Below are 56378 nucleotides of genomic sequence, written 5' to 3' on the forward strand. Positions count from 1 at the left end.
GGAGATCGCGGTGTCGCTCGTGCTCAGCGAGCACACGGTGCACCGGCACGTCGCCAACATCCTGACCAAGCTCGGTCAGACCTCCCGCACCGGTGCCGCCTCGCACGCCATCCACGCCGGCCTGCTGTGACCCGGCGGCAGGCCGTCCACAGTGGATGGACCGGGCGAGCGCCGTGGACACCGCCCTCGCGGGGGTCGGCCTGTACGTGTGCGCGACGCTGGGTACTCGCGCGGCCGAGGCAGCCGGCATGCGTCGCTGCGAGTGTTCGACGTCGTGCTGGTGTCGAGGGCCGCTCCTCAGCGCGTTCCGCTGGGTGATGCCGGTCGGGCACCGGTAGCTCCGACGGCGGCTGCGGTGAGGAGCAGGAGGCCGCCGAGGAGGTAGACGGCTCGGATGCCGAGGGTGTCGGCGAGGAGTCCGCCGCCGAGGAGGCTGAGCAGGCGGCCGGTCTGCCAGAGCATGTCGAACCCGGCGAAGGCCCGGCCGCGGAGGTTCTCCGGGACGCGGGACTGGATGAGGCTGGCGAAGGTGACGGTGCCGGTGGAGGTGGACAGCCCGTACAACACCAGTGCCGTGGCGGCCAGGGGGAGGTTGGTGGCGACGGCCAGGATCAGGTCGACGGCTCCGCGGAGGGCGTAGGGCCCGAACACGAACAGGGGTCGGCGGGGGTTGGTGATGCGCCGCAGCAGCAGCAGGGGTCCGATGGCGGCGCCGACCCCGATCGCGGCGACGAGCACCCCGAAGCCGCTGGCACCGCCGAGGCGGTCCTGGGCGAGGACGACGAGCAGGGCGCTGGTGGCGCCGGCGGACAGCGCCGCGAGGAGCTGCCCGACCGCCAGTGCCTTCAGCAGCGGTAGCGCGGCCAGGGCGGCGAGGCCCTCGCGGGCGTGGGCGAAGGGGCTCACCACCTGCACCGGGGTGGTGCGTTCGGGTTCGTGCAGTCCCCGCAGGACCAGGGCGGAGACCGCGAAGCTGGCGGCGTTGAGGGCGAAGGCGATCCCGAACCCGACCTGGACGGCGAGCAGGGCCGCGACGGGGGCGACGAGGACCTGGGCGGTGACCGCGGCGGTCCAGATGCCGCTGTTGGCGACGACGAGCTCACCGTCCTCGACGACCGAGGGCAGCAGGGACTGCGCGGCGGGGGAGAAGAACACCTGCCCGCACGACAGCCCGAACGCCACCGCGTAGGCGACCGGGGCGCTGTCGTGCCACACCACCAGGACCCCGGCGAGCAGCACCCGGGCCAGGTCAGCACCGACCATGACCTGCACCCGGGGCAGGCGGTCGACCAGGCTGCCCGCCAGGGGTGCCAGCGCCAGCACCGGGACGATCTCGGCGAGCACCGCCCCCGACACACCCAGCCCCGAGCCGGTCACCGAGATCAGCAGCAACGCCAGGGTCGTGAACTGGGCGACGTCACCGACCTGCGACACCGTCCGGGCCACCCACAACCGCCGGTAGGCAGGACGCCGCAGCAACGTGCGCAGATCAACCCGGGCCGTGGTCATCTACAGCATCGCGCCGAGGTCGGATCCGTGGGTGGGGTAGGCAGCGGTGGCGGACTTGAGCTGGCGGGTGGTGATCCCGACCTTGATGGCCAGGCCGAGGGTGTTGACGAGCTCGCCGGACCCGGGTCCGAGCAGGTGGGCGCCGACGACGAGGTCGGTGGTGCGGTCGATGAGGATCTTCGCCGCCGAGGTGGTCTCGCCGATCCGGTAGCTGGAGTACCAGGTGCTGGTGTCGGAACAGCGCACGACCAGGTCGATGGCCGCGTCGGCGGTGGCCTCGGCCTCGGACATGCCGACGCGGACGAGCTCGGGGATGGTGAACACCGCGGTGGGGATCCCGGTGTAGTCGGGGGTGGTGGTGGTTGCCTTGAGCATGTTGGAGGCGGCGACCTTCGCCTCGGACACCGCGACCGGGGTCAGGGGCATCCCGGCGGTGTCCGCGGAGTCGCCGGCAGCCCACACCCCTGGGTTGGTGGTGGCCTGCAGGTGCCCGCTGACGCGCACCCCCCGCTCACCCCACTCGACGCCCGCGGCGTCCAGGCGCAGGTCGTCGAGGGCGGCGACCCGGCCCGCGCCGTGGACGACGAGGTCGGTCTCGACCGTCTCGGACTGCCCGTCACGCTCGAGGGTCACCCGGTAGCCCCGGTCCACGGGCTCTACCGCGGTGATGGTGGTGCTGCGTCGCACGTCGACCCCGACCTGGCGGCCCCGGTCGACCAGGAGCTCGACGAGGTCGGGGTCGAAGCTGGTCAGGGGGCGTGGCCCGCGGTCGACGATGACGGTGGTGGTGCCGGTGCGGGCGGCGAGGTGGGCGAGCTCGAAGGACACGAAGCCACCTCCGACGAACAGGATCCGCGCCGGCACCGTGTCCAGGTCGAGGAAGTCGGTGCTGTCGATGACGTGCTCGTGGCCGGGGAACCCCAGGGGGCGTGGTCGTGCCCCTGTCGCGACGAGGACCCGCGCCGCGCCGTAGCCGGTGCCGTCGACCTCGAGGCTTGTGGGGCCGGCGAACTGGGCGTGCCCGTGCAGGGTGTCCACCCCGACGGCGGTGAGGGTGTCCTCCATGGATCGGGGGACGGGATCGGTGAAGCCGTGCTTGTGGGCCATCAGCTCGCCCCAGCTGATCCTCAGCCCGCCCTCGTCGATGCCCTTGCCGCGCATCAGGCGGGCACCGTCGATGATCTCCGCCCCGCGTCGCAGGATCTTCTTCGGGTCACACCCCCGCAACGCGCACGTGCCGCCGTAGGGCAGGGCGTCGACGATGGCGACCCGCCACCCCGCGGTGGCGCACTTGGTGGCAGCAGCGACACCGGCCATCCCCGCGCCGATGACCATGAGGTCGTAGGACTCGCTCACCGGTGGTCTCCCGTCGTGGTGGCCGAGCTCGCATCGGGTGTCAGGCCCGGAGCTCCGGGGGTGACGACCGCGCCCCGCTCACGCACCGGTCAACACCGACCGCAGCTGGTCCAGGGTCGGCGCACCCGCCACCCCGTCCGGGGTCACGTACCGGCGACACGTCAGACCTACCAGGGAGCCCGGCCCAGCGAACACGTCGACACCGTCGACCTGGATGCTGGGTGAACCGAGGAACCCGACCCGCTCGGCCTCCTCCGCCGTCTCCACCAGGCGGCGGGTGACCGTGAGGTCTCCTCGCTCAGCGGCGAGAGCAGCCAGGTGTGAGTCGGCGAGCTCCCAGTGCGGGCAGCCCTCGAAGTACAACAAGGTGACGTCCATGCACCCGACGGTAAACCTTGCACCGTAGTACAAGGTCAAGTCGTAGGGTTCGGGCATGCGCATCGGGGACGTCGCCACCGCCACCTGTCTGGAGACCCAGGCCATCCGCTTCTACGAGCGCAAGGGGCTGCTACCCCCTCCGGGACGCAGCCCCAACGGCTACCGGGTCTACGACGCCGCGACGATCACCCGGCTGGAGTTCATCCGCAGCGGCCAAGGGGCCGGACTGACCCTCGCCGAGATCGCCACCGTCCTCGCCGTCCGTGACGAGGGTGACACCCCCTGCGCCCACGTCCGGGCCCTGCTCACCGCGAAGCTGGCCGACGTCCACACCCGGCAACGCCAGCTCCGCGCCCTCGAGACCGAGCTAGACACCCTGATCCGCCGGAGCGACACCCTAGACCCGGCCGACTGCACCGACGCCCAGATCTGTCACATCATCACCCCCGAGCAGGACGCGAAGATCCCCTGACTCGCTTCTCACGACGCACCCCTGGTCCCAGCGTCACGGACGCGCCCGGCAGCTCGCGGCAGCTCGCGGCAGGATCGGGTCGAGCGTGGTCGTCCGTCGCAGGGGGATCGGTGTCCGGCCGGGACTGAGCCGCCGCCGCAGCCGAGCAGGGGACGTCGCACCGGGGATCGGGTGCTGGTGACCGACAGCGCGTCTACTCCGGGGAACAGGCCGGTGCCACTCAGGGAGCGGCCACCGCGTCCGGGGTCCGAGCGTGGAACAGGGCCTCGCTGAGCAGCCGTTGCACGTGGTCGTCAGTTGCGGAGTAGTGCACGTAGGTGCCTTCGCGGCGGCCGGTGACCAGCCCGGCGAGGCGCAGCTTGGCCAGGTGCTGGCTCACCGCCGTCGGCGACGTCCCGGCCAGCTCGGCCAGGCACGCCACGGTCGACTCGCCCTGCAGCAGCGCCCAGAGGATCTTGATGCGGGTGGGGTCGGCGAGCATGCGCAGCGACTCCGCAGCGAGGTGGACCTGCTCCTCGTGCGGCATCGCGAAGTCGTCCCGGTCGGAGTGCACCGTGCCAGCCTAGAGCCTGCGCACGTGCGTACCTACGCGCGTGCGCAGGTACGCTTCTAGCCATGCTTCCTCCCTCCGGGTCGGCCGGAATGGTGCTCGTGTCCGAGGTCCGCTGGGCCGCCACCTCGTTGATCGCCTTCCTGTTGGCCGGGGCCACCCTGCTGAGGGACGGCCCGGGCTGGCTCTCCGGTGTCCTGTTCGCCCTGTGCTACCTCGCCGGCGGGTGGGAGCCCACGCTGGAGGGACTGCGGGCGCTGCGCGAGCGGCGCCTGGATGTCGACCTGCTGATGACCGTGGCCGCTCTCGGGGCGGCGGCCATCGGGCAGGTCCTCGACGGCGGGCTGCTCATCGTCATCTTCGCCACCTCCGGTGCGCTGGAGGCGGTGCTCACCGCGCGCACCGAGGCCAGCGTCCGGCGCCTGCTCGACATCACCCCCGCGCGGGCCCGCCGGGTGCTCCCCACCGGGGACACCATGGACGTGCCGGCCGCCGAGATCACCGCCGAGGACACGGTGCTGGTGCTGCCCGGCGAGCGGATTCCCGCCGACGGGACGATCGACGAGGGGGAGAGCGAGGTCGACGAGTCCAGCCTCACCGGCGAGCCGCTGCCCCGGCGCCGCACCGTCGACGACCGGGTGCTCGCCGGCACCCTCAACGGCACCGGGGCACTGCGGGTGCGGGTGGCCACGGCCGCTGCGGAGTCGGTGCTGGCCCGGGTCTCGGACCAGGTGGAGGAGGCGGTGCAGACCAAGGCCCACCGGCAGCTGCGGATCGAGACCGTGGAGCAGCGCTACTCCACCAGCGTGGTCGTGGCCACCCTCGCCCTGATCGGGCTGCCCCTGGCCCTGGGTGCGGGGATCGAGCCCACCCTGCTGCGGGCCATGACGTTCATGATCGTGGCCTCGCCCTGCGCGATCGTGCTGGCCACCATGCCGCCGCTGCTGGCGGCGGTGGCCACCGCCGGACGCCACGGGGTGCTGGTCAAGGACGCCCGCGTCGTCGAAGCCCTCGCCGGGGTGGACACCGTGGTCACCGACAAGACCGGCACCCTCACCGAGGGCTCCCCACGGGTGGAGCAGGTCGTGGCGCTGGGCCTCAGCACCGGCAAGGAGGTGCTGGCGCTGGCCGCGGCGGTCGAGCTCGGCAGCGAGCACCCCCTGGCCGAGGCCATCACCACCACCGCGCGAGGCCAGGGCCTGCGGGTGCGGGCGGCCACCGCCGTGCGCGCGCTGCCGGGTCGTGGAGTCACTGGCACCGTGGACGGCACGACGGTCGCCGTGCTCGACCCGGCAACCCTGGACGCCGAGCCCGACGAGGTCGCCCCCCAACGCGCGCAGGGACGCACCGCGGTGGTGGTCACGGTGGACGACGAGGCCGTGGGCGTGCTGGGGATCTCCGACGCCGTCCGAGTCGACGCGGCCACCGCGGTCCACCGCCTCGCTGCGCTCACCGGCCGCACGCCGGTGCTGCTGACCGGGGACAGCGCCGCCGCGGCCGCCCCGGTAGCCGCCGCCGTGGGCATCACCGACGTCCGCGCCGGGCTGCTGCCACAGGACAAGACGGCGGCGGTGGCGGCGCTGCAGGCGGGCGGACGCCGGGTGCTGGCCCTGGGCGACGGGGTCAACGACGCCCCCGCCCTGGCCACCGCCGAGGTGGGCGTGGCCATGGGCGCCCGCGGCAGCGCACTCAGCATCGCCGCAGCCGACGTGGTGGTGCTGCGCCCGGAGCTGGGCGGGGTGCCGGCCGTCGTCGAGCTCGCCCGACGGGCACAGGCGGTGGTCACCCAGAACCTCGTGCTCGCCGGAACCGTGATCGTCGCCCTGGTGACCTGGGACCTGCTCGGCACCCTGCCCCTGCCGCTCGGCGTCGCGGGGCACGAGGCCTCGACGGTCGTGGTGTGCCTGAACGGGCTGCGACTGCTGCGCCGGGGCGCGTGGCCCACCACGGCGAGGTCCCCCGGGGGTGACGACCGCCAGCACACCACGGCGGCGAGGCCCACGGTGCAGCGGCGCTGACGCACCCGGCAGCAGGCGCACGCACGTGCACCGTGCGGTGGTGATAGTCGAGACGCCTGCCGTCACCAGCGGTCGAGGTGCAGCACCTCCGAGACCGGCTGGCGCGCAGCAGGCGAGAAGGTCTCGCCGGTGAAGTACGCCGTCGGCAGCAGGGCCCCCTGGTGCACGCCCTCGGGCAGCCCCAGGATCTCGGCGACCTCGGCCTCCCGCATCAGGTGCACCGTCGTCCACGCCGTCCCCAGCCCACGGTCGCGCGCGGCCAGCGCGTAGCTCCACGCCGCCGGCAGCAGCGATCCCCACAGCCCGGCCTGGTTGCCCTCCGGGAGCGGACGCCCGGTCTGCAGGCAGGGGATCACGAGCACCGGCGCCTCGCCCATGTGCTGGCCCAGCCACGAGGCGCTCGTGCCCACCTTCTGCTGCGTCGCGGCCCGCGCGGGGTCGTCGGCGTGCAGGTTGCCGGCGAAGCCCTTCGACGCCTCGTACCGCGCGAAGCACTCCCGGTAGATGTCGCCGATCGCCTCGCGCTGGGCGGCGTCGGTGACCACGAGCCAGTGCCAGCCCTGGGCGTTGCCGCCGCTCGGGGCCTGCAGCGCGATCTCGATGCACCTGCTCACGAGCTCCAGCGGGACCGCCCGCTCGAGGTCCAGCCTCTTGCGCACGGTGCGGGTGGTGGTGAGCAGCTCGTCGGTCGTCAGGGTCGGCGTCATAGAGTCAGGCTCCCAGACCCGTGAAGGAGTGCCACCCCCATGCCGCAGCTGCAGCGAGATGGTGACGTGTTCGTGCTCGACCTCAACGTCGGCGGCGCCCGCGACACCGAGAACCGCTTCTCCCCGGAGTGGCTCGCCGAGGTCGACCAGCTGCTCGAGGAGGTGCTGGCCTCCACCGGGGACGCCGCCCTGGTCACCACGGGAACCGGCAAGTTCTACTCCAACGGCCTCGACCTCGACTGGCTCTCCGGCCACCTGGACCAGACCGCGACGTACGTGGCCACCATCCAGTCGCTGCTCGCCACGGTGCTCACCTTCCCGATGGTGACCGTGGCCGCGATGAACGGGCACACCTTCGCCGGGGGCGGGATGCTCGCCCTCGCCCACGACACCCGGGTCATGCGCGTGGACCGTGGCTTCTTCTGCCTGCCCGAGGTGGACATCCACATCCCGTTCACCCCCGGCATGGCCGCCCTGATCCAGGCCCGGCTCAGCAAGACCACCGCGCACGAGGCGATGACCACGGCCCGGCGCTACGGCGGGGCCGACGCGCTGGCGGCAGGGATCGTCGACGAGACCGCGGACGAGGCCGACGTGCTCGGGCGCGCCGTGGCCCGGGCGGGCGCGCTGACCGGCAAGCGCGGGGACACCCTCGCGGCCATCAAGACCACGATGTACGGCCCGGCCGTCCAGGCGCTGCGCGAGAGCGCCGGGATCAGCCTCGGTGGCTGAGCCCGCCCGGGACCGCGCCACTGCGGCGGTGAGCACGCACGCGGCCGAGCTGCATGCCCTCTCGCACTCCCTGCACGCCGAGCCGGAGATTGCCTTCGCCGAGCGCCGCAGCGCGGCGAAGCTGACGGAGTCGTTGTCCCAGCACGGGTTCGACGTCCGTCGCGGTGTCGCCGGCCTGCCCACGGCCTTCGACGCGACCTTCGGCAGCGGCGAGCTCGTCATCGGGCTGTGCGCCGAGTACGACGCTCTGCCCGAGGTGGGACACGCCTGTGGGCACAACGTGATCGCCGCCGCGGCCCTCGGGGCCGGGTTCGCGCTGGCCGAGGTGGCCGACGAGCTCGGGATCACCGTGCGCGTGATCGGCACCCCGGCCGAGGAGACCGGGGGCGGCAAGGTGCTGATGCTCGACGCGGGGGTGTTCGACGGCGTGGCCGCGGCGATGATGGTGCACCCCAACCCGGTGGAGACCGTGGCGTCGCCCTCGCTCGCCATCGCCGACGTGGCCGTCCGCTACACGGGCAAGGAGAGCCACGCCGCCGCGGCACCGCACCTGGGCCGCAACGCCGCGGACGCGATCACGGTGGCGCAGGTGGGGATCGGGCTGCTGCGCCAGCACCTGGAGCCGGGCCAGATGGTGCACGGCATCGTCAGCCACGGCGGGGCGGCCCCGAACATCGTCCCGGCGCACACCGAGGCGCTCTACTACCTCCGTGCGCGGGACCTCGAGTCGCTGCGGCGCATCACCGCACGCGCGCGCGACTGCTTCGCGGCCGGCGCGCTGGCCACCGGGTGCACCCACGACGTGGTCGAGATCTCGCCGACCTACGCCGAGCTCGCCCCGGACGCCTGGCTCGCGCAGGCCTACCGCACGGCGGTCACCGCGCTGGGTCGCACGCCGCTGAGCCGCGCGGAGGAGGTGCTGCGCCAGGCGGGCAGCACCGACATGGGCAACGTGACCCGCGCCCTCCCCGGCATCCACCCGACCGTGGCCATCGACTGCGGCGACGCGGTGAACCACCAGCCGGAGTTCGCCGCGGCCTGCGTCAACGCCTCGGCCGACCGCGCCGTGCTGGACGGGGCGACGGCCCTGGCGCACACCGCGATCGCCGCCGCCACCGACGCGGACCAGCGTGACCGGCTGCTCGAGGGGGTGGCGCGCCGGTGAGCTCACCGGACTGGCTCGAGGCCTGGCTGACCACGGGCCGGGACGAGCTGGTGACGTGGCGCCGCCACCTGCACGCCCACCCCGAGCTCTCCCGCGACGAGCACGCCACCACCGCCTACGTGGCCGAGCGGCTCGCCGCGGCAGGCCTGACCCCGCGGGTGCTGCCCGGCGGGACCGGACTGCTGTGCGACGTGGGCGGGGGTCCCGGACCCCTGGTGGCGCTCCGGGCGGACATGGACGCCCTGCCGCTGCAGGAGACGACCGGGGCCGAGTACACCTCCACCGTGCCGGGGGTGTCCCACGCCTGCGGTCACGACGCCCACACCGCGCTCCTGCTGGGCGCGGGCCTCGCGCTCGCCTCGGCGGGTCCGCTGCCCGGACGGGTGCGCCTGCTGTTCCAGCCGGCCGAGGAGGTCATGCCCGGGGGGGCGCACGACCTGCTGGCCGCCGGGGCCCTGGAGGGCGCGTCCCGGGTGTTCGCCCTGCACTGCGACCCCCGGCTGGCCGTGGGGCGGGTGGGCATCAAGTCCGGCGCCGTGACCAGTGCCTGCGACGTGCTCGAGCTGGAGGTGCACTCCCCGGGCGGGCACACCTCGCGCCCGCACCTCACCGCCGACCTGGTGCACGCCCTGGGCACCGTCATCACCGGGCTGCCGGCGCTGCTGAGCCGACGGATCGACCCCCGCACCGGCACCGTGCTGGTCTGGGGCGCAGTGCAGGCAGGGCAGGCGGCCAACGCCATCCCGCAGTCGGGCCTGCTCCGCGGCACGCTGCGCACCGGGGACCGGGAGACCTGGGGGCTGCTCGAGCCGCTGGTGGCCGAGGCCGTCACCGCCCTGCTCGCCCCGACGGGGGTCACCCACGTGCTGCGGCACGTCCGGGGCGTGCCGCCGGTGGTCAACGAGCGCACCAGCACCCGGCTGCTGAGGGCGGCCGTGGCGGACGGGGTGGGGGAGTCCGCGGTCGCACCGACGCTGCAGTCCAGCGGGGGGGAGGACTTCGCCTGGTACCTGGAGCGGGTGCCCGGGGCGATGGGCCGCCTGGGCGTGTGGCCGGGAACCGGGCCCCAGCTGGACCTGCACCAGCCGACCTTCGACCTCGACGAGCGCGCGCTCGAGGTGGGTGTGCGCACCCTCGTGCACTGTGCGCTGGAGACCTGGGCGCTGGAGACCCGGGCGCTGGAGACCCGGGCGCTGGAGACCCGGCCCCTGCGTCCCGCGGTGCGCGGCTAGGCCTCGTGCGTGCCGGGCCCGACGTTGCGGGCGGCGCGCACCCGCAGGTCGTAGACGTAGTCCTCGGGGGCGCCGGCGGCGTAGGCAGCGTCGGCCATCACCCCGAGGTAGCGGGCGGAGGGCAGCCCGCCCTCGTAGCTGTCCAGCACGTAGAGCCAGGGCAGCACCGAGCCGTCGAGGGTCTGCACGCGCAGCTTGAGCTTGCGGTGGATGCCGAGCTCACCGCCCTCCCAGCGGTCGAGGCTGCGCTCGTCCTCCGGGCTCATGTCGTAGAGGACGACGAAGACCTGGCTGTCGGGATCCTCCACGACGGTGGCCAGGGCCCCCTCCCAGCCGAGGTCCTCCCCGGCGAAGGTCAGCCGCCAGCCCAGGAGCCAGCCCGTTCCCGCCATCGGCGAGTGCGGAGCCCTCTCGAGCATCTGCTCGGGGTCCATGTTCGAGCCGTACGCGGCGTAGATCGGCACGGTCGGTCAGCCTAGTGGGCCCACCGGAGGCGGGTCAGCGGTGCCTGGGTGAGTCGGTAACCTGGGCCGACAGACAGATTCCTGCCTTGGAGGACACCGTGACCCGGATCGTCATCATCGGCGGCGGCCCGGCCGGCTACGAGGCGGCCCTGGTCGCGGCGCAGCACGGCGCCGACGTGACGGTCGTGGAGGCCGAGGGCGTGGGTGGGGCGTGCGTGCTCTACGACTGCGTCCCGTCGAAGACCTTCATCTCCTCGGCCGGCGTCCGCACGGACCTCCGCCGCGCCAGCGACCTCGGCGTGAACATCGACCTCGAGCGTGCCGCGGTCGAGCTGCCCACCGTGCACGGCCGCGTCCAGGCCCTGGCCCTGGCGCAGTCCGCGGACATCCGGGCCCGGCTGCAGCGCGAGGGCGTGCGCCTGGTCCCCGGCCGCGCCCAGATCGTGGACGACGTCCCCGGCATGGCGACCCACCGCGTCTCGGTGCAGCCCGCGGACGGTGAGCCCGTGCTCCTCGACGCCGACGTCGTCCTCATCGCCACCGGCGCCAGCCCGCGCATCCTGCCGACCGCCCAGCCCGACGGCGAGCGCATCCTCACCTGGCGCCAGATCTACGACCTCGACGAGCTGCCCACCCACCTCGTGGTGGTGGGCTCCGGGGTCACCGGCGCGGAGTTCGTCTCCGCGTACACCGAGATGGGCGTGCCGGTGACGCTCGTCTCCAGCCGGGACCGGGTGCTGCCCGGGGAGGACGCCGACGCGGCCTCCGTGCTGGAGGACGTGCTGCACGAGCGCGGCGTGGTGGTGGTCAAGGAGGCACGTGCGGACCGGGTGGAGAACATCGGCACCGGGGTGGTGGTGCACCTGGCCGACGGGCGCACGGTGGAGGGCAGCCACGCGCTGATGACCGTGGGATCGGTGCCGAACACCTCCGGGCTGGGCCTGTCCAAGATCGGCGTCGAGCTCGACCGGGGCGGCTTCATCCCGGTGGACCGCGTCTCGCGCACGTCCGTCTCCGGGGTCTACGCCGCCGGCGACTGCACCGGCCTGCTCCCACTGGCCTCGGTCGCGTCCATGCAGGGCCGCATCGCCATGTGGCACGCCCTCGGCGAAGGGGTGAACCCGATCCGGCTCAAGACCGTCACGTCGGCGGTGTTCACCCGGCCCGAGATCGCGACGGTCGGCATCTCCCAGGCGGCGATCGATGCGGGCAAGGTTCCGGCGCGCACCGTGATGCTCCCGCTGGCCACCAACCCGAGGGCGAAGATGCAGGGCCTGCGCCGCGGGTTCGTCAAGCTGTTCTGCCGCCCGGCCACCGGTGTCGTCATCGGTGGGGTGGTGGTGGCACCCGTGGCCTCCGAGCTCATCCTGCCCATCGCGCTCGCGGTGCAGAACAACCTCACGGTGAAGGACCTCGCGTACACCTTCTCGGTGTACCCGTCGCTGTCCGGCTCCATCACCGAGGCCGGCCGCCAGCTCATGCGCCACGACGACCTCGACTAGAGCGGATCCGGGCCGACCGCGAGGAGCGGGGAGCAAGGCCTGTCAGGAGAGCCCGCCCCCGGGCTGGGTGGTGTCTCCCGCGAGCAGCGCGCGCACCTGGCGCGGCCCCTCGGCGCGGAGCGCCCGGGCAGCCGTCACGGCAGCGCGGCCCCGGTCCACGGCCCGCACCGCCTGCTTGATGGCGGGCACGGCGCGGGGCGCCACGCTCAGCTCGCCCACCCCCAGCCCGAGCAGCAGCGGCGTGGCGAGCTCGTCGGCCGCCATCTCGCCGCAGACCGCGACCGCCGCGCGCCCCGCTCCTGCGCAGACGGTCGCGATGAGGCTCAGCACCCCCGGGTCGTAGGGGTCGGCGAGGCCGGCGACACCTGCGTTCCCGCGAGCGGCGGCCAGCGTGTACTGGGTGAGGTCGTTGGTTCCGATGCTGACGAAGTCGACGTACGGCGCGAAGCTCGCGGTCTTCAGGGCCGCGGCGGGGACCTCCACCATCATCCCGACCTCGAGCCCGGGGGGAGCGCCCCGCCCCTCCCGGGTGATGGCGGCGTCGAGCACCTGCCGGGCCGCCGCGAGCTCGGCCACGGTGCTGACCATCGGGAACATCACGCGGACCGGCGTGTCGTGGGCGACCCGCACGACGGCCAGCAGCTGGTCGGCGAGCAGTCCGGGGCGTGCCAGGGACAGCCGGATGCCGCGGACGCCCAGGAACGGGTCGGTCTCGCCGGCCACCGGCTGGTACCGCAGCGGCTTGTCGCCGCCGACGTCGAGGGTCCGCAGGGTGAGCAGGCGTCCGTCGAGGGCGTGCCCGATGTCGCGGTAGACCGCTTCCTGCTCCTCCACGTCCGGCGCGGTGTCGCGGTCGGAGAACAGGAACTCCGTGCGCACCAGACCGGCGAGGTCCGCGCCGCAGGAGACCGCCAGGTGCGCGTCCGCGACCGAGCCGAGGTTGGCCGCGACGAGGACGTGCACGCCGTCGCGGGTGTGCGCTGCGGACCTGGTCTGCTGCTGGGCCACCCGGTCGGCCTCGGCCAGCTCGGACGCGCGGCGGCGGAAGCGCTGCTGCACGGCGGCACCGGGGGCGATCACGAGCTCACCGGTCGCACCGTCGAGCGCGACGAGGGTGCCTTCCGGGGTGTCGAGCACGGCCGGTCCCGCCCCCACGACCGCCGGCACGCCGCGGGCCCGGGCCAGGATCATGCTGTGGGAGGTGGGGCTGCCCCCGGCCAGCACCAGTCCGGTGGTGCGCAGCGGATCCAGGCTGGCGGCCTGGGCCGGGGTGAGGTCGGAGGTGATGAGGACACCGGGTGCGTCGGGCAGGTCGTCGGCGTGCTGCCGGCCCCCGAGCAGTCGGTGCAGCACCTGGTCCCCGATGTCCCGCACGTCGGCTGCCCGTGCCTGCTGGTAGGGGTCAGGCAGGGCCGCCACGGCCGCCGCCACCCGGTCGACGGCCGCCGACCAGGCGGGGGCTGCGGCCTGACCGCCGGTGATCCGCTGGTGGACGTCGGCGAGCAGGTCGCTGTCCTCGAGCAGCAGGAGGTGGGCGTCGAACACCGCGGCCTCCTCCTGGCCGACGTGGACGGCCGTCGTCGCCCGCACGTGTCGGATCTCGTCGCGGCAGGCCGTGCGCGCCGCGTCGAGCCGCTCCCGCTCGACGGTGGCACCAGCGCCCACCTCGTCGGGCACCTCCGGCCGGGAGGACTGCAGCAGCCTGGCGGGACCCGTGCCGATGCCGGGGGAGGCCGGCACCGGTGTCCCGCTCGCCGCGAGCGGTGCGGTGGATCCACGGGCGGGCGCCGGAGCAGGGTGGGTGTGGTCACTCTCGACGGCCAGGGCGAGCAGCGCGCCGAGCGCCTCCTCGGCCGCGGGCCCGGAGGTCCGCACCTGCACCTCATGACCCTGCAGGGCGCCCAGCGTCGCCACCTGGGACAGGCTCGTGGCGGGGACCCAGCCCGAACCGGTGGTGGCGTTGCGCACCTCGACCCGCGCGCCGAGGCGCCCGGCCTCCTGCACGAGGCGGGCGGCCGGCCGGGCGTGCAAGCCGTGCTCGTTCGTCACGGTGAACGACCCCACGCGTCCGCCGGTCTCCGGGGTCTTCGCGGTGGACGGGGTGGTGGGGTCCGCGCCCGAGAGCTGCGACTGCTTGCCGGCGAGCCCCGCCAGCGCCTCGACGGCCACGGCGTGTCGATCTCCGCCTCCGGCCGCGGTGACCGCCGCTGCGACCAGGCCTTCGACCAGGGGAGCGGGACACAGCAGGACCCGCTCCCGCGCCGGTTCGTCGAGCAGCTCCAGGGCGAGGTCGGCCGAGAGCACGGCGCTGCCCAGGTCCATGAGCACGACGACGCCGTCACCGCGCTCCGCGGCCGTCACGGCGTGCGCGATCGCGGTCGCGTCCGTGCCGAACGTCCCGTCGTCGAGGCCGGCGGCGATCTCCACGGACAGGTCCTGCCCGTGCACCATGCCCTCGGCGAGCGCAACGGCGGCCTCGGCCAGGGCCCGGCTGTGGGACACGACGACCAGGCCCACCCGGGACACGGCGCGTCCTAGTCCCGGGTGCCCGCGAGGGCGGTCACCGCGGCGTCCAGCAGCAGGGCGGTGGAGGTGGCCCCGGGGTCCTGGTGCCCGATGCTGCGCTCACCGAGGTAGCTCGCCCGGCCCTTGCGGGCCAGCAGGGGGATCGTCGCGTCCCGCCCGTCGCGGGCGGCGGCCGCAGCGGTGACGAGGGCCTCGCCGAACGGTCCGCCCGCGGTCAGCGCACCGTCGAGCGCGTCGCACGCCGGGATCAGCGCGTCGAGCATCGTCTTGTCCCCCCGCTCGGCCTTGCCCCGGGCGGCGACACCGTCGAGGCCTGCGCGCAGGGCCCTTGCGAAGCCCGCCCCGTCCAGGGTGCCCTCACCCACAGCGCCCGCCATCCGGAGGAACAGCGTTCCGTAGAGCGGTCCGCTCGCCCCACCGACGGTGCTGACCAGGGTCATGCCGACCTGCTTGAGCAGCGCCGCGGTGCCGGCGGGCGGTGCCGCATCCAGGGCCGCCACCACGGCGGAGGCGCCGCGGTGCATGTTGGTGCCGTGATCGGCGTCCCCGATGGCCGAGTCCAGCTCGGTCAGCAGCTCCCGCTGGGCGGTGATGGTGCGGGCGAACTCCCGCACCCAGCGCTCCAGGTCGGCGACGGCGAGGTCGGTGGCCAACCCTCACACACCCCAGCGCAAGCTCGGGGTGCGGACCGGGGCGTCCCACAGGCGCAGCAGGTCGTCGTCCATCTTGAGCAGGGTCACCGAGCACCCCGCCATCTCCAGGCTCGTCATGTACGGGCCCACGAGGGACCGGACGACGCGGACACCGGACTTCTCCAGGATGGTCGCCACCTCGCCGTACATCAGGTAGAGCTCGAGCAGCGGAGTCCCCCCCAGCCCGTTGACGAAGGCGAGCACACCGTCACCACCGGTGAAGTCGAGGTCGGCCAGGATGGGCTCGAGCAGCATCTCGGCGACCTGCCGGGCGGGAGCGAGCGGGAGCCGTCGTCGGCCCGGCTCCCCGTGGATGCCGACCCCCAGCTCCATCTCCCCCTCGGGAAGGTCGAACGTGGGCTTGCCGGCCGCGGGAACCGTGCACGAGGTGAGCGCCACCCCCATGCTCCGACCCTGTGCGTTGACCTTGCGCGCGACCTCGGCGACCTCCTGCAGCGGGCGGCCCTGCTCGGCGGCCGCACCCGCGATCTTCTCCAGCAGGACGGTGACGCCGACGCCACGGCGCCCTGCGGTGTAGAGGCTGTCCTGCACCGCGACGTCGTCGTCGGTCACCACCGCGACGACCTCGGTCCCGGACTCCGCGGCCACCATCTCGGCGGCCATCTCGAAGTTCATGATGTCGCCGGTGTAGTTCTTCACCACGTGGAGCACCCCGGCGCCGCCGTCCACGCCCCGCGTCGCGGCCACCACCTGGTCCGGCACCGGTGACGTGAACACCTCACCGGCGCACGCGGCGTCCAGCATGCCCAGCCCGACGAAGCCGCCGTGCAACGGTTCGTGGCCGGAACCACCACCGGAGATCAGCCCGACCTTGCCCTGCACCGGCCCGCCGCCCCGGAAGACGACCTTGGCGTCGTGGTCCACGCGCAGCTCGGGGTGGGCGACAGCCATGCCCCGCAGGGCTTCCGCCACGACGTCCGCTGGCTCGTTGATGAGCTTCTTCATCGGTTCTCCCGACCTCGCCGTGCCCGGTTGCGCCTCGGAAACGATCTCTCGTCGGAGGCTAGGTTCCTCACCTCCACCACACAAGACGCCGACGGTGTCCTGTGCCGCCGCCGCCGCGCGGACCCCTCTCCCCGGGCCGGACCACGTGTGCGGTCGGGCCCGGGGAGAGGGGTGGCGCGCCCGCCCCCGTGCTCAGTCGTCGCCCTCGACCCAGTCGAAGGTGCGGGTGACGGCCTTCTTCCAGCCCTTGTAGAGCTTGTCGCGCTGCGCGGGGTCCATGTCGGGGGTCCAGCGCTTGTCCTCGGCCCAGTTGGTGCGGATGTCGTCCTCGGACTCCCAGAAGCCGACCGCCAGGCCCGCCGCGTACGCCGCCCCGAGCGCGGTGGTCTCGGCCACCTGCGGCCGCACCACGTCCACGTCGAGGATGTCGGACTGGAACTGCATGAGCAGCTCGTTGACGACCATGCCGCCGTCGACCTTGAGCGCGGTCAGCGGCACCCCGGAGTCTGCGTTCATCGCCTCGATGACCTCGCGGGTCTGGTAGGCGGTGGCCTCCAGGGCCGCACGAGCGATGTGGCCGCGGTTGTTGAACCGGGTGAGCCCGACGATCGCGCCGCGGGCGTCGCTGCGCCAGTAGGGGGCGAACAAGCCGGAGAACGCGGGCACGAAGTAGGTGTCGCCGTTGTCCTCGACCTCGCGGGCCATGGCCTCGATCTCCGAGGCGTTGCTGATGAGCTTGAGGTTGTCCCGCAGCCACTGCACCAAGGACCCGGTGACCGCGATGGACCCCTCGAGCGCGTAGATCGTGGGCTTGTCACCGATCTTGTAGCAGACCGTGGTCAGCAGCCCGTTCTTGCTCATCACCTTCTCGGTGCCCGTGTTGAGCAGCACGAAGTTTCCGGTGCCGTAGGTGTTCTTGGCCTCCCCGGGGCTCAGGCACGCCTGGCCGAAGGTGGCCGCCTGCTGGTCGCCGAGGATGCCGGCGATGGGCACCCCGGCCAGCACCCCGCGCTCGCGGTCGCGGCCGTAGACCTCCGAGGAACTGCGGATCTCGGGCAGCATGGACATCGGGATGGTCATGTCGGCGCAGATGTCCTTGTCCCAGGTCAGGGTGTCGAGGTCCATCAGCATGGTGCGGCTGGCGTTGGTCGGGTCGGTGTAGTGCAGCCCACCGTCGACCCCGCCGGTCATGTTCCACAGCACCCAGGCGTCCATGTTGCCGAAGATCAGGTCCCCGGCCTCGGCCCGCTGGCGCGCGCCGTCGACGTTGTCCAGGATCCACTTCACCTTGGGCCCGGAGAAGTAGGTGGCCAGCGGCAGGCCGGTGGTGGCCTTGTACTTCTCGGCACCCTCGGAGCCGCCGAGTGCGGTGACGATCTTGTCCGTGCGGGTGTCCTGCCAGACGATGGCGTTGTAGACCGGCTCCCCGGTCTTCCTGTCCCACACCAGGGCCGTCTCGCGCTGGTTGGTGATGCCGACGGCGGCGATGTCGCTGGCTGAGAGGTCGGCGTTGGCGAGCGCGCCGGCGACCACGGAGCGGGTGTTGTTCCAGATCTCGACGGCGTTGTGCTCGACCCACCCGGACTGCGGGAAGATCTGCTCGTGCTCCTTCTGGTCCACGGCGTGCACGAGGCCCGCGTGGTCGAAGATCATGCAGCGGGTGGACGTGGTGCCCTGGTCGATGGCGGCGATGTAGGTGCTCATGCAGGGTGCTCCTCAGCGGTGGGTGCGGTGACGGGGTCAGGTGTTGGTGTCAGCAGGGTTCGACCGGATCTCCCCGACGGGCTCCGGGTGGACGCCGTGGGTGTGCCCCGAGTGGATCTCGTCGTCGGGGTCCGAGCGGACCCGGCCCGCGTCCGGCTCGTCGTCCTGGACCAGGTGCAGGAACCGGCCGACGAGCTGGTCGTAGAGCACCGCTCCGATCAGCCCGCCGATGAGCGGACCCACGATGGGCACCCAGAAGTAGAAGCTGCCGGTCTGGTCCCGCCACGCGGTGCCGTACCCGGTGATGAACGAGGCCAGCCGTGGCCCGAAGTCACGGGCCGGGTTGATCGCGTAGCCGGCGTTGGTGCCCCAGGCGAAGCCGATGGCCACGACGATGAAACCCACGATGAGCGGGGTCAAGTTCGCCAGCGGCGCACTGTTGCGGGCGTCGGTGACGGCGAAGATGAGGAACAGCAGGATGGCGGTGCCGATGATCTGGTCGATCAGCGCCGAGGTGGTGCTCACCGGCAGCGCCCCGTTGCCGGGCAGGGTGGAGAAGATGCCCTGCGTCTTGATCGTGTGGCCGGGGTCGACGGAGTTGATGACGTCGTTGTAGTTGGCCCGCACGATGAGGGCGGCGACGAAGGCGCCCACCGTCTGGGCCGCGCTGTAGGGCAACACCTTCTTCCAGGAGAAGTCCCGGAACACGGCCAGGGCCAGGGTCACCGCAGGGTTGAGGTGCGCGCCCGTCAACCGTCCGGCCACGTAGACCCCGAAGGTGACCCCCAGGCCCCACGCCCAGGCGATGCTGTCGTGGTTGCCGATCCCGCCCGCCACGACCTGGGCGACGACTCCTACGCCGAAGAGGATGAGGATCAGCGTGCCGGCGAACTCCGCGGCCAGCTCCCCGCCCAGTCCGAGCTTCTCGATCTTGTTCGCCATGCGATCCTCCAGTGGTTTGTGGATCTCGACATGTGACCCGCGTCATATGACCACGTGCGATGCTAGGGGCTGTGCACACCCGCGCAAAGGGTCTGCACGTCTGTGCACGAACCAGGGGGTCGGGGGGCCGTCTTGCGGCTCGGCGGCAGACCTCCCACGATGTGAGGACGGGCTGCCCACCGAGGCCTGCACGAATGTTCACGAAGGACGAGCGATGACCCTCATCCCGACCGACCCGGGGGGCGCCCGCATCGCCGAGGCCGTGCAGGCCGCGCGGCTGTACTACTTCCAGGACCTGACCATGGCCGCCATCGCGCGCGAGCTCGACGTCTCGCGCTCCACGGTGTCGCGGCTGATCAGCTACGCCCGCAGCTCCGGGCTCGTCGAGATCAGGATTACCACCCCGCAGGGCCGGGCGCCCCAGGTGGAGCAGGCGTTGTGCGACGCCTACGGCATCCGCGCCCACGTGGTGCCGGTGGCGGAGTCGGTGAGCGACCTCGACCGCCTGGACAAGGTGGCCCTGTTCGCGGCCCGGCTGCTCGGGTCCTTCTTCGACTCCGACATGGTGATGGGCGTCGCCTGGGGCACCACGCTGAGCGCGGTCGGGCGCCACCTCACCCCCAAGCGCACGCACAACGCCCACGTCGTCCAGCTCAACGGCGCGGGCAACACCCGCACCACCGGCATCTCCTACGCCTCCGACATCGTCCGTGGCTTCGCCCACGCCTACGGGGCGCGGCCGCAGGAGTTCCCGGTGCCGGCGTTCTTCGACCACCCCGAGACCCGCACGCACCTGTGGCGGGAGCGGAGCATCTCCCGGGTGCTGGCCCTGCAGGACCGGATGGACGTCGCGGTGTTCAGCATCGGAGCGGTGGGCGGACAGGTACCCAGCCACGTCTACAGCGCCGGGTACCTCGAGAACGAGGACGTCGTCGCGCTGCGGGCCGACGGGGTGGTCGGCGACATCGCGACCGTGTTCTTCCGCGGGGACGGCAGCTGGGACGGCATCGCGCTGAACGAGCGGGCCAGCGGGCCCTTCCTCGACCGCTTCCGCGAGGTGCCGCGCCGGCTGTGCATCATCTCCGGCGAGGAGAAGCTGGCCGGTCTCCGCGGGGCGCTCGCCGGAGGGCTCGTCACCGACCTCGTCATCGACGACCTCAGTGCGGCCGCCCTCGTCGCGCAGCAGGCGACCGCCCACCGGTAACCCGCCCGAGGCGGCCGCACATCTGTGCAGAAGCCGTGGACAGACGTGCGAAATGAGGGGTCCGGGTGCATCCTGGAATCCACAGTCCACGACGAGGGAGTCGAGAGATGAGCGATCAGACCAGGACAGCGGTGCTGAGCCCGGCCGCACGCGAGACCAGCTGGGAGCGGCTCGGTTCCGAGCGCTTCGACGTCGTGGTGATCGGTGGTGGCGTGGTCGGGGCCGGGGCCGCGCTGGACGCCGCCACCCGGGGGCTCACGGTGGCCCTGGTGGAGGCGCGCGACCTGGCCTCGGGCACCTCGAGCCGGTCGTCGAAGATGTTCCACGGCGGCCTGCGCTACCTGGAGCAGCTCGAGTTCGGGCTGGTCCGCGAGGCGCTGCACGAGCGCGAGCTGTCCATGTCGACGCTGGCGCCGCACCTGGTCAAGCCGCTGAAGTTCCTCTACCCGCTCACCCACCGGGTGTGGGAGCGCCCCTACGTCGCGGCCGGGATCTTCCTCTACGACACCCTCGGCGGCGCGAAGTCCGTCCCGCGCCAGAAGCACCTCTCGCGCGCCGGTGCCCTGCGCATGTCGCCCGGGCTCAAGCGGGACGTGCTCACCGGCGGGGTGCGCTACTACGACACCCTCGTCGACGACGCGCGGCACACCATGACGGTCGCCCGCACCGCCGCCCACTACGGAGCCGTGGTCCGCACGTCCACCCAGGTCGTCGGGTTCGTCAAGGAGGCCGACAGGATCACCGGGGTCACCGTGCGCGACTCGGAGGACGGCCGCGAGACCACCGTGCAGGCCGGCGTGGTGATCAACGCCAGCGGCGTGTGGACCGACGAGGTGCAGTCCATCGCCGGTGGCAAGGGCAAGTTCCGGGTCCGTGCGTCCAAGGGCGTGCACCTGGTCGTCGGCCGCGACAAGATCAACAGCGATGCCGCGATGATCCTGCGCACCGAGAAGTCCGTGCTGTTCATCATCCCGTGGGGCAAGCACTGGATCATCGGGACCACCGACACCGACTGGGCGCTGGATCTCGCGCACCCAGCCGCCACGAAGGCCGACATCGACTACATCCTCACCCACGTGAACGCCGCGGTGGCCATCCCGTTGACCCCGGCGGACATCGAGGGCGTCTACGCCGGGCTCCGGCCGCTGCTGGCCGGCGAGAGCGAGGAGACCTCCAAGCTCTCGCGCGAGCACGCGGTGGCGCGGGTGGCCCCCGGTCTCGTCGCCATCGCCGGCGGAAAATACACGACGTACCGGGTCATGGGCGCCGACGCGGTGGACGAGGCAGCCAAGGACCTGCCCATCCGGGTGGCCGGCTCCGTCACGGAGAAGGTGCCGCTGGTCGGGGCCGACGGCTACTTCGCGCTGGTCAACCAGGCCGACCAGGTGGCCGAGACCTACGGGCTGCCGCCGCACCGGGTGACCCACCTGCTCGACCGCTACGGCTCTCTGCTGCACGAGGTGCTCGCGGCCTCGCAGGACCGGCCGGAGCTGCTCCGACCCCTGGGTGGTGCGGAGGACTACCTCGCGGCCGAGGTCGTCTACGCCGTGGAGGCCGAGGGAGCGCTGCACCTGGAGGACGTGCTCGCCCGCCGCACCCGCATCTCCATCGAGTACGCCCACCGGGGGGTGGACTGCGCCCAGCAGGTGGCCGACCTGATGGCTCCGGTGCTCGGCTGGGACGAGGCCACCATCGCGCGCGAGGTGGAGCTGTACAACGCGCGGGTGAAGGCGGAGAAGGAGTCGCAGGCCGAGCTGACCGACGGCTCCGCGGACGCCCTCCGGGCCGCTGCTCCGGAGGCGCGGGCCGAGATCCTCGAGCCGGTGCCGGTCCCCGCGCACTGAGCTCGGCCCTCCGCCTTTCGCGCCAAGTGCGGGCTATTGGTCGTCATCCGTCCCGGATGAGCGCCAATAGCCCGCACTTGGCGCACGGGGGCACGGGGGACTCAGTCGGTGGCCAGGCGGGCGAGGACCACGAGGTCGCGCTGGTCGTACCCCGCGCCCCGGGCGACACCCTCCGGGGTGAACCCGCAGCGCAGGGCCACCGCCGCGGACGCCGCGTTCTCCGGGTCGTGGCGCCACACCACCCGATGCAGCCCGAGCCCGCCCAGCGTCTCGTCGGCGAAGGCCAGCCGGAGCACCGCGCCCACCGACGTCGTCACGATCCCCCGGCCGCGGTGGGCCGGCGCCGTCACGCAGCCGAGCTCGGCCCAGCGCTCGTCGAGGTGCAGATCGCGCAGCGTGAGCTCGGCGAGCATCTCTCCGGTGCTGGGCTCGCACGCCGCCCAGCCGTAGCAGGTGTCCTGCGCCCACCCCCGGGCACTCGCGGCCACCCGTTCACCGGCGGTCGTCAGGTCCACCACCCCACGCAGTCCCGTGTACCTGCGCGAGTCCTCGTCCTGCGCCATCGCCAGCAGGGCGGGCCGGTCGTCCACCCGCTCGTCGACCCGCAGCGCCCGCAGGTACCAGGCGCCCGCGTTCACCTCGATCGGCTCCACGGGAACCTCCTTTGGGCAGGTAGCGGGCTGTTCGCACCCTGACACCCGCCGAGCGTGCAACTTCCTGGGACGCAGCGACCGCGCGGGCAGGGCTCGGGGGACGCAGGCCAGCGGCCGGTGCTCAGTCGTCGGTCAGCTCGCAGAGCACCGTCCCCTGGGTGACGGCCGCGCCCGGCTCGACGGACAGGCCGGTGACCGTGCCGTCCTTGTGCGCGGTCACCGGGTTCTCCATCTTCATGGCCTCGAGCACGGCCACCAGCTCACCCTTGGCCACGGTCTGGCCCTCCTCGACCGCGACCTTGACCACGGTGCCCTGCATGGGGGCCACGACGGCGTCGCCGGAGGCGGCCGCGCCGGCACCGCCGCGCTTGCGGCCGGAGGGCTTCTTCCTGGCGGCGCCGCTCCCGCCGCCGCCGAGAGCGAGGTCGCCGGGCAGCGAGACCTCGAGGCGTCGGCCCCCCACCTCGACGACCACGGTCTGCCGGGGGGTGGTGTCGGTGTCGGCCGGCTCGCCCCCGGTGAACGGCTCGACGGTGTTCTCCCACTCCGTCTCGATCCACCGGGTGTGCACGGTGAACCCGTCGTCGTCGCCCACGAACGCCGGGTCGCTGACCACGAGACGGTGGAACGGCAGCACGGTCGCCATGCCCTCGATCTGCAGCTCGGCCAGCGCGCGGCGCGAGCGCTCGAGCGCCTGGGTGCGGTCGGCCCCGGTGACGATGAGCTTGCCGAGCATGGAGTCGAACTGGCCGCCGATGACGCTGCCCGACTCGACCCCGGCGTCCATCCGCACGCCGGGCCCGGACGGGGCCGAGAACCGGGTGACGGTGCCGGGCGCGGGCAGGAACCCGCGGCCGGCGTCCTCGCCGTTGAGCCGGAACTCGAACGAGTGCCCGCGCGGGACGGGGTCCTCGGTGATCTCGAGCTTGCGGCCCTCGGCGATGCGGAACTGCTCGCGCACCAGGTCCAGGCCCGAGGTCTCCTCGGAGACGGGGTGCTCCACCTGCAGGCGGGTGTTGACCTCCAGGAAGCTGATGAGGCCGTCCTGGCCGACGAGGTACTCCACCGTGCCGGCGCCGTAGTACCCGGCCTCGGAGCAGATGCGCTTGGCGCTGGCGTGGATCTCCTCGCGCTGGGCGTCGGTGAGGAACGGTGCGGGGGCCTCCTCGACCAGCTTCTGGAACCGGCGCTGCAGCGAGCAGTCGCGGGTGCCGACGACGATGACGGTGCCGTGGGTGTCGGCCAGCACCTGTGCCTCGACGTGGCGGGGCTTGTCCAGGTAGCGCTCCACGAAGCACTCGCCGCGACCGAACGCGCTGACGGCCTCGCGGGTGGCGGAGTCGAACAGCTCCGGGATCTCCTCCATGGTGCGGGCGACCTTCATGCCGCGCCCGCCGCCGCCGAAGGCCGCCTTGATGGCGATGGGCAGCCCGTGCTCCTTCGCGAAGGCGGTGATCTCCGAGGCGTCCTTGACCGGCTCGGCGGTGCCGGGGACCAGGGGAGCACCGGCCCTGGTGGCGATGTGGCGCGCGGTGACCTTGTCGCCCAGGTCACGGATGGACTGCGGGGAGGGGCCGATCCACGTGAGGTTCGCGTCCAGCACCGCCTGGGCGAACTCGGCGTTCTCGGAGAGGAAGCCGTACCCGGGGTGGATCGCGTCGGCGCCGGACTTCGCGGCCGCGTCGAGGATCTTCGCGATGTCGAGGTAGGACTCCGCCGAGGTCTGCCCGCCCAGGGCGAAGGCCTCGTCGGCGAGGCGCACGTGCGGTGCGTCCGCGTCCGGCTCGGCGTACACCGCGACGCTGCCGATGCCGGAGTCCGCGCAGGCCCGGATGACCCGGACGGCGATCTCCCCGCGGTTGGCGACGAGCACCTTCTGGATCACTGCACCTGCGTGGCTGGCCACGAGACCTCCTGTGGTCACTGGCGGCGCCCTCGCGGCGTCGCGGTCGTCGCCGCCGTCCTGGCCGACACCAGCGGAGTCTAGGCAGACCGTGCCGTGGCGCGAACCCGGCCCCGCGCCGACGGCGGGGTCACCCGGTCACACCCTGGATCACGAGGCTGCTCGCGGCGACGGTGAGCCACAGCACGAGGCCGAGGACGAGGGGTCGGGCGCCCGTCCTGCGCAGGGCGGGCACGTCGGTGGAGACGCCGATGGCCGCCAGGGCCGTGGTGATGAGGAACAGCCCGACGTGTGCGAGCGCGGGCTGGGCGGCCCCGGGGATCACGCCGAGGGTGTTGAGCCCGGCCGCGACGAGGAAGCCGACCAGGAACCAGGGCACGAGGCGGAGGGGGTTGGCCGAGCGGGTCGAGGGCGACGAGGTGTCCCGCCTGCGGACCACGGCGGCGAGGACGAGCACGATCGGGATGATCATCAGCGTCCGGGTCAGCTTGACCACGACGGCGGTGTTCGCCGCCTCCTGCCCGTACACCGACGCCGCGGCCACCACCGAGGACGTGTCGTTGACCGCGGTGCCGGCGAACAGGCCGAACGCCTGCTGGTCGAGCCCGAGCAGGTGCCCCAGCGGCGGGAAGGCGAGCACCGCGGCCACGTTGAACAGGAAGATCGTGCTCACCGCGTACGCCACGTCGTTGCTCCGGGCCTTCATCACCGGGCTGACCGCGGCGATGGCTGAGGCTCCGCAGATGGCCGTGCCCACGCCGATGAGCGTCGTCAGGTCGTCGTCGATGCCGAGCCGGCGCCCGACGAACCAGGCCACCACCAGGCAGATCGCGAGGGTCCCCAGCATGACCGGGAGCGAGCTGAAGCCGACCCGGGCGACGGTGAGCAGGGACAGTCCCGATCCCAGCACCACCACCGCCAGCTGCAGCAGGAACCCCTTGGCGAACCCGGTCCCGGGCTCGAGCCGGTCGCGCCCACCGACGCGCAGCGCGAGGGGCCCGAGGAGGAGGCCCAGCACGATGGCGAAGACCGGTGCGCCGATCACCGGCAGCAGCAGCCCCAGCGGGGTGGCCAGCGCCGCCAGCACCAGGGCGAGCGCGACACCCGGGACGAGCCGGCGCCACGACTGCGACCGGGTCTGGCCGGTGTCCGTGCGGCTCACGCGGGGTGCACGTGCTGCTGCACCATGATCAGCTGGCCTCGCGGACCTGGCGCTTGATGCGGGCGAGCATCGCGCTCAGCCCGCGCAGCCGCAGGGGGCTCACCACGTCGGCGAGCCCGAGCGTGGCGTAGAAGTCCTCGGGCACCGCGAGCACGGTCTCCCGGCTCTCGCCGTCCAGGCCGTGGTGCAGGATCGCGGCGAACCCCCGGGTGGTGGGAGCCTCGGGTGGCGCTTGGAAGTACAGCTTGACGTGCTCGGCGTCCGCGGCGTCAACCGTGAGGAACAGCGGCGTCTGGCACTCCGGCACCCGCTCGAGGTCGGCGGTCTCCATCCCGTCGGGCAGCTCCGGCAGCTCGTCGGAGAGCTCGAGCAGCAGGGTCAGCTTGTCCCGGCCCTCGACGGCCTCGAAGTCCTCGATGACCTCCTGCAGACCCGACGGGATGCTCACAGCGCGCCCGGCTCGGCGCCCGTGACGATGGGGACGCGCACCGCGTTGCCCCACTCGGTCCAGGAGCCGTCGTAGTTCTTGACGGAGGTGTGCCCGAGCAGGTGGGTCAGCACGAACCAGGTGTGGCTGGACCGCTCGCCGATGCGGCAGTACGCGATGACCTCGCCCTCGGGGGTCAGCCCGGCCTCCTCGTGGTAGATCGCCTCGAGCTCCGGCCGCTTCTTGAACCGTCCGTCCTCCGCAGCGGCCCTGGCCCACGGCACGCTCGCCGCGGTGGGGATGTGCCCGCCGCGCAGCGCACCCTCCTCGGGGTAGTCCGGCATGTGCGTGCGCTCGCCGGTGTACTCCGCGGGGGAGCGGACGTCGATGAGCGGCACGGTGCCGATCGCGGCCTGCACGTCCTCCTTGAACGCCCGGATGGGCGCGTCGTCGCGCTCGACGACGGGGTACTCCGCCGGCGTCACCGCGGTCTCGTCACGGGTCAGCTCGCGTCCCTCGGCCGCCCACGCAGCGCGGCCGCCGTCGAGCAGGCGGACGTCGGCGTGCCCGAACAGGGTGAACACCCACATCGCGTAGGCGGCCCACCAGTTCGACTTGTCCCCGTAGACGACGATCGTGTCCTCGCGGGAGATGCCCTTGCCGCCCATGAGCGCGGCGAAGCCTGCGCCGTCCACGTAGTCCCGGGTCACGCTGTCGTTGAGCTCGGTGTGCCAGTCGACCTTCACGGCGCCGCGGACGTGCCCGGAGTCGTAGAGCAGCACGTCCTCGTCGCTCTCGACGACGACGAGGCCGGGCTCACCGAGGTGCTCGGCCAGCCATGTCGTGGACACGAGCCGCTCGGGGTGGGCGTAGTCGGCGAAGTCGGGGTTCTGCTCCGGCGCGATCGGCACGGTGATCTCCAAGGTGTTGGTTGTGCGCTCCACGGTGTCACAGCCCCCCGGCGGAGGCTCAGCCGGCAGTGGGGTCGACCCCGCGCAGACCCGGGTCGCGGGCGATCGTCGACGACCGGGCGGGCGGACGTCCCCCGGTCGTCGAGCCGGACGGCGTCCAGCGCACCCTCGCCACGCCCGGAGCCGCTGCGCGCCTGCGGGGCAGACGTGTGCCTCAGGTGTTCCAGAAGCTGGTGACGCTGAGCCCGAGCTCGCCGAGCAGGCGCCGGACCAGGGGCAGGCTGATGCCGATCACGCTGGACGGGTCGCCCTCGATCCGCTCCACGAACCAGCCGCCGACACCGTCCAGGGTGAACGACCCCGCGACCTCCAGGGGCTCGCCGGTGGCCAGGTACGCCTCGACCTCGGCGGACGTGGGACGCGCGAAGTGCACGACGGTGGTCTGCACCGCCGTCGACTCGCCGACCACCTGCCCGTCGCGCACCCGGAGCACGCAGTGCCCGGTCAGCAGCTCCGCGGCGGCCCCGGCCATGGCCGCCCACCGCTTCCGGGCCACCTCGACGGTGTGCGGCTTGCCGACGAGCTCCCCGCCGACGTGCAGCATCGAGTCGCACCCGACCACCACCGCGTCCGACCACGCGGGGGCGACGTCGAGCGCCTTGGCCCTGGCGAGGGCAGCCACCAGCGCCGCAGGCTCGACGGGTCCGAGCACGGCAGCGAGCGCGTCCTCGTCGACGGCGGAGACTCGCACCTGTGGGTCCACCCCGGCGGCACGGAGCACCCCGAGCCGCGCGGGCGAGGCCGAGGCCAGGACGAACGTGGTCACTGCTGGCGCAGGCTCGCCGACCAGGCACCGGGGCCGGGGTGCAACGGACGGCGCAGCAGCTCGGCGGGGTCGCCCCAGCGCTCGCGGCGGCGCGGGGCCGGGGGCTCGCCGCCACCGGCCGCGGCCAGCACCAGCGTGAGCGCCACGACCTCGGCGTCGGTGGGCTGACCCCGGACGATGCTGAGCAGCGGCGCGGGGGTGGGCTCGCCTGCGCTCACAGCACCGTCCGGCTCGCCTGCGCTCACAGCACCGTCGGGCTCGCCTGCGCTCACCGCACCGTCGGGCTCGCCTGCGCTCACAGCACCGTCGGGCTCGCCTGCGCTCACAGCGGGATGTTCCCGTGCTTCTTGGGCGGCAGCGTCTGGCGCTTGGAGTCCAGCATGCGCAGCGCCCGGGCGACCTGGCCGCGGGTGTGGCTGGGCGGGATGACCGCGTCCACGTAGCCGCGCTCGGCCCCCACGTAGGGGTTGACCAGGGTGTCCTCGTACTCCTGCTGCAGCTCCGCGCGCAGGGCGTCGACGTCCTCGCCGGCCTCCGCCGCGGCCGCGAGACGGCGGCGGTGCACGATGCCCACCGCGCCCGAGGCGCCGATGACCGCGATCTGCCCGGTGGGCCAGGACAGGTTGACGTCGGCCCCGAGGTGCTTGGAGCCCATCACGTCGTAGGCGCCGCCGTAGGCCTTCCGGGTGATGACCGTGACCTTGGGGACGGTGGCCTCGGCGTAGGCGTAGATGAGCTTGGCGCCGCGCCGGATGATGCCGTTGAACTCCTGCTCGGTGCCCGGCAGGAACCCCGGCACGTCGACGAAGGTGATGACGGGGACGTTGAACGCGTCGCAGGTGCGGACGAAGCGAGCGGCCTTCTCGCTCGCGTCGATGTCGAGGCAGCCGGCGAACTGCATGGGCTGGTTGGCCACGATGCCCACGCTGCGGCCCTCCACCCGGGCGAAGCCGATGAGGATGTTGGGCGCCCACAGCTCCTGGACCTCGAGGAACTCCGCGTCGTCGACCACGCGGGTGATGACCTCGCGCATGTCGTAGGGCTGGTTCGCCGAGTCGGGGATCAGGGTGTCGAGCTCGAGGTCGGTCTCGGTGACGTTCTCGGCCAGTGACCCCTCGGTGAGGTTCTCGGACTCGAAGCGCGGCGCGGTGCCCAGGTTGTTGCTGGGCAGGTGGGCCAGCAGCTCCTTGACGTAGTCGAGCGCGTCCTGCTCGTCGGCGCCCATGTAGTGGGCCACGCCGGACTTCGTGTTGTGGGTGCGCGCCCCGCCCAGGTCCTCCATGGTGACGTCCTCGCCGGTGACGGTCTTGATGACGTCCGGCCCGGTGATGAACATCTGCGAGGTCTGGTCGACCATGACGATGAAGTCGGTCAGCGCGGGGGAGTAGACGTGCCCGCCCGCGCACGGGCCCATGATGAGCGAGATCTGCGGGATGACCCCGGAGGCGTGCACGTTGCGCAGGAAGATCTCGCCGTAGAGCCCGAGGGAGACCACGCCCTCCTGGATGCGCGCGCCGGCGCCCTCGTTGATGCCGACGAGCGGACGGCCGGTCTTCAGCGCCAGGTCCATGACCTTGACGATCTTCTCGCCGTAGACCTCGCCGAGGCTGCCGCCGAAGACGGTGGCGTCCTGGCTGAACAGGCACACCTCGCGGCCGTCGATGGTCCCGTAGCCGGTGACCACGCCGTCGCCGTAGGGACGGTTGTCGGCGAGGCCGAAGTTGGTGGAGCGGTGCCGGACCAGGGCGTCGGTCTCGACGAACGAGCCCGGGTCGAGCAGGGCGTCGATCCGCTCGCGCGCGGTCATCTTGCCCTTGGCGTGCGCCCGCTCGACGGCCTTGGCGGAGCCCGCGTGGATGGCGGCGTCCTCCCGGCGGTGCAGCTCGGCCAGCTTGCCGGCCGTGGTGTGCGGGTCGGGCGTCTCGCTGGCGGGCTTCGTCGCACTCGTCATGGGAGCGGACTCTAGCCAGGGGGCCCGACAGGACGGTGCGTGGGCGTGCTCACCCTGCTGCGGTCATCGGCGGGCGGCGTCCCGCATCCGTCGCACCTTGGCCGGGGTGAACCCGCGCTCCAGCAGGGGCTGCACCAGCCCGTCCAGCCACACGACCGGCAGCAGGCGGTCCGGCACCGCGGCGCGCCGGCTGCGGCGCGTGATCATCCGGACCATGGTGCGCACCACCTGCTCCGGGGGGACCTCCGACCACAGCCCGAGCTTCTTGTTGCCCCCCCAGATGAGGTCGCCGGCCGGGTCGTCGTGGGTCTGGGTCATCAGGTCGGTGCTCGCGAAGGTGGGGTGCAGGCACCCGACGTCGACCCCGTCGGCGCGGCCCTCGATGCGCAGCGAGTCCGCCATGGCCGTCACCGCAGCCTTGGAGGCGCAGTAGTGCGCCTGCAGCGGCGAGTGGATGGCCGCGGCCATGGAGGCGACGACGAGGACGTAGCCCCTGCTGGCGGCCAGGTGCGGGTACGTAGCCCGCAGGGTGCGGTAGACCCCGTTGACGTTGACGTCGAGCACGGCCTCGAAGCGGTCCGGGTCCAGGTCGGCGAGGGTGCCGAAGGCGGTGATGCCGGCGTTGGCGACGGTCATGTCGATGCCGCCGAAGTGCGTGGCCGCGGCGGCCACGGCGGCGTCGACCCCGGCCCGGTCGCGGACGTCGCAGTCGAAGGCCTCGGCGTTGGGCCCGAGCTCGCGGGCCAGGGCGTGCAGCCGCTCCGGCTCGAGGCCGAGCAGCGCGAGCCTCGCGCCCTTCTCGGCGAGGTCGCGGGCCAGGAGCTCCCCGAAGCCCCGTGCCGCGCCGGTGATGAGGACGACCTTGCCACGCACGTGCTGGATCTCTCGGGCCATGGGCCGAGAACGTAGCGGGTCGGGTACGTGGGCTCGGAGCATGCAGACGCGCATGCGGGTGACGCCAGGGAACCGCGACGCCCTGGCGCGGGTCGCGGAGACCGAGCTCGGCGGGGTCAGCCTCGACGAGGCGTTGCGCATCCTGCTGCCGGAGCACCTCAGCCGGGTGGCTGACGTCTCGGGGCAGAGTCGGTGCGGTTGCGGTCGAGTCGTCGGGCGGTTCGCGCAACGCGACTGCTCGGTGGTCAGCGTGCGGGGAACCGCGGAACCATGACGGCGGCGGCCTGCGCTCGTAGCTTCCGCGCTCGGGCCCGGTGCCACTTCTTTGGTCGTCGTCGAGGCGCTGGAGGGGGTGGGCGCAGGCTCCGCCACCCCGGTCGAGGACGAGCTGCAGGCGGCGGCAGAGGCGGCCAGGAGGGCCACTGCGGCGGACCGCATCGTCACCTCGGCCCCAGGTCGCTGGCGACACCGCCGCCGTCGCCCCTGCAGGACCGGACAGCAGGGTGAACCGCAGACCTGGGAGTGGTTCCACGAACCCGCGCGACCCGCGGTGAGCCGTCCGGTCGCAGCACCCGTGCCACCATGGGACCGGTGGCCGACGACACCGCGTGGACCGACCTGGACCGACCCCCGCTGAACGCCCTGGCCCTGGGCCGCGCGCTCGTGGCGCCGGGGGGCTGGGCCGCGCTGGACGTCGTGGCCGACACCGGCTCCACCAACGCCGACCTGCTCGAGGCGGCCCGCACGGGGGCCCCGGACCGCACCGTCCTCGTCGCCGAGCACCAGGGCACGGGGCGCGGTCGGCACGCCCGGACCTGGTCCAGCCCCCCGCGGGCCGGCCTCGCGCTGTCGGTCCTGCTGCGCACCACCGGTGTCCCCGTCTCCCAGTTGGGCTGGCTGCCCCTGCTGGCCGGGGTGGCCGTGGTGGACGTGCTGCGCCGGGTGGCCGAGGTGGACGCCGTGCTCAAGTGGCCCAACGACGTGCTCATCGGTGGACGAAAGGTGGCCGGGATCCTGGCCGAGGTGGCCGTGACCAGCCCCGAGCCCGCCGTGGTGGTGGGGGTGGGGCTCAACGTCAGCCTGCGCACCGACGAGCTGCCGGTGCCCGAGGCCACCTCGCTGACCCTCGCCGGGGCGGCCCTGACCGACCGCGACCCGCTGCTGCGCGCCCTGCTGCGCGAGCTGGGCGACCGGGAGCGGGAGTGGCGTGCGGGCGGTGGTGACCCTGCGGCCGGCCTCGCCCAGGACTACCGCGCTCGCTGCTCCACCCTGGGCCAGGACGTCCGGGTCGTGCTCCCCCACGGCGGCGAGCTGCTCGGGCGGGCCGTTCGGATCGACGACGACGGCCGCCTGGTGGTGCGCGACGGCAGCGGTATCGAGCACGTCCTGTCGGCGGGCGACGTCACCCACGTGCGCCTAGCCGGCCGGTAGCGTCCCGGCCGTGGCCTACCCCGAGGAGGTGCTCGCCGAGGGCGAGGAGCTGGTGCTGCACAAGCACCCGCACTGGAAGATGCTCGTCCTCCCGGTGCTGTCCCTCGTGCTGGTGGTCGCGGTCGCGTCGTTCCTGGCGGCGCTGGCCCGCGCCCAGAGCTGGGCGCACGCCGCGTGGATCGCCCTCGCGGTGCTGGCCGTGGTGGCCGTGCTCCGGTTGACGGTCGGCCCGGTGCTGCGCTGGCGGACCACCCACTTCGTGCTCACCGACCGCCGGGTGCTCGTGCGCGAGGGGCTGTTCACCCGTACCGGCATCGACATCCCCGTGACCCGCATCAACAGCGTGCAGTTCCGGCACGGGCTGGTGGACCGGATGCTCGGCACCGGGACCCTGGTCATCGAGTCGGCCAGCGACGAGCCCCTGGAGTTCGACGACGTGCCACAGGTGGAGCGGGTGCACGCACTGCTCTACAACGAGGTGTTCGACGCCTCCCAGGAGGCCGGCCGGTCGGTCCGGCACGAGCCGCACCCCGACGGCGTCCCCCTCCCCGAGCACCGCGGCCGGGGCTGGCGTCGCTGAGCTCGAACCGTCAGGCTCTGGGCCAGGGAACCGCGAGGTGACCGGCGCCGTCGCAGGGGTGGGACCACCCGTTCGTGGAGAGGGGCAACGACCGTGACACCCGAGCGCCCCGCCCCGGACCCACCTCTGCCGACCGCCGAGCAGGCCCGGGACGCCGTCGCGACCCGCACCGCCGAGCTCGGGCGCCGGCTGGAGGCAGCGGCCACCGCTCGCGAGCAGATCGCGGCCGTGCGGGCCCGCACCCGCTCCGACGACGGGCTCGTCACCGTCGAGGTCTCCGCCCGGGGCACGCTGCTCGACCTGCAGCTGGCGCCCGGTGCCACCGCCCTTCCGGCGGACCGTCTCGCCGTGCTCGTGCTGGGCACCGTTCGTCGGGCCACCGCCGGGGCCGCAGAGCAGGTGCGGGCGGTGCTGGAGCCGGCCGTCGCGCCCGGGACGGACCTCGACGCGCTGGTCCTCGACCCCGCCGCACCTGCGCAGGACGTACCCGAGCCCGTGGGGACCGCTCCCGTGCGGGCGGTGCGCCGCAGCGAGCCCGCGGCCGACGAGGAGACCGACGAGCCGGACAGCTGGCTGCGCCCGGCCGGGGCAGGGGCGGACCGGTGACCGGTCCGACGACCTCCCTCGACCACGACGCCGCCCTGCGTGCGGCCGGCGGCTTCACCGACGTGGGCGACGCCGTGGGCGCGGGCGGACGCGAGCTCCGGGCCGCCCTGACCTCGGTGAGCTGGGGAAGCGACACCGTCGGGGCCGCCCTCGCAGCCCGGCACGCCGCCCGTGCGACCGAGCTCGTCGACGCCGTGGACGCGCTCGCCGAGCAGCTGCGCGGGCTGCACGCCGGGGTGCGCGCGGCGGTCGCGGGCCTGACCGGGACCGACGGTGACGCCGCGGCCGACACCACCGACCTCGACCGCGGACGGGGCTGAGCCTCGTGGGTATCGCGCTGCCCGCGATGATCAGCGCACCGGCCGCGGCGGCGCTGGGCACGAGCTGGCCCCAGGTCGACGAGGACTCCGTCGACGGCCTGGCCGCGACCTTCGCCCGGGCCGCCGACGCGCTGGACACCCACGCCCTCGACGCCGACCGGCACACCCAGGGCGTGCTGGCCGCGAGCACCGGGGGCCTCGCCGACGGGCTGAGCCACGCGTCCGGCGCACTCGTCGGGTCGGCCGACTCCACGGCCGCCACCACCGCGGCGAAGCTGCGCGCCTCCTCGGTCGAGCTCGCCGCGGACGCGGCGGGCGTGCGGGGGACCAAGGTGGGGGTCATCGACGACCTCAGCACCCTCACCGAGCGGCTGGCGGTCCTGCACGCCACGGGCCCGTTGACCGCGGGCGGTGCGAGCCTCCTGCCGGAGGACGAGGTGCGGGCGGCGTCGCAGGCGATCGCGCACCGGCACACCACGCTCGTGGACACCCTGGGTGGGTCGGGGCGGTCGGTCGCAGAGGTCGGCGGGCACGACGCCGGCGTGGCCGCGCCGGCCGTGGGCACCGTGGCCGGGCTCGCGCCGGCGGTCGTGTCCCCGGTGCTCGACAGGGGTGCGTCCGACGACGTGGTGTCCTCGGTCCACGGCGCCCAGGTGCCGGACGTGGTTGCTCCGGGCCGGGTGGTGGACCCGGTCGTCGCGGGCGTGGTGCCGCCACCGCCCGACCTGGCGGTCCCGGACGCTCCCGCGGCCGTCGGCGCCGTGGTGGACGCCCCCGACCAGGTGCTCCCGGACGCCTCCGGTGCTCCGGTCGGTCCCGCCGCGGTGCCGCACGCGCTCGACCCGGACAGCACGGGACCGGTCCGGATCCCCGCGGCAGCGGACGCTGGACCGGCCCCGTCGGAGCCACCCCGGCCCGGAGCGCTGGACGCCGACCCGGCGCGGGTCTCGGCGCAGTCCGCCGCGGCGCCGGCCCTGGCCCCGCCGCCGACGACTGCGGTCGCTCCGTCCGCACCGGTGGCCGCCTCCGGTGCGCCCGCGGTGGCGGTCACCGGTCCGTCCGCACCCGTGCTCGGCGCCGGTGGCGCGAACTCCTCGGCCGGCCCGGTCGGCGGCGGACCCCCCGCTCCGGGGGCGGCCCCGCCCGTGGCTCCCGCCGGTCGGGCCGGACCGACTGCCTTCGCCGGACCGACTGCCTACGCCGGACCGACTGCCTTCGCCGGCCCCACGGCGGCCGCCGGACCCGCCGCCGCCGGACCCGCCGCGTCGGTGGCGCCCGCCCCCCGCACGCCCGTCGACGGGTCCCGAGCCGTTGCGGCAGCGACGCCCGCGCCGGGGCTGTCGCGGGCCTCGGCCCCCGTGGCCGTCGACACCGTCACCGCCACCCGTGCGACTGCCGCCCCGGCGGACCCGTCCCGAGCCCCTGCTCCCGCCGAACCCGCGGTGCTGCTGGGGTTGCTGGCCTTCCCCGCCGGCACCACGCCCGTCCGGACCGCCCGTCCCGCACGCCAGCTCCCGCCGCCGGTCGGGGAGGCGCGCCCGGGGCTGTGCGTGCCGCCCGGGGACCACCCCACCCACCCCGACCTCGCCCTCTCCACCACTCGGGCACCTGGACCGGTGGCCGTCGCGCTCGACAGGACCCGCCTGCTGCACGGCTGGGACCCGCTCGGCGGCGGGAACGAGGTCGAGGTGGAGCGCCGGTTCGTCGTCCGCCCGGCCACCGACGACCACCCCGCCGAGCACGTGTGGCCACCCTCCGAGCTGCACCCCGAGGGGGCCGTGGCCCCGGACCGCCGCCGACCGGTGCGGCTCGAGGTCGGTGTGCTGCTCGACCTGCTGGGCACCACCGAGGGGCGGGTGGTGGCCGAGGCCGGCACGCCGTTCGCGCTGCGGTCGGAGCCGGCCGTGCACGCCGAGCGGGTCCTGCGCCGGCTGCGGGTCACCCGTCCGCTGCCGGCGTGGGAGTCGCACCTCACGGCCTGGTTCGCCCAGCCCGGCGGCGGGTTGCGCTACCGGCTGACCCATCCTGTCGCCGAGCTGGTGGCCACCGGCTGGCTCGTCGACGCCCACGAGCTCGACGCCCACGAGCTCGACGCCCGTGAGACCGACACCAGCGGGACCGCACCCGGGCAGGAGCAGTCCCGTGGACGCTGAGGGGGTGCGCGGCCTGGTCCGGGCCCTCGGCGTGCCCGATGCGCTGGTCAGCGTGGGGGAGGAGGTGGACGGGACCTGGTGCCTGGTCCCCACCCCGCTCGACGAGCTCGGCATGGCGACGGTGGAGGGGGAGCCCTGGGAGGTGTTCTGGCGCGAGCACGGCGACCGCTTCGACTGGGTGCGCTTCACCGACGAGCGGACCGCCTGCTGGTACCTGCTCGGGCGCCTGGCGCACAGCCAGCTCCTGCGGGGGTCGCTCACCGCTCGTGCGGCGCCGGGCGAACCTGAGGACCCGCTCAGGGGCGGGGCCTAGGCTCCGCCGCGTGACCACAGTCTTGCTCGCCGAGGACGACGAGGCGATCGCGTCCCCGCTGGCCCGCGCCCTGCAGCGCGAGGGATACACCGTGCAGGTCGTCGGGGACGGGCCGGGTGCGCTCGAGCTCGCCAGCACCGACCCGTTCGACCTGGTGGTGCTCGACCTGGGGCTGCCCGGGATGGACGGTCTGGAGGTGTGCCGGCGGCTGCGGGCGGTGCGGCCGGACCTGGCGGTGCTGATGCTCACCGCCCGCACCGACGAGGTCGACTTCGTCGTCGGCCTCGACGCCGGGGCCGACGACTACGTGGGCAAGCCGTTCCGCCTGGCCGAGCTGATGGCCAGGGTGCGGGCGCTGCTGCGCCGCCGCCCGGGGGGCGGCGAGGACGTGGTCGACGTGGCCGGGGTGCGGATGGAGCACGCCGCGCACCGGGTGCAGGTCGACGGCGTGGAGGTGGGCCTGGCCAACAAGGAGTACGAGCTGCTGAAGGTGCTGCTCGAGCACGCCGGTCAGGTGGTCACCCGCGAGCAGATCCTCAGCGAGGTGTGGGGCGACACGTCGCTGCGCGGCTCCAAGACCCTCGACATGCACATGTCGTGGCTGCGCCGCAAGATCGCGGGGGACGGGGACCCGGCCGACGTCGACCGGCGGATCTCCACGGTGCGCGGGGTCGGCTTCCGCTTCAACAGCCCCGCCTGAGCCGTGCGCAGCCGCATCCTGCGCTCCACGCTGCTGGTGGTGCTGGCCACGGCCGTGCTGCTCGGGGTGCCGCTGGTGTTCACCACCTGGAAGCTCGTGGAGGACATCACCCGGACCGACCTGGCGGCCCGGCTGGACCGTGTCGCCGCAGACGTGGTGGTCCAGGAGGGGGAGGACGGCGAGCTCACCGGACCGCTGGACACCGATCGGCTCCGCCTGGCCGTGCCCGCCGACGGTCGGCTCGTCGTGCGCTACCCGGACGGCCGGGGCACCACGGCCACCTCGGTGATCGGCCGGGCGGACGTCGGTCCGGCGATCACCGAGACCCTCGACCTCGGACGCGGTGGTGTGCTGCTGCTGCAGGTGCCCTCGGCGCAGGTCCGCACCACCCAGCTGCAGTCCACCGCCGTGGTCGCGCTCGTGGTGCTGCTGTCGGTGGTCGGGGGTGCGGTGGTCTCAGGGCTGACCGCACGTCGCCTCGCCGGGCCGCTCCAGGATCTGGCGAGCCGCGCCGCCCGGCTGGGCTCCGGCGACTTCCGCCCCGCCCCGCGCCGCTACGGGGTGGTCGAGCTCGACCGTGTCTCCGACGTGCTGGACTCCTCCGCCGTCGAGCTGGCGGCGCTGCTGCAGCGCGAGCGCGAGCTCGTCGGCGACGTCTCCCACCAGCTGCGCAGCCGCCTGACCGCGGTGCGGCTGCGCCTGGACGAGCTGGCCGAGCACGCCGATCCGGCCGTGGTGGAGGAGGCGGGCGCGGCCATGAGCCAGGTGGACCGGCTGACCGCGGCCGTCGACGAGATGGTGCTGGCCTCGCGCACGGTGCGCACCGCCGGGGCGGACCCGCTGGACGTCGGCGCCGAGCTGGGGGCGCTGGTGGCGGAGTGGCAGGTCCTGTACGCGCAGGCTGGCCGCTCGCTGCAGCTGGACGCCGAGCCCGGGGTTCTGGCCCGGGCCACCCCGAGCCGGCTGCGCGAGGCGGTGGTGGTGCTGGTGGAGAACGCGCTGGTGCACGGGGGTGGGCCGGTGACCGTGACGGTGACCCGGGCCCTCGTCCGGGCGAGCTCCACCAGCGCGGGCCGCGAGCCCACGGTGCTGGTGGAGGTGGGCGACTCCGGACCGGGAGTCCCCGAGGAGCTCGTCGCGCACGTGTTCGAGCGGGGGTTCTCCGGAGCGGACAGCTCCGGGGTGGGCCTGGCGCTGGCCCGCGCCCTGGTGGAGACCGACGGTGGGCGCCTCGAGATGCGCCGCGCACGCCCGGCCCTGTTCACGATCTTCCTCGCCGCAGCCGGCGACGGTCCGTCGGTGCCCGCCGTCGCGGGTGCGCGCGAGCCCCGCTGACCGGTTCCGGCTCAGCTGTGGCCGAGCTCCTCCTCCAGGGCGGCGGCCTCGTCCAGGTCACCGGCCGTGGCGGCCAGGGCCGCCTCGTCGTCGGGGAAGACGAACCGGCGGAAGGCCCACCAGCGGAAGGCCATCGCCAGCAGCGTGCCGATGATCTGCGCCGAGAGGAAGTCCGCGACGTTCTCGGTGGTGGCGGAGACGGCGGGCACCCGCAGGTCGAGCACGTAGCTCGAGATCCACAGCGGGACCGAGTTGATCACGAGCCCCACCGCGCTGACGAGGAAGAACAGCACCGCCTCGTGGCGCGTCTCCCGCCCGCCCCGCGTGCGGAAGGACCACTCGCGGTTGAGGACGTAGGAGAGGATCGTCGCGACCAGCGTGGCGATGATCTTCGCCGTGACGGGCTTGGTCTCCAGGACGGTCGACTTCAGGGTGAAGAAGATGACCGTGTCGACGACGAAGGTGGTGCCGCCGACGACGGCGAACTTCAGCAGCTCGCGGTTCTCGAGGGCCTTCTCCTGGAGATCGGGCGGCAGGCGGCGCACAGCCGACTCGATGAAGGACACTGCGTCACTGTACGGACAGCACCTGTGGGGCTCCTGGTCCGGCGCGCACCGTCGGTGCCCTGACGTGGCACGATCAGCCACCGTGAGCAGCCCTGCGCCCGTCGTCGCCATGGTCGGGGGAGGTCAGCTCGCCCGGATGACCCACCAGGCCGCCATCGCGCTCGGCCAGGGCCTGCGGGTGCTCGCGGCCCGCGCCGACGACCCGGCCGCCCAGGTCAGCGCCGACGTCGTCCTCGGCGAGCACACCGACCTCGACGCGCTGCGGGCCGTGGCCGTCGGGGCGAGCGTGCTGACCTTCGACCACGAGCACGTGCCCCAGGAGCACCTCGCCACCCTGGTCGCCGAGGGCGTCACCGTGCTGCCGCCTCCCGGTGCCCTGCTGCACGCGCAGGACAAGCTGGTCATGCGCCGACGGCTGTCCGAGCTCGGCGTCCCCGTGCCCCCGTTCGCCGTGGTGCGCTCCGTCACCGACGTGCACGAGTTCGGCGACGTCCACGGGTGGCCCTGCGTGCTCAAGGCCGTCCGGGGTGGCTACGACGGTCGCGGCGTGTGGGTGCTCGACCGGGACGGGGTGGCCGAGGTGGTCGACGCCCAGCTCGCGGCCGGCACACCGCTCATGGTCGAGCAGCGGGTGGACTTCGCCCGCGAGCTGGCTGCCGTGGTCGCCCGCTCGCCGTTCGGGCAGGGCGCGGCGTGGCCGGTGGTGCAGACCGTGCAGCGCGACGGCACCTGCGCCCTCGTGCTCGCCCCCGCCCCGGACCTGCACCCGGACCTCGCCGAGGCCGCCGAGCAGCTCGCGCTGCGCATCGCGGCCGAGCTGGGCGTCGTGGGGGTGCTGGCCGTCGAGCTGTTCGAGACCCGGTCCTCGGGCTCGGGGCCCGGGCGGCTGGTGGTCAACGAGCTCGCCATGCGACCGCACAACTCGGGGCACTGGAGCATCGAGGGCGCGCGCACCAGCCAGTTCGAGCAGCACCTGCGCGCGGTGCTCGACTACCCCCTGGGCGACACCTCCACCACCGCCCCGGCCGTCGTCATGGCCAACGTGCTCGGAGCTCCTGACGCGCCGGTGATGACGCTGGACGAGCGGGCGCACCACCTGTTCGCCCGGCTGCCCGAGGCCAAGCTGCACCTGTACGGCAAGGGCGAGCGGCCCGGCCGGAAGCTCGGCCACGTGACGGTCCTCGGCGACGAGGTCACCGAGGTCGCCGAGCGGGCCGAGCGGGCCGCGCACTGGATGAGCCACGCCGAGTGGACCGACGGATGGGACCCCCATGCCTGAGCCCCGCACGCCCGGGACCGCACCCGCCCCCCGCGTCAGCATCGTCATGGGCAGCGACTCCGACTGGCCGGTGCTGCAGGCCGCCGCGGAGGCGCTGGCCGAGTTCGGCGTGGCCTTCGAGGTGGGTGTGCTCAGCGCGCACCGCACCCCGCAGCGGATGCTCGACCACGCCCGGGGTGCGGCGTCGCGGGGGGTGCAGGTGATCGTCGCCGGGGCGGGTGGCGCCGCGCACCTGCCCGGGATGGTCGCCTCGGCCACCCCGCTGCCCGTGATCGGGGTCCCCGTGCCGCTGCGCCACCTCGACGGCCTGGACTCCCTGCTGTCCATCGTGCAGATGCCCGCCGGGGTGCCGGTGGCCACGGTGGGCATCGGTGCTGCGCGCAACGCCGGGCTGCTCGCCGTGCGCATCCTGGCCGTGGCGGACCCGGTGCTGCGCCAGCAGGTGCTCGACTTCCAGGCTGCGCTGGAGGCGACCGTGCTCGCCAAGGACGCGGCGCTGCAGCAGACCCTGCTCGGGTGAGCGCGTCCACGGCCACCCCGGCCCGCGTGGGTGGTGGGCTGCTGCTGGTCGCCGGCACCGTCCTCGTCGCGCTGAACCTGCGCACCGCGATCACCAGCCTGGGGGCGGTGCTGCCGCAGGTGCAGGACGGGCTGGGGATGTCCTCCACCGTGGCCGGGCTGCTCACCTCGGTCGCCCCCGTGTGCTTCGCCGTCGTGGGGGTCACGACCCCGGCGCTGGTGCGCCGCTTCGACCTCCGCACGGTCCTGCTCGCGGCCATGGTCGCGCTCACCGCGGGTCTCGCCCTGCGCTCGATCACCACCGCGAGCTGGGCGTTCGTGCTCACCAGCGTGCTGGCCCTGGCCGGGCTCGCCGTGGGCAACGTGGCCATGCCGACGCTGGTCAAGCTCTACTTCCCCGACCGGGTGGGGCCGATGACGGCGCTGTACACCACGTCGCTCTCGATCGGCGCGGCGACGTCGGCCGCGATCACCGTCCCGCTGGGTGCGGCCTTCGGCGGGTGGCGCGCCGGGCTCGGCCTGTGGGCGGTCACGGCCGCGCTGGCCACGGTGCCCTGGCTGCTGACCCTGCGCCGTCCCGCGCCCGTGGTGGCCGTGCCCGCGGGGGTGGAGCACCGGGTGGTGGCCCTGGTCCACAGCCGCACGGCGTGGGCCGTGGCCGTGCTGTTCGGCATGCAGGCGCTCAACGCGTACACGCTGCTCGGCTGGCTCGCCCCCCTGCTGCAGGACGCCGGGTGGAGCGAGCGCGGCGCCGGCCTGCTGCTGGGGCTGTACTCGGCGCTGGCCATCCCGGGTTCGCTGCTGCTGCCCGTGCTCGCGGTGCGCCGGCCGGACCAGCGGGGCGTGATCGCGGTGCTCGTCGCCTGCTACGTGGCGGGCTACGCGGGACTGGCGCTCTCCCCGGGCGCCGGGGCCGTGCTGTGGGTCGTGCTCGCCGGGTTCGGTGGCTGGCTGTTCCCGCTGGTGCTGGTGCTCATCCCGCTGCGCGCGGAGACGGCGTCGGGCGCGTCCGCGCTCTCGGGGTTCAGCCAGAGCGTGGGCTACCTGCTCGCGGCGCTCGGTCCGGTGCTGTTCGGGGCCGGCCACGACCTGCTGGGCTCGTGGACCGTGCCGCTGGTGGTGCTCACGCTGACGATGGTGCCGACCCTGGCCGCGGGCTGGATCTGCGGGCCGCCGGGCTCGGTCGAGGCGGACCTCGGTCCGCGGTCGGCCGCCCCGGCACGGTGAACCCGGTCACGGCCGGGGTGCGAAGGCCTGCCGGTGGCCGGGGGCGGGCCTACGATCCGGTTATCCATCGCTAACAGGAGGCAGGCACCGTGGCCAGTCAGTACGGCAACCCAGACTTCGACCTCTACTCCCTCGCCGAGGAGCACGACGGGCTGCGCGAGGCCGTGCGTGCGCTCGCCGAGAAGGAGATCGCCCCGCACGCCGCGGCGGTGGACGAGGACGAGCGCTTCCCCGACGAGGCGCTCAAGGCCCTCACGGCGGCCGGCTTCCACGCCGTGCACGTGCCCGAGGAGTTCGGCGGCGAGGGGGCCGACTCCGTGGCCGCCTGCATCGTCATCGAGGAGGTGGCCCGTGTCTGCGGTGCGTCCTCGCTGATCCCCGCCGTGAACAAGCTGGGCACCATGGGCCTGATCCTGGCCGGCTCGCAGGAGCTGAAGCAGCAGGTCCTGCCGTCGCTGGCCAGCGGCGCCTCGATGGCCTCCTACGCCCTCAGCGAGCGCGAGGCCGGCTCCGACGCCGCCGCCATGCGCACCCGGGCCAAGGCCGACGGCGATGACTGGATCCTCAACGGGACCAAGGCGTGGATCACCAACGCCGGGGTGTCGGACTGGTACACCGTGATGGCCGTGACCGACCCGGAGCGCAAGGCCAACGGCATCTCCGCGTTCATGGTCCACAAGAGCGACGAGGGCATCTCGTTCGGGACCAAGGAGCGCAAGCTGGGCATCAAGGGCAGCCCCACCCGCGAGGTCTACTTCGAGCAGTGCCGCGTCCCGGGGGACCGGATGATCGGCAAGCCCGGCACGGGCTTCAAGACCGCGCTGCAGACCCTCGACCACACCCGACCCACCATCGGGGCCCAGGCCGTCGGCATCGCCCAGGGCGCCCTGGACGCGGCGATCGAGTACGTCAAGGGTCGTGCGCAGTTCGGCAAGAAGGTCAGCGACTTCCAGGGTGTGCAGTTCATGCTCGCGGACATGGCCATGAAGATCGAGGCCGCCCGGCACATGGTCTACGTCTCCGCCGCCCGGGCCGAGCGCGGCGAGAAGAACCTCGGCTTCATCTCCTCCGCCGCCAAGTGCTTCGCCTCCGACGTGGCCATGGAGGTCACCACCGACGCGGTGCAGCTGTTCGGCGGGGCCGGCTACACCCGGGACTTCCCGGTGGAGCGGATGATGCGTGACGCCAAGATCACCCAGATCTACGAGGGCACCAACCAGGTGCAGCGCGTCGTCATGAGCCGCGCCCTGCTGAAGTGAGCTGGCGCGGCCGGCTCGCGCAGGTCAGGGCCTCCTGGGCACGGGTCGCGGTCGGGCTCCGGGACGTCGAGTCCTCGTGGGCAGCTGAGGCAGCTCACCGGGCGGTGGCGCTCGTTCCGGACAGGTGCGTCGCGGTGTAGGACGCCAGCACTGCGGGGCTGTGGGCGAGGACGACGACCCCGCTCAGGCACACCAGCACGGCCGCGACGAGGACGGCGGTCGCGAGGGGGCCGTGACGGACGGTGTCGCCGTGTAGGACGGCAGCCATCACGACCCCGGCGGCCGGCTCGCCGGCGAAGAGCACGCCGATGGCCGCAGTCGGGGCGCCGGCGCGGAACGCGGCAGCGGCCAGCGTCAGGGTCAGGGCGCCGGTGACCAGCAACCCAAGTGCGGGCCAGCTCAACAGGGCGGCGAGCCAGCCGTGCTCGCTGCGCACCGCGACGGACTTGCCGAACGCGCCCAGGAGCCCGTTGACGACCGCGGCGGCCCCGGCGAGGCAGCTCGTGCGCGCGACCGGGCCGCTGCACACCGTCGCGACCAGCACGAGCCCGGCCACCACCACGGTGACCACCGCCAGGGTCACCGGCCACGCCGACGGGTGGACACCCCCGTCGCCGGAGGTCGGGGCGGCGACCAGGACCGCGACGACCAGGCCCACCACCACCAGGGTGGCCGCCCCGGCGTCCCGGAGCCCGACCGGCAGACCGGTGAGGAGGGCGCCGAGGGCGAGCGCGAACAACAGCCCACTGACCAGCAGCGGCTGGACCAGGCTCAGGGCCCCCGCGCGCAGGGCCAGGAACTCCAGGCCGAAGCCCGCGGCGTCGAGCGCCACACCGGCCAGCCACAGCGGACTCCGCAGCACCCCGACCAGGCTCTGGCCCTCCCCGCCGCCCGGGGCGGGGGTCGTCGCGGCGCGCTGCTGCACGACCACACCACCGGCGTAGGCAGCAGCAGCTGCCACGGCGAGCGCGACGGCCCATCCCGTCCCCGTCACCCCGCACCGCCGTCGTCACGGACACGTCTGCGGCCCACCACCGGGCAACCGTCGCCGCCGTTGGCGGGGCCACCGTCCGAGCCCGTCACGACCGCCAGGGTCCAGACCGGCGCGGCAACGGTCCCGCGTCGGCCGCGTCGTCGGGTGGAGAAGTCACGACCGGTCCTCTCGCGCAGCGGTGCGGATCGGGCGACCGCGAGATCCTGGGGCGAGGTTGCCCGGGCGGTGCTGAGGTCAGGCTGAGGAAGCTCACGACCCTGAGGTGCGGGGTCGGTGGTCGCGGACCCCCGCCGACCGGGCTGCCCGCTGAGTCGAGGCACGATCGGCAGGTGGAGCCGGGGCGCTCAGCGACGTTCAGCCCCAGCACAGGTGACCGCACGCAGGGTGGTCCCCATCGACCCGCAGAGCGTGGGCCGGTTCAGGAGAGGACATCACCATGCAGGTCAAGAAGCGCATCGCCGTGGCGGCCCTGGGAGTGCTCGCGCTGGGCGGTGTCGGGGCCGGCGTGGCCGTTGCCGCCACCTCGTCGTCGGCGCCGTCGACCAACATCACGGACACCGCCACCCCCGGGGACACCACCGACACCCCGGGCGCCACCGACGGTGACAACGTGCAGGAGGGCGACCAGACGGGCCCGGACACCCCGGGCGCAGCCGAGACCCCGGACACCCCGGGCGCCTGACGGGGAACCCCGGCGGCCGTCCAGCGGCCGCCGGGGGCCGACGGTCCGGGTGAGCTCCACCGACTCGGGAGGGCCGAGCAGCACCGTGCTGCTCGGCCCTCGCCGCTGTCGTGGACACCGACCCGCCCGCCACCACCGGGACCGTCACCGCGGTGGGGCGAAGGGGCTCCTCCGCGGGGGGACACCGCCCGTCGCCGGTGGGTTGACCTCCGCGCTGGGCGGTCGCTGCGCTCGGTGGAGCAGATGTGCACCCCGGACGGGGCTCGCCCGGCGTGACCGAGATCGCCGTGACCGAGATCGCTGTGGCCGAGCGTGTCGAGCTGGCCCGGGGCGGCCGGGTCGGTGGAGCGGTCCCGCCCCCACGGGTCAGCTGGTGGTGATGGTCTGGCTGCCGAGGGTGGCGGTGGTGGTGCGGCTGGTGCCGCCCTGGTCGGTGATGGTGAGGGTGATGGTGTCGCCGGGGTTGTGGGAGCGGACGGCGGCGGCGAGGGCGTCGCTGGTGTCGATGAGCTGGGTGTCGACCTTGGTGATCACGTCCCCGGTGGTGAGTCCGGCGCTGGCGGCGGGGCTGCCGGCGACGACGTTCGCGACCTGGGCGCCGCGGGTGCCGGGGGGTGTGGAGGTGGAGACCCCGAGGACGGACTGGGTGGCGTGGCCGGTGCTGATGAGCTCCTGGGCGATGCGCTGGGCGTGGTCGACGGGGATGGCGAAGCCGAGGCCGATGGACCCGGACTGGGCCCCGGACTGGCTCTGGCCGAGGCTCGCGATGGCGGAGTTGATGCCGATGAGCTCCCCGTTCATGTTGACCAGGGCGCCGCCGGAGTTGCCGGGGTTGATGGCGGCGTCGGTCTGGATGGCGTCGATGACGGAGGCCTGGGTGGTGGCGGTGGACTGTCCGGAGGCGCTGACGGGGCGGTTGAGTGCGCTGACGATGCCGGTGGTGACGGTGCCGGACAAGCCGAGCGGGGAGCCGACGGCGACCACGTCCTGGCCGACGGCGAGGGCGCTGGAGCTGCCGATGGCGATCGGGGTGAGCCCGGTCTTGTCGACCTTGATGACGGCGAGGTCGGCGGAGGGGTCGCGGCCGACGATGGTGGCGGTGGCGGTGGTGCCGTCCTGGAAGGCGACGGTGATGGCTCCGGTCGGGGCTCCGGCGGCTCCTGCGACGACGTGGTTGTTGGTGAGGATGTTCCCGTCGGTGGACAGGACGACCCCGGAGCCCACGTCGCCGGACCCGCCGACGGACACCCGGATCTGCACGACGCTGGGCAGGACCTTCGCCGCCACCGTCTCGACGGAGCCGTTGGGGGCCTGCGCGATGGGCTGGGAGGCGGTTGCGGCACCCGACGGCGAGCTCGTCGCCACGGTGGGGGTGGGGTGCTCGAGCAGGGTGGCGACCCCGCCGCCGACGCCACCGGCGACGACCACCAGTGCCACCGCGGCGGCGGCCAGGCGGGCCCGACCACCGGTCCGGGACCGCTGCGGCTGCACAGGGGTGCCCGCGTAGGGGTCGTACGGGTGGGTGGTGCTGTACGGGCTCACCGGGTCCGGGTGCCCGCCGGTCGGGGAGGACGGCGGGTAGTAGGCAGGGGGAGCGGACCGACCGCCCGCGGACCCTGCCGTGCTGGAACCCTCCGGGTGGGGCTGCGGGGTGATGGGCCCGGTGGCGGGGTCCGTGTCGTGGCCCGGGGTCCGGTTCACCTCGTCCCGGTCGTCGTCGTGGGACCCGGGACCCTGCTCGTTTCCGTTGCTCATGACCTCACGGTGCACCCCGGGCCTTAGACACCCCTGAGACGAACCTGTAAAACCCCGGTGAGTCCCGCCCACCTGCGGTGCCCGGTCCGTCACCGAGCCTCACCGACCAGGACCGGCGACCAAGCACGCCGACCACGGCGGTGCCGCCGGCACCGAGGAGAGCAGTCACGGCGACGAGGGGGAGCCGGAGCGGCTGAGCGGCGGCTGAGGACGCCCGGGTCGCGTTCAGCGTCTGCTCAGCGTCGACGGAGCACGGTCGGCCGACGCGTTGACACACCGACCGAGGGAGACCCCGTGAGCCCACCCACCACGACGAGTGGCCCGGCGGTCGAGCTGCGCGAGCTGCGCCACCGCTACGGCGAGGACGAGGTGCTGCGCGGCATCGACCTGGTCATCGAGCGTGGTGAGGTGTTCGGCTTCCTCGGCCACAACGGTGCCGGCAAGACCACCGCCATCAACATCCTCACCACCTTGATCGCCCCGACCTCGGGCAGCGCCCTGGTGTGCGGGCACGACGTCGTCACCGACAGGGACGCGGTCACCCGTCAGATCGGGTACCTCCCGTCGGAGGTGCGCCTGTACGGGCACCTCACGGCCACGGAGAACCTGGTGTTCTTCGCCCGGCTGTCCGGCGTGGCCGACCCGGAGGGGGCGGCGGCACGCGCCCTGGAGTTCCTGGGCTGCCCCGAGCTCGCCGACCGCCGGGTGGGCACCTTCTCCACCGGGATGCGGCAGCGGATCGGCATCGCCCAGGCGGTGCTGCACGAGCCGACGGTGCTGTTCCTCGACGAGCCCACCGCGGGGCTCGACCCGGACGGGGTGCGCCAGCTGCGGGAGACCATCGCCCGGCTCAACACCGAGCTGGGCATGACGGTGTTCATGAACACCCACCTGCTCAGCGAGGTCGCCCGCGTGTGCACCACGATCGGAGTCCTCAACCAGGGCGAGCTCATCTACCGCGACTCCATGGCCGAGACGGTCCGCCGCTTCCCCGACGAGGCCTCGTTGGAGGACATCTACGTCCGGGTGGGGCAGGAGACCGCGTGATCGGGGTCGTCGCCGCGCAGCAGGTCACCGTGCTGCGCCGCCAGCGCACCGCCGCCGTGGTGGTCTCGGTGCTCGTCGGGATCACCGTGCTGGCCGGGGTCATCGGCTGGTCCAGCGCTGCCACCATCACCCGCGTCTACGACCAGGCGGTGCTGCTGCTCGCCTCCCAGGGCCGCCCGGCCCCACCGAACCCGCTGGGGCTCAAGCCCCCGCTGTCGCTGCTGTCGAACATGACGGTCTACGTGCCCATGGTCGGGGCGCTGCTGGCCATCGTCGTTGGGCACCTCAGCCTCAGCGACGAGCAGAGCTCGGGCAGTGCGCGGCTGCTGCACAGCCGCCCGCTGACCCGCCGCGCCTACCTGCTGGGCAAGCTCGTCGCCGTGTCCGGCCTGCTCGCTGTCGCGCTCGTGGCCAGCCTGGTGGTGGCGGTGGTGTCGTTGGTCGTGGTCAACGCGACGTTCCCCAGCCCTTCCCAGCTGCTCCGGCTGGTCGGGTTCTACGGGCTGTCGTTGCTCTACCTGGTCATCTTCGCCCTGGTCGCGATGGTGGCGGTGCTGCTGACCCGCCGGCGCTCGATGGCTCTGCTCTCCGCGCTCGGGGCGTGGCTGGTCGTCACCTTCGTGGTACCCCAGTTCATCTCCGGACTGCGTCCGACAGCGTCGCTCAACCCGCTGAGCGTGCCCGTCGGCACCTCGCAGACCTTCTTCGACATCACCTCACGGGTCCGCTTCCTGTCCCTGAGCGAGGTGTTCAAGAACGCCAGCGCCCAGATCCTCGCCACCGCACCGGGCGAGCCGCTCATCGTCACCCTCGGTCGCGTGGTCCCGCTGGCGGTGGCCGCACTCGCTCTCGTGGCGGCCGCCCTGGTGCTGGTCCGCCGCCACGACTACTCCAGGAGTGCCGCCGATGAGTAGGTCCACCCGGGTGCGCACCCTCGCCCACCACGAGCTGCGTGCGGCCACCCGCAGCCGACTGCTGGTCGTCCTCGCCGCGATCCTGGTGCTGGTCACGGTGGTGTCGGTCTACGTCGGTGCGGTGGACTACCGCAGCCAGATCGCCGACTACACCGCCTACCTGCAGGCGGCCGCGGCCAGCGGGGTGACGCAGCTGCCCCCGCCGCCGCTGCGGCTGTTGTCGCTGCTGCGGGGCGCGATGGAGTACCTGGAGATCATCGGCGCCGTCATCGGGGTCGCGCTGGGCTACCTGAGCGTCACCCGCGAGCGCGCGGGGCGCACCCTCGCGCTGCTGCGGACCCGCCCGGTCAGCGTCGGCGAGCTCGCCGCCGGGAACCTGCTGGGGGCCTCCGCCGTGCTGGGGATCCTGCTCGCCACGACCGCTGTCGCGGCGGTGCTGTGCCTGGGCGTCATCGGTCACGGCTGGGTGGACACCGGGCAGGGCGTCCAGCTGCTGCTCGCCTACGTCGCGGCGCTGCTGTACCTGCTCACGTTCTACTGCCTCGGCGTGATCGCCACCGCCCGCTCCCGCGTCGCGGCCAACGGACTCCTCGTCGCCCTGGCCGTGTGGCTGGGCGTGGTGCTGGTGCTCCCGCAGATCGGGGACACCCTGGACGCCGACAACCAGGTCCCGGGGGGACTGTTCGCCGCACTCGGGCTGAACCTGTCCGGGGAGACCGCCGTCCTCACCCACTTCGCCCTCTACGAGAACATCCGCACCGGGCTCGAGGAGATCTCGCTGGCCAAGCACTTCGAGCGGTTCGCCTTCGCGATGACCGACATCCCCAACGAGTACCAGGGCGTCTCCCTCGGCCAGCTCCTGGCCGCCAAGCGCAACGACATCATCTGGCTCCTCGTCGGGGTGGTCGCGCTCGGCGCGGGCACGCTCCGCGCGTTGCGCCGTCAACCCGTCACCACCGGAGGACAACCGTGAACCAGTCCCGCACCACCACCCACCGGATCACCACGCGCGCCGGCCGCACGCCTGTCCGCACGGTCCTCGTGGCCCTGGCCGCCGCCTCCACGCTGCTGCTCAGCGCGTGCAGCGGCAGCAGCTCACCCTCCGCAGGGTCGGCCGCTGCGCCGGCCGGCGGGGCCCAGGTCGTGCCGGTGACCAGCAACCCCATCAGCAACACCGCCACCGCTACGACCCTCACGGCCGACAACGTGATGGTGGAGAACAACACCGATGCCAGCGGGGCCACCGTGAACGACCACCTGCAGCTCGACGTGCACAACACGGGGACAACTCCCCTGAGCGGCTTCGAGGTGTTCTACACCTTCGCCGATCCCACGTCCTCGTCGAAGGAGAGCTACTACCTGAAGCTCCCCGCCACCTTCACCGTTCCCGCCGGCGGCACCCAGACCGTCAACTTCGACAACACCGGCGCCCCGGACCACTTCGCGGTCAACAAGTTCAGCCTCTACTACACGTCGAAGTCGGCCCTCGACGTCACTGTCGAGGTGAGCGCCACCGGCGCCGCCCCGGTCACCGCCACCGCGAAGAAGGATCCCGGCGGGTCCGAGAACGCCGGCGGCTGAGCACACCGCCCCGGCACCACCCCGACGACGGACGTCGAGGTGGTGCCGGGGCCACCGGGGCGGAGGAGCACGGGTCCTGCTGGCCCCCCGGATCAGCGGCGCGCGGCCAGCTCCCAGGCCCGGTCGTGGGCCGCCTGGGCGCGGCGGCGCAGGTCCTCGCACACCTGCGCCTGCTCAGCCGGAGTGCCGTGCCCGTCGCTGACTCGGATCTCCATCGCGCTGAGCCGGTCGAGCTCGGCCCCGGTGGGCATGTCCGGGCCTACCTCGGTCCCCGGCCCCGGGTGCCGCAGTGCCCGCGCTCGTCGGTAGGGGTTGTCCGCCGGCAGCGCGCCGCTGGCCCGCCCGTAGAGGCCCGCCGTGAGCAGCAGCACGCCGGCCACCAGGCTGAACAGCACGTTCGGGATGGTGAAGGCAAGGAGGTTGGCCGCGGTGTCGAGCAGGGCCAGGTTCGCCAGCCCGGACACGAGGAAGGCGACCCCGACCGAGGCGGTGACCGTAGAGGCGGTCGGTCCGCCCACCGCCGCGGCGGTGAGCAGCACGGCCGCCACCACCAGCGAGACCACCGACAGCAGCCCGTTGGAGGTCAGCCCGAGCACGGGGGTGCCCGCCGTCTCGAGCAGGCCCAGCCGGTCGACGAGCCCGAGCACGCCGAACGTGGCCAGGACGAGCGCGGCGACCGCAGCGGCCAGGCGGTGCAGGGTGGCGAGCCGGCCGTGGCGTCGCGAGGTGGGGCGCGGTGACACGGGGCGCGGTGAGGTGCGGTGGTGGTCGGTGGGCATCGGATCCTCCAAGGGTGTGGTTCAGGTCACACCTGGTGTCCGTGCGTCGGGGCCTGCCGGTTCGATCCCCGCCCCGACGTCACGCCCCCGTCACCGACCGCCGCCGCGAGGGGAGGAGGGGGACCTGCCACCGCCGCTGGTGGTGGTCCCACGGCCACCCCGGCGGCTGACATCCTGGGCGCCATGAGCAGCGACTCCCGGACCACGATCACCGCCGGCACCGACGGCTCGTCCCGCGGCAACCCCGGTGCGGCCGGCTGGGCGTGGGCTATCAGCGAGACCGAGTGGGCCTCGGGCGGCTGGGCGCGGGAGACGAACAACGTGGCCGAGCTCACCGCGCTGCGCGAGCTGCTCACCGCCGTGCCCCCCACCACCGGCCTCGAGGTCCGCAGCGACTCCACCTACGTCATCGACGCTCTCGTCGGCCGCGGCGGCAAGCGACCGTGGATCGCCGGGTGGAAGCGCAACGCGTGGCGGACGGCGGCCGGGGCACCGGTGGCCAACAAGGAGCTGATGGTCTCGATCGACGAGCTGCTGAGCACCCGGACGGCCCCGACCACCCTCACCTGGGTGAAGGCGCACAAGACGTCCGGCGGCGACGCCTACAACGAGATGGCGGACCGGCGGGCCTACGCGGCGTCGACGGCCATCCTCGAGGGCCGCGACCCGGATCGGGGCCCCGGTCTGCACGGCTGAGCCCGGCTCGGACCAGGCGGGTGGCGAGGTCGGGACCGCCGCCGACCCCAGGCGGCGGCCCTCGACGCCGGCTGGGTCCAGGAGACCGCTGGCTGCACGTCGCTGTCGCTCGCGGGGTGAGCGGAGCGCCGGTGCTGGACACCGGGGCGGGACGGGGCACGATGGGCCCGTGAGCACCTCAGCGGAGCAGGGACCGGGCGAGCCCCGGCTGTGGGTCGAGCGCACCGGCACCCGGAGGTGCACCGGCCGCAGCTCGCGCGGCGCCGAGGTGCACCTCGGACCGGTGGAGCTCGACGGGGCCTTCACCCCGGGCGAGCTGATGAAGATCGCGCTGGCCGCCTGTACCAGCCTGTCCGCCGACGCCGTGCTGGCCCGCCGCCTCGGCGACGACTACACGGCGATCGTGGAGGTCTCCGGCCCGGCCGACCGCGAGCAGGAGCGCTACCCGGTGCTGTCCGAGCGGCTGGTGGTGGACCTCTCCGGGCTGACCGAGGTCGAGCGCGCCCGGGTGGAGACCACCGTCCGGCGTGCGGTGGAAGCCAGCTGCACCGTGGGACGGACCCTGCAGCACGGCACCACCGTCGTGCTGGAGGTGGCCGGCTGAGCTGGTCCGCCCGCCGCACCTGGTAGACCCCTCGCGTGAGCACGCACGGACACGGACACGGCACGAGCGACGTGCGGCTGGATCGCACCGCCGCCCGGGTGGTGGTGGGGCTGCTGCTCACCTGCGCCGGCAGCGCGCTGCCCCTGCTGCTGCTGTTCAGCATCGCGGGACGCTCCATCACCGACGTGCTCACCGGCGACGTGGTGGCCGTGGAGCTCGTCCGGGCCCTGGTGGGCGGGATCGCGCTGGTCGCCTCGGTGCCGTTGACCACCGCGATCGCGGTGGTCCTGGCCCGCCCGGACACCGGTCCCGCTCCCGTCCCCCCGGTCCGGACCCGCCACCACCGCCGTTCCTGACGGGGGCAGGTCGTAGGGTCCGCGCGTGGCACGCACCCGCTCCGGCGAGCTCACCGCCGAGGACCTCGTCGACCTGGCCGCCTCGCTGGCGGCCGGTCGGCGTCGCACGCTGTGGCTCCGCGAGCCGCTCGTCAGCCTCGGGCTGCCGGCCGCCACCTCGGCGCGGGTGGTCTCCGTCGAGGGCACCACGGTGACGGTGCGGCCCAGGGGCGTGGACGACGACGTCCCGTTCGAGGCGCGCGAGCTGGCGGGCTCCCGGGCCGCCGCCGCCGCGCCGCCGCCGCGACCACCCCGGCCCCCCCGGGTGCGCCGGGCGGCCGCCCCGGCTCCCGCGACGGTGGTCGACGCGCCGGCGCCCACCCCGCGACCCGCCGCGCGACCGCGCCGGGGGACGTCGGTGACCGTGCTGCTCAGCGGGGCGGCGGACGGCGGCTGGACGGTGGAGCACGCCCTCGGGGGTACGCGACCCACCCGTCCCGCACCCGTCAGCCCCGAGGCGGTGGCCCGCGCCGTGCACGCCCTCGGACACCCCGCCACCAGCGCGGCCGTGGACGCCGTGCTGGAGCACGCGCGCGCGGCCGCACAGGCACAGGTGGCCGAGCTCAGCGCGCGGCTGGAGCGGGCCCGTGCCGAGCTGGAGGCGCTGGGAGGCTGAGGTCGTGAGGACCCGGCTCAGCCCTCGAAGTCGCCCGCGTCGCGGCGGAGCTCGGTGAGCACCTCCACGAGCTGCCCCAGCCGCCCCGGGTCCAGCCCGGGCGCGGCGAACACCGTGGCGTTCAGCTCGGTGGTGGCGTCCTCGGCGGCCGTGCGCCCCGCGGGCGTGAGCTCGACGAGGGTGGCCCGGCCGTCGCGGGGGTGCGCGCGGCGGACCACCAGTCCGGCCGCCTCGAGCCGGTCGACGGCGTTGGTGACGCTGGTCGGGTGCACCTGCAGCCGGCTGCTGGCCCGCTTCATGGACATCGCCCCGTGCCGGCTGAAGGTCAGCAGCATCAGCAGCTCGTAGCGGGCGAAGGTCAGCCTCCGTGGGCGCAGCACCGCCTCCACGCGGGCCAGCACGATCTGCTGCGCCCGCATCAGGGAGGTCACCGCGGCCATGCCGTCGGCGACCTCGCCCCAGCCCCGCTCCGTCCACTGCCGTCGCGCCTCCGCGATGGGGTCCAGCGGCAGGGGGTCGGACGCGGTCACGGGGCGAGCACTCCTGGTCGTGGCACGGGGTGGTGGAGGGGCCCACGGTATCCGAGCGGGACCCCGCCCTCGCCCGCCGGAGGCCGGGGTGGTCAGATCAGCGCCACCACGTCACCGCCGTCGAGGAGGACATCCGTGCCCGAGGTCGCCGCACTGCAGGTCACCGCTGACCCGGCCGGGGTGGGGGTCGACGCCGCCCGCCTGGCCCGCATCGACCGGCACTTCGCCGGGTACGTCGACGACGGGCGCCTGCCCGGCTGGCAGGTGGTGGTCGCCCGGCACGGCCAGGTGGTGCACTCCTCGGTGCACGGTCGCCGCGACGTCGAGGCGGAGCTGCCCGTCGAGCAGGACACCCTGTGGCGGATCTACTCCATGACCAAGCCGATCACGTCGGTGGCGGCGCTGAGCATGCTCGAGGAGGGCGCGTTCGAGCTCAACGACCCGGTCAGCCGCTTCATCCCCTCCTTCGCCGACGTGCGGGTGTGGGCCGGCGGCTCCTCGCAGAGCCCTCGCACCGTGCCCGCGACCGAGCCGGTGCGCATGTGGCACCTGCTCAGCCACACCGCCGGGCTCACCTACGGCTTCATGAACGCCCACCCCGTGGACACCATCTACCGCGACCACGGTTTCGACTTCGGCACCGCCCACGGGCTGGACCTCGCCGCCTGCGCCGACGCCTGGGCCGGGTTGCCGCTGCTGTTCGACCCCGGCACGCAGTGGAGCTACTCGGTGGCCACCGACGTGCTCGGGCGCGTGCTCGAGGTGATCGCGGGCAAGGGCCTGGACCAGGTGCTGGCCGAGCGGGTGCTCGACCCGCTGGGGATGAGCGACACCCGCTGGTGGGTGGACACCCCGGACGCGGACCGGCTCGCCGCGCTCTACTCCCCGCATCCCGCCACGGGGAAGGCCGTGCGGCTGGACTCGGTGGGCCAGGCGGCGCTGCACGCGCCGGTGATGCTCTCCGGTGGTGGCGGGCTCGTGTCGACCGCGGCGGACTACCTGCGGTTCACCGAGATGCTGCGGCGCGGGGGCGAGCTCGACGGCGTCCGCGTGCTCGGCCCCCGCACCCTGGCCTACGCCAGCCGCAACCACCTGCCCGGCGGGGCGGACCTCACGGCGTTCGGCAGCGGGCAGTTCTCCGAGGTGGCCTACGGCGGGGTGGGGTTCGGTCTCGGCTTCGCCGTCACCGTCGACCCCACGGCCGGCAAGACCATGAGCTCGCCGGGCGAGATCACCTGGGGCGGGGCGGCGTCGACGGCGTTCTGGGTGGATCCGGTGGAGGACCTGGTGGCGATCTTCCTGACGCAGCTTCTGCCGAGCTCCACGCACCCCATCCGCACCCAGCTGCGGACCCTGGTCCACCAGGCGCTCGTGGACTGATCCGGCCGTGCGGCAACGGGTCCCGGCGGGAGCCGGGACCCGTTGCCGCACCCTGGCGCTCACCCGGTCGCGGCGACCTCGTCGGCGTACCGCTGCGTCATGGTGGCCACCGCGTCCATCTGGGACTGGGCGTGCCCCTCGCGGGTGCTGGTCGCGCGCTCCTTCGCCTCCAGGGTGGACTGCGCGTGGGTGCGCACCGACCCCTGGAACTGCGGCATCACGTGCTGGGCGATCAGCTCGTAGGACCGCTTGGTCGCCTCGGGGTTGGCCCACTCGTGGCTGAGCAGCAGCATGGCGCCGAAGCCGCCGGACTGGTCGTGCAGGCGCTGCACCTGCTTGCGCGCGTCCTCCGCGGTGCCGATCGAGCCGATGCCCGCCTCGTTGATGAACTCGATCATCTCCTTGACGTCGCCACCGGCCACGGCCATCTGCGGGAAGGCGGCCACCTTCTGGAAGTAGCGGAACCACTGCTCGATGCCGTGCTCCACGTCGCGGTAGGCCTGCTCCCGGGTCTCGGCGACGTGCATCAGCCCGACCAGCCGCCAGTCCTCGCGGGCGACGGTGGTGCCGTGGGTGGCCGCTCGTTCCTCCATCACGTTCCAGTGGTGGGCCAGGGCGTCGAACCCGTCCGGCGAGAGCGTCGCTCCGATGGAGAGCAGGCCCAGGCCGTGCTGGCCGGCCAGGCGCGGTCCGGTGGGTGAGGCGACGGCCGCGACGGTGATGTCGAACAGCGGCTCCGAGTACGGGCGGAGCTGCAGGCGCGCGTCGATCAGGGTGTGGGTGCGGGTGGTGGCCGTGACCGACTCCCCGGCGAGCAGCCGCAGCACGATGTCGAGGTTCTCGGCGAGCAGCTCGCGGGTGTCGGTGGGGTTGAGGCCGATCATCGCCGAGTCCGTCGGGAGCGAGCCGGGTCCGACGCCGAGCATGATCCGGCCGTGCGTCAGGTGGTCCAGCAGCACCATCCGGTCGGCCACCCACAGCGGGTTGTGGTAGCTCAGCGACGTGACGCCGGTCCCGAAGCGGATGTTCCTGGTTCGCTCCGCAGCGGCGGCGATGAAGATCTCCGGGGAGGAGATGATCTCGCTGCCGGCGGAGTGGTGCTCACCGATCCACGCCTCGTCGTAGCCGCACGCGTCGAGGTGCTCCATGAGCTGCAGGTCGCGCTGCAGCGCCAGGGTCGGGTTCTCGCCGGCGGGGTGGAACGGCGCCATGAACACGCCGAAGCGGAGACGACTCACGGGAACTCCTCGGGTCGGGGTCGACGGCGTCGTCGACCCCCCGAGTGTGATCGTGGTCACCAGCCCGTGTCGAGGCCCCCGCCGCCGAGGAGCTGCTCCAGCCAGCGTGCGACCCCGTCCTCGCCGTGGTGCGGGGCCACCTCGTCGGCCACCGCGAGCACGTCCGGGTGGGCGTTGGCCACCGCGACG

At 73.7% G+C, this 56378-nt stretch carries 56 protein-coding genes and 2 pseudogenes (2 of these 58 only partly in view); 31 read left to right on the forward strand and 27 right to left on the reverse strand.

The window, feature by feature from the left end; translation table 11 throughout:
* Positions 1-130 carry the 3' portion of a LuxR family transcriptional regulator gene (locus tag RHODO2019_RS03145; RefSeq protein ID WP_265383585.1) on the forward strand. Its footprint begins 1487 nt before the window's first position, so the window shows 130 of its 1617 coding nt (coding positions 1488-1617); the start codon falls outside the window, past its left edge; the stop codon is at positions 128-130.
* 167 nt (positions 131-297) lie between these two features.
* On the opposite strand, the gene RHODO2019_RS03150 is transcribed toward RHODO2019_RS03145, so the two are convergent.
* From RHODO2019_RS03150 to RHODO2019_RS03160, 3 genes are all read right to left on the reverse strand, one after another.
* Positions 298-1509, reverse strand: coding sequence for an MFS transporter (locus RHODO2019_RS03150; RefSeq protein ID WP_265383586.1), 1212 nt, complete (start codon positions 1507-1509; stop codon positions 298-300).
* Complete coding sequence (locus RHODO2019_RS03155; protein WP_265383587.1) at positions 1510-2865, reverse strand: dihydrolipoyl dehydrogenase family protein; 1356 nt, start codon at positions 2863-2865, stop codon at positions 1510-1512. It lies immediately after the preceding gene.
* Between the two features lie 78 nt (positions 2866-2943).
* Positions 2944-3243: a thioredoxin family protein gene (locus RHODO2019_RS03160; RefSeq protein ID WP_265383588.1), complete on the reverse strand. Its 300-nt coding sequence runs from the start codon at positions 3241-3243 to the stop codon at positions 2944-2946.
* A 55-nt stretch (positions 3244-3298) separates the two neighbouring features.
* Between RHODO2019_RS03160 and RHODO2019_RS03165 the strand changes: the two genes are divergently transcribed.
* Positions 3299-3715: a heavy metal-responsive transcriptional regulator gene (locus tag RHODO2019_RS03165; protein ID WP_265383589.1), complete on the forward strand. Its 417-nt coding sequence runs from the start codon at positions 3299-3301 to the stop codon at positions 3713-3715.
* Between the two features lie 220 nt (positions 3716-3935).
* On the opposite strand, the gene RHODO2019_RS03170 is transcribed toward RHODO2019_RS03165, so the two are convergent.
* Entirely contained in the window at positions 3936-4268 is a 333-nt protein-coding gene (locus tag RHODO2019_RS03170; RefSeq protein ID WP_265383590.1) for an ArsR/SmtB family transcription factor, read from the reverse strand.
* Between the two features lie 62 nt (positions 4269-4330).
* Between RHODO2019_RS03170 and RHODO2019_RS03175 the strand changes: the two genes are divergently transcribed.
* On the forward strand, positions 4331-6283 hold the full coding sequence (locus RHODO2019_RS03175) for a heavy metal translocating P-type ATPase (protein WP_265383591.1): 1953 nt from the start codon (positions 4331-4333) through the stop codon (positions 6281-6283).
* Between the two features lie 62 nt (positions 6284-6345).
* Here RHODO2019_RS03175 and RHODO2019_RS03180 read toward each other — a convergent pair whose 3' ends face one another.
* Entirely contained in the window at positions 6346-6990 is a 645-nt protein-coding gene (locus RHODO2019_RS03180) for a nitroreductase family protein (RefSeq protein ID WP_265383592.1), read from the reverse strand.
* A gap of 39 nt (positions 6991-7029) precedes the next feature.
* On the opposite strand from RHODO2019_RS03180, the gene RHODO2019_RS03185 reads away from it, so the two are divergent.
* From RHODO2019_RS03185 to RHODO2019_RS03195, 3 genes are read left to right on the forward strand one after another with little or no spacing between them, the layout of a single operon-like run.
* Entirely contained in the window at positions 7030-7722 is a 693-nt protein-coding gene (locus RHODO2019_RS03185; protein ID WP_265383593.1) for an enoyl-CoA hydratase-related protein, read from the forward strand.
* A complete protein-coding gene (locus tag RHODO2019_RS03190; protein WP_435532165.1) occupies positions 7715-8887 on the forward strand; it encodes a M20 family metallopeptidase in 1173 nt (390 codons plus the stop codon). Before RHODO2019_RS03185 ends, RHODO2019_RS03190 begins: the two co-directional genes overlap by 8 nt.
* Positions 8884-10119, forward strand: a complete 1236-nt coding sequence (locus RHODO2019_RS03195) for an amidohydrolase (protein ID WP_265383594.1) — start codon at positions 8884-8886, stop codon at positions 10117-10119. The genes RHODO2019_RS03190 and RHODO2019_RS03195 overlap by 4 nt, the downstream gene beginning before the upstream one ends.
* Here the strand turns inward: RHODO2019_RS03195 and RHODO2019_RS03200 are convergent.
* Positions 10116-10583, reverse strand: coding sequence for a gamma-glutamylcyclotransferase family protein (locus RHODO2019_RS03200; RefSeq protein WP_265383595.1), 468 nt, complete (start codon positions 10581-10583; stop codon positions 10116-10118). The genes RHODO2019_RS03195 and RHODO2019_RS03200 overlap by 4 nt on opposite strands.
* Before the next feature lie 98 nt (positions 10584-10681).
* Here RHODO2019_RS03200 and RHODO2019_RS03205 point away from each other — a divergent pair, with 98 nt between their 5' ends.
* Entirely contained in the window at positions 10682-12085 is a 1404-nt protein-coding gene (locus RHODO2019_RS03205) for an NAD(P)H-quinone dehydrogenase (protein WP_265383596.1), read from the forward strand.
* Positions 12086-12127: 42 nt separating this feature from the next.
* Here the strand turns inward: RHODO2019_RS03205 and ptsP are convergent, their stop codons facing one another.
* From ptsP to RHODO2019_RS03230, 5 genes and pseudogenes are all read right to left on the reverse strand, one after another.
* Positions 12128-14611, reverse strand: coding sequence for a phosphoenolpyruvate--protein phosphotransferase (ptsP, locus tag RHODO2019_RS03210; RefSeq protein WP_265383597.1), 2484 nt, complete (start codon positions 14609-14611; stop codon positions 12128-12130).
* Positions 14612-14619: 8 nt separating this feature from the next.
* Complete coding sequence (gene dhaL, locus RHODO2019_RS03215; protein ID WP_265383598.1) at positions 14620-15264, reverse strand: dihydroxyacetone kinase subunit DhaL; 645 nt, start codon at positions 15262-15264, stop codon at positions 14620-14622.
* A gap of 3 nt (positions 15265-15267) precedes the next feature.
* Complete coding sequence (gene dhaK / locus RHODO2019_RS03220; RefSeq protein WP_265383599.1) at positions 15268-16269, reverse strand: dihydroxyacetone kinase subunit DhaK; 1002 nt, start codon at positions 16267-16269, stop codon at positions 15268-15270.
* Between the two features lie 192 nt (positions 16270-16461).
* Positions 16462-17973 (reverse strand): glycerol kinase GlpK, encoded by a 1512-nt coding sequence (glpK, locus tag RHODO2019_RS03225; RefSeq protein WP_265383600.1) that lies wholly within the window; start codon positions 17971-17973, stop codon positions 16462-16464.
* Between the two features lie 177 nt (positions 17974-18150).
* A pseudogene (locus tag RHODO2019_RS03230) lies at positions 18151-18915 on the reverse strand (MIP/aquaporin family protein); the annotation flags it as partial.
* A gap of 214 nt (positions 18916-19129) precedes the next feature.
* Here RHODO2019_RS03230 and RHODO2019_RS03235 point away from each other — a divergent pair.
* Positions 19130-20119: a sugar-binding transcriptional regulator gene (locus RHODO2019_RS03235; protein ID WP_265383601.1), complete on the forward strand. Its 990-nt coding sequence runs from the start codon at positions 19130-19132 to the stop codon at positions 20117-20119.
* 107 nt (positions 20120-20226) lie between these two features.
* Entirely contained in the window at positions 20227-21963 is a 1737-nt protein-coding gene (locus tag RHODO2019_RS03240) for a glycerol-3-phosphate dehydrogenase/oxidase (RefSeq protein ID WP_265383602.1), read from the forward strand.
* 101 nt (positions 21964-22064) lie between these two features.
* Here the strand turns inward: RHODO2019_RS03240 and RHODO2019_RS03245 are convergent, their stop codons facing one another.
* From RHODO2019_RS03245 to RHODO2019_RS03285, 9 genes are all read right to left on the reverse strand, one after another.
* Positions 22065-22616: a GNAT family N-acetyltransferase gene (locus tag RHODO2019_RS03245; RefSeq protein ID WP_265383603.1), complete on the reverse strand. Its 552-nt coding sequence runs from the start codon at positions 22614-22616 to the stop codon at positions 22065-22067.
* A 121-nt stretch (positions 22617-22737) separates the two neighbouring features.
* A complete protein-coding gene (locus RHODO2019_RS03250; protein ID WP_265383604.1) occupies positions 22738-24522 on the reverse strand; it encodes an acetyl/propionyl/methylcrotonyl-CoA carboxylase subunit alpha in 1785 nt (594 codons plus the stop codon).
* A gap of 127 nt (positions 24523-24649) precedes the next feature.
* A complete protein-coding gene (locus RHODO2019_RS03255) occupies positions 24650-25681 on the reverse strand; it encodes a YeiH family protein (protein ID WP_265383605.1) in 1032 nt (343 codons plus the stop codon).
* Positions 25682-25709: 28 nt separating this feature from the next.
* A complete protein-coding gene (locus RHODO2019_RS03260) occupies positions 25710-26129 on the reverse strand; it encodes a SufE family protein (RefSeq protein ID WP_265383606.1) in 420 nt (139 codons plus the stop codon).
* Entirely contained in the window at positions 26126-27019 is an 894-nt protein-coding gene (locus tag RHODO2019_RS03265) for a sulfurtransferase (protein WP_265384596.1), read from the reverse strand. The genes RHODO2019_RS03260 and RHODO2019_RS03265 overlap by 4 nt, the downstream gene beginning before the upstream one ends.
* A gap of 214 nt (positions 27020-27233) precedes the next feature.
* Positions 27234-27845 carry a Maf family protein gene (locus tag RHODO2019_RS03270; RefSeq protein ID WP_265383607.1) on the reverse strand — a complete coding sequence of 204 codons (612 nt, stop codon included), beginning with the start codon at positions 27843-27845 and terminating at the stop codon, positions 27234-27236.
* Complete coding sequence (locus RHODO2019_RS03275) at positions 27842-28063, reverse strand: acyl-CoA carboxylase subunit epsilon (protein ID WP_265383608.1); 222 nt, start codon at positions 28061-28063, stop codon at positions 27842-27844. Before RHODO2019_RS03275 ends, RHODO2019_RS03270 begins: the two co-directional genes overlap by 4 nt.
* Before the next feature lie 104 nt (positions 28064-28167).
* On the reverse strand, positions 28168-29796 hold the full coding sequence (locus RHODO2019_RS03280; protein WP_265383609.1) for an acyl-CoA carboxylase subunit beta: 1629 nt from the start codon (positions 29794-29796) through the stop codon (positions 28168-28170).
* 63 nt (positions 29797-29859) lie between these two features.
* The gene (locus tag RHODO2019_RS03285; protein ID WP_265383610.1) at positions 29860-30690 is read right to left on the reverse strand and encodes an SDR family NAD(P)-dependent oxidoreductase; all 831 of its coding nucleotides are present in this window, start codon (positions 30688-30690) and stop codon (positions 29860-29862) included.
* A gap of 582 nt (positions 30691-31272) precedes the next feature.
* On the opposite strand from RHODO2019_RS03285, the gene RHODO2019_RS03290 reads away from it, so the two are divergent.
* The 8 genes from RHODO2019_RS03290 (at position 31273) to RHODO2019_RS03325 (ending at position 38128) form a co-directional block, all read left to right on the forward strand.
* Positions 31273-32121, forward strand: coding sequence for a biotin--[acetyl-CoA-carboxylase] ligase (locus tag RHODO2019_RS03290; RefSeq protein WP_435532166.1), 849 nt, complete (start codon positions 31273-31275; stop codon positions 32119-32121).
* A 10-nt stretch (positions 32122-32131) separates the two neighbouring features.
* Entirely contained in the window at positions 32132-32701 is a 570-nt protein-coding gene (locus RHODO2019_RS03295; protein ID WP_265383612.1) for a PH domain-containing protein, read from the forward strand.
* 93 nt (positions 32702-32794) lie between these two features.
* On the forward strand, positions 32795-33307 hold the full coding sequence (locus RHODO2019_RS03300) for a YbaB/EbfC family nucleoid-associated protein (RefSeq protein ID WP_265383613.1): 513 nt from the start codon (positions 32795-32797) through the stop codon (positions 33305-33307).
* Positions 33304-33627: a hypothetical protein gene (locus RHODO2019_RS03305; RefSeq protein WP_265383614.1), complete on the forward strand. Its 324-nt coding sequence runs from the start codon at positions 33304-33306 to the stop codon at positions 33625-33627. Before RHODO2019_RS03300 ends, RHODO2019_RS03305 begins: the two co-directional genes overlap by 4 nt.
* A 5-nt stretch (positions 33628-33632) precedes the next feature.
* Positions 33633-35780 (forward strand): TNT domain-containing protein, encoded by a 2148-nt coding sequence (locus RHODO2019_RS03310; protein WP_265383615.1) that lies wholly within the window; start codon positions 33633-33635, stop codon positions 35778-35780.
* On the forward strand, positions 35770-36093 hold the full coding sequence (locus tag RHODO2019_RS03315) for a hypothetical protein (protein WP_265383616.1): 324 nt from the start codon (positions 35770-35772) through the stop codon (positions 36091-36093). The genes RHODO2019_RS03310 and RHODO2019_RS03315 overlap by 11 nt, the downstream gene beginning before the upstream one ends.
* Positions 36094-36103: 10 nt before the next feature.
* Positions 36104-36793 (forward strand): response regulator transcription factor, encoded by a 690-nt coding sequence (locus RHODO2019_RS03320; RefSeq protein ID WP_265383617.1) that lies wholly within the window; start codon positions 36104-36106, stop codon positions 36791-36793.
* 3 nt (positions 36794-36796) lie between these two features.
* The gene (locus tag RHODO2019_RS03325; RefSeq protein WP_265383618.1) at positions 36797-38128 is read left to right on the forward strand and encodes an ATP-binding protein; all 1332 of its coding nucleotides are present in this window, start codon (positions 36797-36799) and stop codon (positions 38126-38128) included.
* An 11-nt stretch (positions 38129-38139) separates the two neighbouring features.
* On the opposite strand, the gene RHODO2019_RS03330 is transcribed toward RHODO2019_RS03325, so the two are convergent.
* Positions 38140-38694, reverse strand: coding sequence for a GtrA family protein (locus RHODO2019_RS03330; protein ID WP_265383619.1), 555 nt, complete (start codon positions 38692-38694; stop codon positions 38140-38142).
* A gap of 109 nt (positions 38695-38803) precedes the next feature.
* Between RHODO2019_RS03330 and RHODO2019_RS03335 the strand changes: the two genes are divergently transcribed.
* From RHODO2019_RS03335 to RHODO2019_RS03350, 4 genes are all read left to right on the forward strand, one after another.
* On the forward strand, positions 38804-39973 hold the full coding sequence (locus RHODO2019_RS03335; protein WP_265384597.1) for a 5-(carboxyamino)imidazole ribonucleotide synthase: 1170 nt from the start codon (positions 38804-38806) through the stop codon (positions 39971-39973).
* Positions 39966-40493 carry a 5-(carboxyamino)imidazole ribonucleotide mutase gene (gene purE / locus RHODO2019_RS03340; protein ID WP_265383620.1) on the forward strand — a complete coding sequence of 176 codons (528 nt, stop codon included), beginning with the start codon at positions 39966-39968 and terminating at the stop codon, positions 40491-40493. The genes RHODO2019_RS03335 and purE overlap by 8 nt, the downstream gene beginning before the upstream one ends.
* Positions 40490-41719 (forward strand): CynX/NimT family MFS transporter, encoded by a 1230-nt coding sequence (locus RHODO2019_RS03345; protein WP_265383621.1) that lies wholly within the window; start codon positions 40490-40492, stop codon positions 41717-41719. The genes purE and RHODO2019_RS03345 overlap by 4 nt, the downstream gene beginning before the upstream one ends.
* A gap of 89 nt (positions 41720-41808) precedes the next feature.
* Positions 41809-42978 (forward strand): acyl-CoA dehydrogenase family protein, encoded by a 1170-nt coding sequence (locus tag RHODO2019_RS03350; protein ID WP_265383622.1) that lies wholly within the window; start codon positions 41809-41811, stop codon positions 42976-42978.
* A 94-nt stretch (positions 42979-43072) separates the two neighbouring features.
* On the opposite strand, the gene RHODO2019_RS03355 is transcribed toward RHODO2019_RS03350, so the two are convergent.
* Complete coding sequence (locus RHODO2019_RS03355; RefSeq protein ID WP_265383623.1) at positions 43073-43972, reverse strand: DMT family transporter; 900 nt, start codon at positions 43970-43972, stop codon at positions 43073-43075.
* Positions 43973-44408: 436 nt separating this feature from the next.
* Between RHODO2019_RS03355 and RHODO2019_RS03360 the strand changes: the two genes are divergently transcribed.
* Positions 44409-44654: a hypothetical protein gene (locus RHODO2019_RS03360; protein ID WP_265383624.1), complete on the forward strand. Its 246-nt coding sequence runs from the start codon at positions 44409-44411 to the stop codon at positions 44652-44654.
* Positions 44655-45020: 366 nt separating this feature from the next.
* Here the strand turns inward: RHODO2019_RS03360 and RHODO2019_RS03365 are convergent, their stop codons facing one another.
* Positions 45021-46409, reverse strand: coding sequence for a S1C family serine protease (locus RHODO2019_RS03365; protein WP_265383625.1), 1389 nt, complete (start codon positions 46407-46409; stop codon positions 45021-45023).
* 294 nt (positions 46410-46703) lie between these two features.
* On the opposite strand from RHODO2019_RS03365, the gene RHODO2019_RS03370 reads away from it, so the two are divergent.
* Genes RHODO2019_RS03370 through RHODO2019_RS03385 form a run of 4 tightly spaced genes read left to right on the forward strand, consistent with a single transcriptional unit; the run spans position 46704 to position 49951 of the window.
* On the forward strand, positions 46704-47456 hold the full coding sequence (locus tag RHODO2019_RS03370; RefSeq protein WP_265383626.1) for an ABC transporter ATP-binding protein: 753 nt from the start codon (positions 46704-46706) through the stop codon (positions 47454-47456).
* A complete protein-coding gene (locus RHODO2019_RS03375; RefSeq protein WP_265383627.1) occupies positions 47453-48370 on the forward strand; it encodes an ABC transporter permease in 918 nt (305 codons plus the stop codon). The genes RHODO2019_RS03370 and RHODO2019_RS03375 overlap by 4 nt, the downstream gene beginning before the upstream one ends.
* Positions 48363-49343 carry an ABC transporter permease subunit gene (locus tag RHODO2019_RS03380; RefSeq protein ID WP_265383628.1) on the forward strand — a complete coding sequence of 327 codons (981 nt, stop codon included), beginning with the start codon at positions 48363-48365 and terminating at the stop codon, positions 49341-49343. Before RHODO2019_RS03375 ends, RHODO2019_RS03380 begins: the two co-directional genes overlap by 8 nt.
* The gene (locus RHODO2019_RS03385; RefSeq protein ID WP_265383629.1) at positions 49340-49951 is read left to right on the forward strand and encodes a hypothetical protein; all 612 of its coding nucleotides are present in this window, start codon (positions 49340-49342) and stop codon (positions 49949-49951) included. Before RHODO2019_RS03380 ends, RHODO2019_RS03385 begins: the two co-directional genes overlap by 4 nt.
* A gap of 92 nt (positions 49952-50043) precedes the next feature.
* Here the strand turns inward: RHODO2019_RS03385 and RHODO2019_RS03390 are convergent, their stop codons facing one another.
* On the reverse strand, positions 50044-50730 hold the full coding sequence (locus RHODO2019_RS03390) for a DUF4383 domain-containing protein (protein WP_265383630.1): 687 nt from the start codon (positions 50728-50730) through the stop codon (positions 50044-50046).
* 183 nt (positions 50731-50913) lie between these two features.
* On the opposite strand from RHODO2019_RS03390, the gene RHODO2019_RS03395 reads away from it, so the two are divergent.
* The 4 genes and pseudogenes from RHODO2019_RS03395 (at position 50914) to RHODO2019_RS03410 (ending at position 53041) form a co-directional block, all read left to right on the forward strand.
* Positions 50914-51426, forward strand: coding sequence for a ribonuclease H family protein (locus RHODO2019_RS03395; protein WP_265383631.1), 513 nt, complete (start codon positions 50914-50916; stop codon positions 51424-51426).
* A gap of 169 nt (positions 51427-51595) precedes the next feature.
* Positions 51596-52030 (forward strand): OsmC family protein, encoded by a 435-nt coding sequence (locus tag RHODO2019_RS03400; protein WP_265383632.1) that lies wholly within the window; start codon positions 51596-51598, stop codon positions 52028-52030.
* A gap of 92 nt (positions 52031-52122) precedes the next feature.
* A pseudogene (locus RHODO2019_RS03405) lies at positions 52123-52386 on the forward strand (YibE/F family protein); the annotation flags it as partial.
* A gap of 25 nt (positions 52387-52411) precedes the next feature.
* The gene (locus RHODO2019_RS03410; protein ID WP_265383633.1) at positions 52412-53041 is read left to right on the forward strand and encodes a DUF6319 family protein; all 630 of its coding nucleotides are present in this window, start codon (positions 52412-52414) and stop codon (positions 53039-53041) included.
* A gap of 17 nt (positions 53042-53058) precedes the next feature.
* Here the strand turns inward: RHODO2019_RS03410 and RHODO2019_RS03415 are convergent, their stop codons facing one another.
* On the reverse strand, positions 53059-53571 hold the full coding sequence (locus RHODO2019_RS03415) for a MarR family winged helix-turn-helix transcriptional regulator (protein WP_265383634.1): 513 nt from the start codon (positions 53569-53571) through the stop codon (positions 53059-53061).
* Positions 53572-53706: 135 nt separating this feature from the next.
* Between RHODO2019_RS03415 and RHODO2019_RS03420 the strand changes: the two genes are divergently transcribed.
* On the forward strand, positions 53707-54951 hold the full coding sequence (locus RHODO2019_RS03420) for a serine hydrolase domain-containing protein (RefSeq protein ID WP_265383635.1): 1245 nt from the start codon (positions 53707-53709) through the stop codon (positions 54949-54951).
* Between the two features lie 59 nt (positions 54952-55010).
* Here the strand turns inward: RHODO2019_RS03420 and RHODO2019_RS03425 are convergent, their stop codons facing one another.
* Both RHODO2019_RS03425 and RHODO2019_RS03430 read right to left on the reverse strand, forming a co-directional pair.
* Positions 55011-56189, reverse strand: coding sequence for an LLM class flavin-dependent oxidoreductase (locus RHODO2019_RS03425; RefSeq protein ID WP_265383636.1), 1179 nt, complete (start codon positions 56187-56189; stop codon positions 55011-55013).
* A 56-nt stretch (positions 56190-56245) separates the two neighbouring features.
* Positions 56246-56378: the end of an HAD family hydrolase gene (locus RHODO2019_RS03430; RefSeq protein ID WP_265383637.1), read on the reverse strand. It continues 698 nt past the right edge of the window; the window shows 133 of its 831 coding nt (coding positions 699-831); the start codon falls outside the window, past its right edge — the gene reads right to left on this strand; it ends in the stop codon at positions 56246-56248.

The sequence above is a fragment of the Rhodococcus antarcticus genome, from assembly GCF_026153295.1.
Classification (GTDB): domain Bacteria; phylum Actinomycetota; class Actinomycetes; order Mycobacteriales; family Mycobacteriaceae; genus Rhodococcus_D; species Rhodococcus_D antarcticus.

Bases quoted from the DNA above. Each gene is read 5' to 3' on its own strand.
- RHODO2019_RS03180 (WP_265383592.1), bottom strand. From the start codon at position 6,990: ATGACGCCGACCCTGACGACCGACGAGCTGCTCACCACCACCCGCACC.
- RHODO2019_RS03235 (WP_265383601.1), top strand. From the start codon at position 19,130: ATGACCCTCATCCCGACCGACCCGGGGGGCGCCCGCATCGCCGAGGCC.
- RHODO2019_RS03280 (WP_265383609.1), bottom strand. From the start codon at position 29,796: ATGACGAGTGCGACGAAGCCCGCCAGCGAGACGCCCGACCCGCACACC.
- RHODO2019_RS03150 (WP_265383586.1), bottom strand. From the start codon at position 1,509: ATGACCACGGCCCGGGTTGATCTGCGCACGTTGCTGCGGCGTCCTGCC.
- RHODO2019_RS03185 (WP_265383593.1), top strand. From the start codon at position 7,030: ATGCCGCAGCTGCAGCGAGATGGTGACGTGTTCGTGCTCGACCTCAAC.
- RHODO2019_RS03395 (WP_265383631.1), top strand. From the start codon at position 50,914: ATGAGCAGCGACTCCCGGACCACGATCACCGCCGGCACCGACGGCTCG.
- glpK (WP_265383600.1), bottom strand. From the start codon at position 17,973: ATGAGCACCTACATCGCCGCCATCGACCAGGGCACCACGTCCACCCGC.
- RHODO2019_RS03240 (WP_265383602.1), top strand. From the start codon at position 20,227: ATGAGCGATCAGACCAGGACAGCGGTGCTGAGCCCGGCCGCACGCGAG.
- RHODO2019_RS03290 (WP_435532166.1), top strand. From the start codon at position 31,273: ATGGGACCGGTGGCCGACGACACCGCGTGGACCGACCTGGACCGACCC.
- RHODO2019_RS03365 (WP_265383625.1), bottom strand. From the start codon at position 46,409: ATGAGCAACGGAAACGAGCAGGGTCCCGGGTCCCACGACGACGACCGG.
- RHODO2019_RS03285 (WP_265383610.1), bottom strand. From the start codon at position 30,690: ATGGCCCGAGAGATCCAGCACGTGCGTGGCAAGGTCGTCCTCATCACC.
- RHODO2019_RS03175 (WP_265383591.1), top strand. From the start codon at position 4,331: ATGCTTCCTCCCTCCGGGTCGGCCGGAATGGTGCTCGTGTCCGAGGTC.
- purE (WP_265383620.1), top strand. From the start codon at position 39,966: ATGCCTGAGCCCCGCACGCCCGGGACCGCACCCGCCCCCCGCGTCAGC.
- RHODO2019_RS03160 (WP_265383588.1), bottom strand. From the start codon at position 3,243: ATGGACGTCACCTTGTTGTACTTCGAGGGCTGCCCGCACTGGGAGCTC.
- RHODO2019_RS03360 (WP_265383624.1), top strand. From the start codon at position 44,409: ATGCAGGTCAAGAAGCGCATCGCCGTGGCGGCCCTGGGAGTGCTCGCG.
- RHODO2019_RS03335 (WP_265384597.1), top strand. From the start codon at position 38,804: ATGGTCGGGGGAGGTCAGCTCGCCCGGATGACCCACCAGGCCGCCATC.
- RHODO2019_RS03380 (WP_265383628.1), top strand. From the start codon at position 48,363: ATGAGTAGGTCCACCCGGGTGCGCACCCTCGCCCACCACGAGCTGCGT.
- RHODO2019_RS03390 (WP_265383630.1), bottom strand. From the start codon at position 50,730: ATGCCCACCGACCACCACCGCACCTCACCGCGCCCCGTGTCACCGCGC.
- dhaK (WP_265383599.1), bottom strand. From the start codon at position 16,269: ATGAAGAAGCTCATCAACGAGCCAGCGGACGTCGTGGCGGAAGCCCTG.
- RHODO2019_RS03165 (WP_265383589.1), top strand. From the start codon at position 3,299: ATGCGCATCGGGGACGTCGCCACCGCCACCTGTCTGGAGACCCAGGCC.